Genomic DNA, 53762 nt, shown 5'->3' with positions numbered 1-53762 from the left:
GGGCGACGACCGCGCGGTCGTCGCCCTGCGCCAGACAGAATCGGTTGACCTGGCCGGCCACCACCCACCGCAGCGCGATGATCCACTGCGGCCGGTAGAGCACCCGCAGCCGTTCGGCGAGCTCGGGTGCCACCACCTGGCCGAACAGCAGCTCGCGTTCGGCCAGGGCGGCCTGTGCCACATTCATGGCGGCGTCGTGCGCGGTGACGTTGTCATAGCGGCCCATGGCGTCGAGCACCACGGGCATCTCGTCGAACTCCAGTTTCTCCAGGAGGAACTGCATGTCGTCGAGCGAGAGCACGACGGCGCCGAGCAGCGAACCTCCGCTGCCCGTGCCGAGAACCGTCACTTGGCCGTTCCGGCGAGGTCGGCGCCGATCACGCCTTCGGCCGCGTAGCGACCGTCGGTGAACTCGTCGGAGCGCACGTAGTCGACGCCATCGTGCTCGTCGTCTTCCTCGCCCTTCTGCCGGTTGCCCATCAGCGGGTTGGCGCCGCTGTTGGCATTGCGCACGGGGGCGCTCTCGACCCGGTTGACGACCGACTCCGAGACCGGCGCGCTCGCTGACGCGTTCGCGGCGGGCGCACCCCAGCCCTCGGGCAGCTTCAGCGACCCCGCGCTGACGCCACCGAGACCGGCTGAGGTGGTGGCCATGCCACCCACCGCGGCACCGGCGGCCCCCACACCCGCCATGACGGGCGCGGCGGCGGTGCCCGCGGGCACGGTGGCCGTGGCCGCCGAGATCGCGGAAGCGCCGATGTTGCCGACCGTGCTGACGCCGCCGGTGAGTACGCCACCCGCGGTGTTGGCCGCCTGGGTGGCCGCGCTGACCACACCGGGGTTGGTGACGAAGGCCTGCGCCGCGGCCGCCGCGGTCTGCAGCGGATCGCCGCCACCGAAGTCGCCCTGCGAGGCGGAGCCCGCACCGCTGGCGATGGCGGGCGGCATGGTGAACTCGCTGGGGATGGCGACGGTGGCCGACGTGGCGGCCTCGTAGGTCTCCATCACCAGCGCGGCGCGGATGTCCATGGCATGGCGCGCGACTTCGGCGACCTCGAAGGCGCCGGAGACGACACCGGGCGGGTTGGCCGACGCGGCCACCGCGGCGTTGGTGCCGACGATCTCGGGCAGGCTCGGCATCGCGATCGACGCGACGGTGTACGCGGTGGCGTTGGCCGCGCACTTCGCACTGATCGCCGCGGACGCGATGCCCTGCTGGCTGGCCCAGCCCGCGAACGGCGCCAGACGAGCGAGCACGGCGATGCCGTTGACACCCTGGAGGCCGACCCCGACTTCGGCGATCACGCGCGTGATGGTGAAGGCGGCGTCGCCCCACGCGGCCGCCAGCGTGCCCCACGAGGTGGCGGCGGCGCTGATCGGGATCGCGTGTGCGCCCGCGTTGAGGGTGGTGGAGTTGACTTCGGCCATACGAGGCAGCCAGAACACCCCGGTGATCCCTGCGGTCATGCTTGTTTCTCCCCTGAGTAAATGATCGTCGACAGGATCGGTGCGACTACACCTGGACGGCGTTGATCGTCGCCGCGCGAGCCACGTCTTCCCCGATATGAGTGGTCAGCTGCGAGCGCAGGGTCGCGGCCGCGTGGTGCAGCTCGAGGATCGCCTGGGCGACCGAACCGTCGTGCTTGCCCGCCGCGGTGTTGAAGTGGGTCGCCGCGAGCAGCGACACCTCTTCGGCGCCGGAAGGCAGCACGTGCGTGGTCGGCCCGGCGAGCCCGGCCGCGATGGCGAGGCGCTCGGCGAGCAGATCCAACTCCGCGGATGCGGCGAGGACGATTTCAGGTGCAACGAGAACGTGTCCAACCATGACCCGACTCCTTCTGGTGGCGGCTATCGGGAACCACGAGAATTCCCCCTACGAGTACTAGGACGCGAGAGCGGTTCATTCGGTTCCATCGATTCCCCACCCAGTTTCGCTAACCCCATCCCAGCTCATGCAACCGGTCGTCGTCAATCCCGAAATGGTGTGCTATTTCATGGATCACGGTGATCGCGACTTCTTCGACCACCTCGTCGTCGCTGTTGCAGATGTCGAGAATAGCTTCTCGATAGATCGTGATCGTATCCGGCAACGATCCGGCGTAGTAGCTGTCGCGCTCGGTGAGGGCGATGCCGTGGTACAGCCCGAGCAGCGACGGTTCCTCGTCGTTTCGGGGCTCTACCAGCACCACAACATTGTCTATGGCACTGGACAGTTCCGCCGGGATCTGGTCGAGGGCGTCACTGACCAACTCCTCGAAACGCCGCTCCGGCATCCGCTCGGACAACGTCACCTCGGCTGGGGCTGCGGCGGCAGCGGCGCGGCGCCCGGCAGCGGCGCCGGGGTGGAACGTCCGGTGTTGGGCGGGGGCACCGGGGCCTGTCCGTCGATCAGGATCTCGCCGCGGGCCGAGCCGACGATGGGCGCGAAACCCTCACGGTCGGCGCCTTTTCCGAGCCAGCAGTCCAATTTGTGGCTGCCGGCGAGCCAGCTGGCGGGCTCCAGATAGTCGAAGAACAGGGTGAGTGTCTTGTTGCGGATGGCATCGGGGCTGCCGAGGTAGTCGCCCGAGAGCCGATTGCATTCGGCCTCGACGAACTTGTCCTGATCGGCTTCCGACGGCGGTCCGTCGGTGAAGGCGGTGGCCAGGTCGACGGTGCCGACGATCTCCACCGAGTGCGGCTGGGCGCAGTCGACCGGGTCGGTGGGCAGGTTCTGATTGATGCCGAGGCAGGTGCCGGTGGCATGGATCTTGGACTGATCGCTCTCGGCGAGGCTGCCGGTGGTGGCCGGGCTCGTGGCGGTGGCCGCGACCTGGACACCGCAGCGCAGAGTCCGGTCGCCGTGCTGCCAACCGGCCGGGCTCGGCGACATCACATTCACCATGAACTTGCCGCGCGGGTCGAACCGGCCGCCCAGGTATTTCTGGACGGCGGTCACGCAGTGCTCGTCGCGCAGCTCGGTCATGCGCAGCGAATCGGGGTGACGGGTGCCCTCGGCGAACTCACGCCCCGGATAGGCGCTGAGGTCGATGACACCCGCCACCTCGAAGAGGTGCTTGTCGCCGCAGCCCACCTTCACGAGGTCGCTGCGGTCGGGTTTGGACCAGGTCAGGCAGTCGCCCTGCGCCGCGCTGCTGAACTCTTTGTCACGCACCACCGGTTCGGCGCCGGGTTGGTGCGCTTCCACCTTGTCGGTGTCGAAGCCTGTCACGGCCATGGTGACCATGGCCGCGATGATCGCCCCGAGGGCGCCTATCAGCAGCCCCCAACGCAGTTTTGTCGCGGACAGGTGCAGGGCGCCGCCGCGACTGGGCGCGGCGGGTCCCTCGGCTGGGTTGCTCTGCTTCTTCGACATCGTCGACGAGTGTATTTGTCGCGGCGGACTGCCGGGTCAGCCCCGCAGAGCCGACACGAAGATGCCCGGTATGCGACGCAGTTTGCCGTCGCCGTAGAAATCGGTCAGCTTGCGGCCGGTGGAGGTGCCGGTCTTGTTCGAGACGAACCACGGCGGCTTCGGGGTGAGGGCGAATTCACCGCGCAGAATCGAACGCGGAGCGGGGCGGAAGGGGCCGCGGACCACGGTGCGTTCGACATCGTCGAGGAGGAAGGCGTTGTGTACGACGCCGATGCCGCTCTGGATGTCGTCGATGGTGTGGCCGGGGTAGGCGCCCCAGCTGGCGCGCGGCGTCAGGAACGCGAGACCGGTCCAGGCGTTGAGCGCGACGGTGCCGTAGCGCAGGTTCTCGATCGCGGTGTCGAGTTTCGTGCCGAGCTCGGTGATGGTCGCGGGGTCGGCGATGATGTTGGCGCCGAGCGTGCCCATCAGCTCCTCATTGGCGAAGTCGACCGCGTTGCCGAGGAACTCGGCCCCGGCGCCGGGCAGCTCGACCACGCCGAGCACCGGCGAGAAGTACTCGGTGCGCAGCAGCGGAGTGTCGCCGGCGGGCAGGTTCTCGACCAGGAGGCGGCCGTTGGCGCGAGCGGCGTCGGGGTAGCTCGCCAGCGCGCCCGCCACGCGGTTGTCGCTGCCCGGGTAGTAGGCGGTGCGGGCGGGAGCGTTGTCGATCGCGGCGCGCAGTTCGGTGAGGAACTGCTCCTTGAGCGGCCAGTCCGCGGCGAGCACCACGGTCTGCGCGGCGACGCAGTTGTAGCCGCCGTTGTGCAAGCGCTGGGTGGCCACGTGCTCGGCCTGGAACTTCAGGTCGGCAGCCGACCACTCACCGGGCACCACGATGCACGGCGCGACACCGCCGAGCTCGCTGGTGATCGGCTTGTCCAGGATGGGTTCGCCGGTCTTGTCGGCGCCCCGACCCCAGACGATCGCGTCGTGGGTCGGCGCGCCGCCGGTCATGTGCACGTGCGCGACCAGCGGATGGTTCACCAGGTAGCCGCCCTCGGGGGCCCCGCCGGTGAGGATGCGGACCACGCCGAGCTCGATGAACGGCGCGAAGATCGCCTGGAACACCGGCAGCAGCGGATCGGTGATCGGGTTGAGCTTGAGCGCCACGACGCGGTTGTTGGCGTAGAGCTCGTAGAGGGTGTCCAGCGGCGCGATCGACATGATGTTGCCCGCGCCCAGCACCGCGCCCACACCGTTGGTCTTGGCGGGGTCGCGCTGGGCCAGTCCGGCCTTGCGGCGCGCGGTCGCGGCATCGACGCCGGGCTTGAGCCACACGTCGGCGCTGAACCCGCTCAGCAGCAGCTTGTCGTAGACGCCGTGCGGCAGCGCGGGCACCGCCACCCGGCCGCCGGGGGCGGTGGTGAGGTCGACATCGTCGATCGGGCTCGCGCCCTTCTCGAGCGCCGCCATCGACTCGCTCAGCGCCTGCGCGCCCGCGAGCATCGTCATCGGGCCCGACATCCACTCCTCGCCGAGCAGCGGGCTGTCGGCGTCGAGTTTCTTGATGGTGCGGGCGGCGGCGACCCAGGCCTCGGCGTCGCGGGCGGTGAGCGCGTGCAGTTCGTCGAGCAGTTCGCGGCGGCGACGCAGGTCGGTCGCGGCCCAGGTCTTTTCCCCTTGGGTGAGATCGGCGAGCGCGGTATCGATGACGGCGGTGTCGAAAGAGGTACTCACACCGCAACTATGCCCCTGTGCTGCCCGATTGGCACTTCAACTAGGCTGTTTTCTCATGATCGACCTCCGATTCCTGCGCGAGAACCCGGAAGCCGTCCGTGCCTCGCAGCGGACCCGCGGTGAGGACCCCGCGCTCGTCGACGCCCTGCTCGAAGCCGACGCCGCGCGCCGGGCCGCCGTGGCCACCGCCGACAACCTGCGCGCCGAACACAAGGCCATGGGCAAGGTGATCGGCAAGGCGAGCAAAGAGGAGCGCCCCGCGCTGCTGGCCGCCGCCACCGACATGTCCACCAAGGTCAAAGAGGCCGAACTCGCCGAGAACGCGGCCGACGCCGAACTCGACGCCGCGCAGCGCGCCATCTCCAATGTCGTGCAGGACGGCGCGCCCGCGGGTGGCGAGGACGACTATGTCGTGCTCGAAACCGTCGGCACCCCACCGGTTTTCGACTTCGAGCCCAAGGATCACCTCGAGCTCGGCGAGTCGCTGCACCTGTTCGACATGGAACGTGGCGCCAAGGTGTCGGGCTCGCGGTTCTACTTCATGACCGGCCACGGCGCGTTGCTGCAGATGGGTCTGCTGCAGCTGGCCGCGCAGAAAGCCGTGGCCAACGGTTTCACCATGATGATCCCGCCGGTGCTCGTGCGACCGGAGATCATGGCGGGAACCGGGTTCCTCGGTCAGCACTCGGCCGAGGTCTACCACCTCGAGGAGGACGACCTCTACCTCGTCGGGACCTCGGAGGTGCCGCTGGCCGGCTACCACTCCGACGAGATCCTCGATCTGAGCGCGGGCCCGAAGCGCTATGCGGGCTGGTCGTCGTGCTTCCGCCGCGAGGCCGGTAGCTACGGCAAGGACACCCGCGGCATCATCCGCGTGCACCAGTTCGACAAGGTCGAGATGTTCGTCTACACCACCCCTGAGCAGGCCGATGCCGAGCATCAGCGGCTGCTGGCCTGGGAGCGCGAGATGCTGGCCGCCATCGATGTGCCCTACCGGGTGATCGACGTGGCGGGTGGCGACCTGGGTAGCTCGGCGGCGCGCAAATTCGACTGCGAGGCCTGGGTGCCCACTCAGCAGACCTACCGCGAACTCACCTCCACCTCGAACTGCACCACCTTCCAGGCGCGCAGGCTCTCGGTCCGCTACCGCGACGAGAACGGGAAAGCGCAGATCGCGGCCACGTTGAACGGCACTTTGGCCACTACGCGCTGGATCGTGGCGATCCTGGAGAACCACCAGCAGGCCGACGGTTCGGTGCGGGTGCCCGAGGCGCTGGTCCCATTCGTGGGTACCGATATCCTGAAGCCGTAAGATGCTCAGTGTTTGCTGGCGACCCATTTGTCGGATGTGGCAAACACCCTGACCCATCAACATCTAGGCTGGTGCACGTGCGAGGAATCGGGGCGCGCGGCGATACCCGAACCCGGGTGCGGGCGGCATCGGCGTTGGCGACGGCAAAAGTCATGGCCAGGACAACGGGGGCGTTCTACGTTCTCGGTGGTGTCCTCGGCCTGATGATCACTGCCGTCGCGCCGGGCGACGACGGCAATCGCGCCGTGGTCGGCACCGCGGCGGCGATCTCGGTGGTGCTCGGCCTCACGCTGCTCGCGTGGGGCCCGCGGATGCCGCACGGCCTGCACCACGCCTACCTCGCCACCGCGGCGGTGCTCGTCGCCATCGCGGTCTACGACTTCCCCAACCTGGTCGGCGCCATCACACTGGCCTCGTTCTTCGTCTTCGTCGCCTGCGACGCGGCGCTGTTCTTCGCCTGGACCCAGGCCGCCGCGCACATCGGTTTCGCGATGGTGCTGTGCCTGCTGGTGTTGCCCGCGCGCGGGTTGCCGTGGTGGTCCGGGCTCATCCCGGCCGGTGTCACCTTCGGCGCCGGCGTGGTGGTCGGCATCCTGACCAGGATGGCGTCCGAAGCCGATATCGACGTGCTCACCGGCCTGCTCAACCGGCGCGGTTTCGAGAAGCAGCTCAACCCGGCGATCGACGCGGCCGGTCGCGGCGGCCAGGGCATGGCCCTGGTGCTGGTCGACCTCGACCGATTCCAGAAGATCAATGATCACCTCGGCCACCGCGCGGGCGACGCCGTCCTGCAGCGGGTCGCCGATACCTGGCTCGACCTGCTCGCGCCCGGCCAGGTGCTGGCCCGCTTCGGCGGCGACGTGTTCGCGCTGCTGTTGCCCGGGACCACCGAGCAGGCCGCGATCCTGCTCACCGAACAACTGCGGGCCGCGGTGACCATGGGCTGTTCGGCCGGTGTCACCTCCTGGCAGCCGGGCGAGTCCGGTTCGCTGCTGGTCAGCCGCGCCGACGTGGGCCTGTACCGGGCCAAGCAGGCGGGCCGCAATCGCACGGTGCTGGAATCGTCGCGTCAGCTCCCGCTGGCGGTGGAACTGCGCGAGGCCATCGACCGCGGTGCGCTCGACGTGCACTACCAGCCGATCGTCAGCCTCACCGAGGACGGCGGCCAGGCGGTCGGCGTCGAGGCGCTGCTGCGCTGGTCGTCGAGCGCGCAGCCCGAGGTCACCACCGAGGGCCTGATCCGCGTCGCCGAGGAATACGACCTCATCTCCGACCTGGACGAGCTGGTTCTGCGCCGCGCCTGCGCCGACGCCGCCCGCCTGCAGGAGAGCTTCGCGTCGCTGAACCTCACCCTCAACGTGAACGTCTCCGGCCTCGAACTGGCCGAAACCGAATACGCCGAGCGGGTCGCGACCATCCTGTCCGATACCGGCTGGCCCGCCGACCAGCTCGTCCTCGAGGTGACCGAGAGCGAACTCGCCGCCGAATCCCAGACCGCGATCACCAACCTGCACACCCTGCGCGACCGTGGCGTGCGCATCGCCATCGACGATTTCGGCACCGGCTACTCCTCGCTGAGCCGCCTGGCCACCATCCCCAGCGACATCCTCAAGGTCGACCAGTCCTTCGTCGCCGCCATCCGCTCCGATTCCCCCGCCCCGCCGCTGCTCAGCGTCATTGCCGCGCTCAGCAAATCGCTGGACTTGCAGGTCATCGCCGAGGGCGTGGAAACCGAATACCAGGCCGCCGTCCTCACCGAACTCGGCTTCGCTCTGGCCCAGGGCTACCACTACAGCGACTCGCACCCGGTCTCGGAGCTCATCAACGATCTCAACGACGGCCGGCCGCTGGTGAGCGCCACCGACGAGGACGATTCCCTCGCCGCCAACGGCTGGATCCCGCTCGGATAATCGCTTGACCCGCCCGGGCGCGACGCGAACGATGGAACCCATGCGGATGCTCGTCTACGGCTGTTGATCTTCCCCGCTCCGGCACGCGGTGGCCTGGTTGAGGCGTGAGCCGACCGGTGTCCGCGACCTCACGGTGCGCGCGGTCCTGTTCAAGGGCACCCGCGACCTGCTACCGATCTATGCCCTCTACGGCGTTCTCTTCGCCGATCACGGGCTGAGTACCGCACAGATCTCGCTGCTGCTGGCGATCTGGTCGGTGACCGCGTTCCTGCTCGAGGTCCCGTCGGGTGCGTGGGCCGACACGGTGTCGCGCCGACGCCTGCTCGTCCTGAGCTGTGTGTTGCAGGCCGCGTGTTTCATCCTCTGGATGCTGGTGCCGTCGTTCGTCGGCTTCGCGCTCGGCTTCCTGGTCTGGGGTATCGCGGGCGCACTGGAATCGGGAACTTTCGAGGCGCTGATCTACGACGATCTGGTCGCGCGTGGTGAGCCGTCGGCCTATGCGCGAATCATGGGGTGGACCCGCGGCGCGCAGGAGAGCACCGTGCTCGTGGCGATCGTCGCCGCCGCACCGTTGTTCGCCGTCGGCGGTTATGCGCTGGTCGGCTGGGTCAGCGTCGGTGTCGGCCTCGTGCACACGCTGACCGCGCTGGCTCTGCCCAGCGCGCCCGTCGCCATCTCCGCCACCGCTGTCGACGATCTCGACGACGAGCCCGCACCCGGACCGGTCGGCCCGCACGTCAAACCGGGAGCGGTGGCGCCGCAGGCGAGTTCGGACGGTTCCACCTCGTCGCGCTACCTCGCCATGCTCAAAACCGGCCTCTCCGAAGCACTGCACGTCCGCAGGGTGCGTCGAGGCGTGCTGCTCGGCGCACTCCTGTACGGCGTCACCGCTTTCGACGAATACTTCGGCTTGCTCGCGGTGTCCGGCGGCGCGTCGACCAGCACCTCGGCGCTGCTGGTCGGCGTCACCGTCGCGGGTTCGCTGATCGGTTCGCTGCTGGCGGGCCGCACCGAGGTCGTGTCGTCTCGTACGTTGGCCCTCGCGCTGTTCGTCGCCGGAATCCTGTTCATCGCGGGCGCGTTGGCGGTCGGGGTGGCGGCGGGCCCTGGGCTGGTCTGGGTGGGATTCATCGGCATCGGCATCGCCTACGGCATCGACTTCAACGCCGAGGTCATCGCGGGCGCGCGGCTCCAGGATGCGATCGAGGGCCCGGCCAGGGCCACCGTCACCTCGGTGTCCGGGCTGCTCTCCGAGATCGTCGCGCTGGGTGTGTTCGCGTTCGTCGCGGTCGCGACGCAGTGGCTCGCGATGTCGACGACTATCGCGCTCCTCGGTTCAGTGTTGCTGGTCGCCGCCACGTTGACGCCGACCTGGCTGCCGCCGCGTCACGGCACCGAGCGTGGTAGGACTGAGAACGCAACCCCTGATCAAGGGGGAGAACCCGGGTAGCCTCCCGCCCACCTCGCACCAAGGACGCCCATCACGTGACGCCGACTGCCAACCGTCGAGGTCCCGGACGAGCGACGAGCTTCGCTGGCAGACGGAAGACCGTCGGGCTCGTGTTCGGGTTCGCCATCGGGGCGGGAGTCGCGGTACAGGGGCGGATCAACGGCGCGCTGGGTGCGCGGCTGGCCGACGGGATCGCGGCGGCCACCATCAGCTTCGGCACCGGGCTCATCGCGCTGCTGATCGCCTTCGCTGTCAGCCCGGCGCTGCGAGCGGGTGTCACCGAGGTGCGCGCGGCGGTGTCGGAGGGCAGGTTGGCGCCCTGGCAGTTGCTCGGCGGATTGTGCGGCGCGTTCTTCGTAGCGGCACAGGGACTCACCGTCGCGGCGATCGGCGTCACCGCGTTCACTGTCGCGGTGGTCGCGGGCCAACTCCTGAGCAGCCTCGTCGTCGACCGACTCGGCCTCGCCCCGAACGGCCGAACCCCGATCACCCCGTGGCGCCTCGTCGCGGCCGCCCTCGGCATCACCGGGGTCGTGCTCTCGGCAGGCGGCAGTGCCGCCCCGGCCACCGTCACCACCGGCGTCCCGGACATCCCCGCCCTGCTCATCGTCCTGCCCGCCCTCGCTGGCATCGGTCTGGCCTGGCAACAGGCGGTCAACGGCCGGGTCGGCGCCACCGGCGGCCCCTTCACCGCCACCCTGCTCAACTTCGGTGTAGGTCTCACCGCGCTGCTCCTGCTCGACCTGTACACCCTCGCCACCACGGGCCTGCCCACCGAATTCCCCACCGACCTGTGGCTCTACACCGGCGGCTTGATCGGCGTCGCGTTCATCGCCCTGGCCGCCGTGACAGTCGGCTTGATCGGCGTTCTGCTGCTCGGACTCACCTCGGTGGCGGGCCAGCTGGTCGCGGCGATGGTGCTCGACGCCGCCGACGCGAGACTGTCGCTCACCACCGTCGTGAGCTGTGTGATCGTGCTGGCGGCGGTGGTGGTGGCGAGCCGGAGCAGTCGCTGACCCAGACGCCGAAATGCTAGGTTTCTGGCGAAGTGCGGCTGGAATCTCGGCCGTTCCGCCCGGTGCGGCGGAGAAGCGAGTTGGGGGAGTACCGAATTGATCGAGCCGCTGTCGACGAGTGACGCGCCGATGATCGGGCGCTATCGGGTGCGCGGTGTGCTCGGTGCGGGCGGGATGGGCCGGGTCGTCCTGGCGACGGGCCCCGACGGGCGCTTCGTCGCGATCAAGCAGATTCATTCGCATCTGCTCGACGATCGTGAATTCCGGGCGCGGTTCGAACGTGAAGTCGCCATCTCCGCCCGGGTGTCGGGGGCATTCACCGCCGCAGTGGTCGATTTCGAGACAACCGGCGAAACACCGTGGCTCGCATCGGTATTCATCGCAGGGGTCGAGCTGGACAAAGCGGTGCGTGAGCTGGGCCCACTGCCGGTGCCCGCGTTGCGCACCCTGGCTTCCGGCATGGCGTCCGCGCTGCACTCGATCCACAGCACCGGCCTGGTGCATCGAGATCTCAAGCCCGCCAACGTGATTCTGGCTGCGGACGGACCACGCGTGATCGACTTCGGCATCGCGCAGGCGGTCGGCACCGGGGCCGCGCTCACCGAAGTGGGTGCCGTGGTCGGCTCGCCCGCGTACATGTCACCGGAACAGGCGAACGGCGAACCGGTGACCTCCGCGAGCGACGTCTTCTCCCTCGGCTCGCTGCTGTGCATGGCCGCGACGGGAACGGCACCGTTCGCGGCGTCCTCCGCTCCCTACACCCTGTTCAACATCGTCCACAGCGAACCGCAACTCGACGGTGTCCCCGCGCCGCTGCGCGACCTGATCGCGGGTTGTCTGCGCAAGGACCCGAGGGCCAGACCGACACCCGCTCAGATCTTGGACTACCTGGGGGTCCTGCCCGTTCAAGCGCAGCCGTGGCCCGCGCCCGTCCATGCCGAAATCGCCGCTCAGACACAGAAACTGGTCGCGCTGACCTCGGACCCCGAAGCGACGCAGATCATTCCGGCCTACACGCCGAGCTCACCGCCATCCGCCCAGGTGCCTGCTGAGAAGCGCCGGACCGCACTCCGGCTGGGAATTATCGCGGCGATCGCGGTGGTGATCGCCGGCGCGCTCACCGCGGTTGTCCTGCGCGGCAACGACTCCGCGACAACGCCTGAGAACACGCCGCAGGCGATACCGACCGCGACGCTCCCCGGCCTGGACCAGCTACGTGGCACCGATGCGTGCACCTGGGTGCCGCAGGCGCTCGGACAGACCCTGCCCACCGAGGTCGCCGCGAAAGCCTCGCCGGATGTCTCGTCCTGGCGCTGGCAGGCGACGTCGAGTTGGGGATGCGACGGCAACTCGGGTGGCGCGCGCATCGCCGTCGAGATCGGTGCCGCGCTGGACGGATTCGAGTCCGGCAAGCAGGTGGTCAACGGTTACGCGATCGCCCGCCGCGGTGACGACTGCGCGTTCGCCATCGAGGGCGGCGAGCAAGCCGCGCGCTGGGGGATCATCGTCGACACCTTCGCGCGCACCGAATGCGGCCTCGCCGACCACGTCCTCGAGCGGCTCACCGCCTCGCTCGGCGAACTGCGTCCCGACACCGCCGCGCAGAAGTCACTGTCATCGGTGGATCCCTGCGCCCTGGTGGACAATTCGGCCTTCGCTGCCCTCGGCCCCGCGGTCGCGAAATCCGCGCACTCCTGCGAGTGGTCGGGTGATTCCACCGTGCGGATCACGTTGTCGCAGCCACGGCGCCGAGCGACCTCGATGGAGGAGAAGGTGATCGATATCGGCGACGGTGTGCTGGTCGAGGATCTCGGCAGCGTCATGCTGGGGTCGAACGAATGCCGCCGGGTGTATCAGTTCCGCAAGGTCGGCGAGACCTTCCGCGAGGATGTCGAAGTGTCGGTCAGCAACCCGAACCAGCGCGATGGACAACTCTGCGCGATCGCCGATCCGCTCGTGAAGCAGGCGGTCGGACGGTTGCCCGCGCGGTAGCGGCGCCGAACTCGCAGGTGATAGTTTCACGGCAGAGTTCGGGAGGGGCCTGGCGTTCGACGCTGCGGTCGGAGGGGAAATGTACGTGCGTAATCGGTTGCGTTGGCTGGCGCCGTTGTTGTCGCTCACCCTGCTCGCTGCGGCATGCGGTGACAACGCCGCACCCGATCACGGTGACTACGCCCTCGAACCGGTGGCGGGCGACTACGACGACGCCCCGAACACGGTACGCGGAACGCTGGTGGAATCCGTGCGCATCGGCGAGCGGTTACTGTTTGCCGACCGTGTCGACCCGCAGCTGACCTACGGCAACGGTGGCGGCCTGGTCGTCGGGGTACACGGCGTCGACAATCTGCTCTCGGGCGTACAGCGAACCGCACTGGGGCCGTTCGACGTGCTGGCCGGCTACGGCGCGATCGCGAGCAACGGCCAGTCGGACAACGAATCGAAGCACAAGCTGCTATCGATCACGATCCTGTCCCTCCCCGACGAGGCCCAGGCGATGGCGGCCGCGCAGGCGATGGCGGCCGCGGATTTCACCGCGAACACCGAGAACGCTCCCCTGCCTCTCCCGGAATATCCTGCCGCACTGTCCCATTGGCGACCCGGTGTGCCGACGGTCGGGAGCTGGCTGGTGTGGAAGAACCTGGTGATCAGGTTGTACGCCAAGATCATCGAGCCCGGTCCCGAACTGTTGACCGATCTGCTCACGCGGACTTACCGCGCACAGCTGGCCGAGCTCGACACATTCGTTCCGACGCGCGCTGCCGACGTGCCGAAGCTGAAACTCGACAGCGACAAGTTGCTCACCCACGTGGTGAAGACCGGCGACTACTGGCCCGACAAGTGGGATTTCATGGTCTACGGGCCTCGTTCCTATGCCCTGTTGCGCGACGATCCGTCGATCAACCTGCGCGAGTTCGAACAGAGCTCGATCGACGCGATCGCGGTGTCGTACAACAAGTTCCTGTACCGCACCCGTGACAGCGAAGCCGCGAAGACCTACGCCGACATCGAGGAAAAGCATTCGCTGGCAGCCGATTACACGCCGATCGCGGGTCCGCCGGGACTCTCGGGTGTTTCCTGCTACCGCGCGGCGAGGCCGGACAACAGGTCGGTTCCCGCCCGGCGGTTCTCCTGCCTGGTGCGCCACAACCAGTTCGTGGTCCGCCTCTACAGCAACCAGGAAACCGACATTCGGCAGCAGGCGGTCGCGCAGCACGCGCTACTGAGCGGGTCGTGGTGAACACGGGAGGCGCGGCGATGAAACCGCTGGGTTCGCAGGATCCCGAACAGCTGGGCCGCTATCGCCTGCTGGCCGTGATCGGCCGGGGCGGCATGGGACAGGTGCTGCTCGGCCAGGGCCAGGACGGCCGGTTGGTCGCGGTGAAGCAGATCCACCGCCAGTTCACCGGCAATCCGGAGTTCCGTGCCAGGTTCCGGCGGGAGGTGCTGGCTTCGCAGCAGGTCACGGGCGCCTACACCGCGGGCGTGGTCGACCACGACGCGGAATCCGAAACGCCATGGCTGGCTTCGGAATACATCGCGGGCCCTGGCTTGCAGGACATGATCGGCGAGTTCGGCCGCCTGAACCTGAACGGGCTGAAACTCCTGGCCACCGGCTTGGCGATGGCGCTGCTCGAGATCCACCGCACCGGCCTGGTGCACCGCGACCTCAAGCCGAGCAACATCCTGCTCACCAACGACGGTCCACGCGTGATCGACTTCGGCATCGCCAGGGCGCTCGAGGACGACGTCAACCTCACCGCCACCGGCGCCGTGATCGGCTCGCCCGCGTACATGTCGCCCGAGCAGGCCGAATGCCGGCCGCTCACACCGGCTTCCGATGTCTTCGCCGTCGGTGCGGTCCTCGCGATGGCGGCTACCGGCGCGAGCCCGTTCGACGCGGCCTCCACCCCGCAGGTCCTCTACAACGTGCTCTACAGCTCCCCGGACACCACCGGAATTCCGGAACCGATCCGCGCGCTGGTCGATGCCTGCCTCGCCAAGGACCCGTCGGCGCGACCGACCCCCGAGCAGTTGCTCGACGCGGCGAGCCGGATCGACGCCGAACCCGTCTGGCCGGTCCGTATCCGCCGACGCATCGCCGACTGCCAGGCCGAGGCCGGTCGCTGGGCTGACGGAACCGCCTCTGCCGCAGCGTCGATCGCGCCCGAACAGCCGAAGCCGAAGTGGGCGAGACTGGTTCCCGCCGCTGCGGCGGTTTCGGCACTGGTGCTGGGCGCCATCGCGTTCTGGGGCGTCGGCGTCGAGGGCAACGCGGTGGCGATGGACGATCCGCCACTGGCGCTCACCGACGACGAATCCCGCCGGCTCGACATCTGCGCGCTGCTGGATCCGTCGGTGCTCGGTGAACTGGGCACGGCGACAAGCGAAGTCGTCCCGAACAGCTTCGGCGGCTGCACCGTCGGGTATCGCGCTCAGTCCGGTCGCACGATGTCCTTCAGCCTGGATACCAGCGAAAGTGTCGCCGACGTGCGCGATGACAAAGAGCCGATGGGTAGCACCATCAATTGGATGCCGGTGCTCGGACGCTACAAGGAGTCCGCCTCCTGTGACCGCATGGTGGTGACGCAGAGCGGTTTGCCGATGGTGCTGAAGATGAGTGCGAGCACCTATCCGCCCGCGGGCGACCTCTGCCCGGAGTCCGAACGCGCACTCTCGGCGGTGGTCCGGCGACTGTCGGTCAATCCGCCGCTGCGGACCTACCCGCAGGGTTCGCTGCTGCCGCACGACCCGTGCTCGCTGGTCGACCTCGCGGCAACTCGTTCGTCGCTCGGTGACCTCGTGCGCTCATCGACTCCCCACGGCTGCGCGTTGACCGGCGCCAACGGCCTTTTCACGGTCGACGTCGCCGAGAGCATCCGGCCGGACAACGTTACGGGTGGAAAGGTCCGGCAGACACGCAAGATCGGGGAGCGCACCGTCTATCTCGACGGCAGCGGTCCCACATATTGCACCTTCGTCTTCATGGTGATGCCGACCAAGGACGATCAGGCCGAGCAACTGCGGGCCTCCTACTACCCGAACACCTCCCAGGCCGATGGCAACTGCGAGACCGTCGCCGATTTGTTCGAACCCGTACTCGAGAAGTTGCCTCCATCATGACGATCCATCCGCCCGGTCCCGGCGATCCACCCACCATCGGCCGCTACCGAGTGCTCGGCACACTCGAGTCCGCGGCCGGATTCCGGTCCGTGCTCGCCACCGGCCCCGATGACTCGTTGGTCGTCGTACGACAGGCACTACCGGAACTGCTCGACGAGCCGGAGTTCCGGATCAGAATGCGGCACAGCGCGATTGCCGCCATGCGGGTATCCGGATCCGCCAACACGACGGTGATCGACGTCGACGCTGACGCTGAGAAGCCCTGGCTGGCATCGGTATTCGTCCCGAGCATGCGCCTCGACTCCGCCGTAGCCGAACACGGGCCACTGCCTGTGCCTGCCGTTCGTGCCCTGGCCGCCGCCCTCGCCGCGGCGCTGCGGACCGTGCATGCCGCAGGCCTCGTGCATCAGCGCATCCGTGCCGACACGGTGCTGTTGGCCAGGGACAGTGGTCGTCTCGGTGAAGTCGGCATCACCCCGGCCGCCGGGACCGCCACCGCGACGGCCATGGGTACGCCGGACTTCCTGTCACCGGAACAGTCGCTCGGGTATGCGCTGACACCGGCTTCGGACGTCTTCTCCCTCGGTTCCGTCCTGGCATTCGCGGCCTCCGGCGTCGCACCGTTCGCCGCACCGTCGGTGCCGTACACGCTGTTCAACATCGCCCAGCGTGAACCCGATCTGAGCCGGGTACCGGAGCCGCTGTTCGAGATGCTGGCCGCGTGCCTGCGCAAGGATCCGGCAGCCCGCCCGACTCCAGGGCAGATCCTCGACTATCTCGGTGCCCAGCCGAGCGGTCCGCCGCCATGGCCCGCCCCCGTGCTCGATGACATCGGACGCCAGCAGCACGAGATCTCGGCGCTGCTCGCCGCTTTGCCCGCGGTCACCGCACCGGAACCCGCACCTGGACGGCCTTTCTCGGTGGTCATGGCTGAGGCGGGTCGAGCGAGCATCGAAAACGGCAGGCGTGCGCTGGAATCCGGGCGTCTTCGGTGGGGTGCGGCGAGTCCGAGGGCACGCACCGGCCTGGCAGGCGGACTGGCGGCTCTGCTCGTGGCGCTCGCTGGGATCACCTACTTCGCGACGCGTGAAGAGAGTGAGCCGGGGCCGGTGACCGGGCTGACCCTGGCGCAGTTGCGGCAGATCGATGCCTGCCCCTGGCTGACCTCGGCCCTCGGCGACTCGGTGCCGGTGGCGCCGACGCCACTGGCCGCGCAAACATGGGAGCTGAGTCCGTCCCCGAGCTGGGGGTGTACCGCCAGTTCCAACCGCTACTCCTTCTATCTGTATCTGGGACGGGAGGACGAATACCTGACGCCCAACAAAACAGTGGTAGAAGGGGTTCCGATCATCGACGGCAGCGCGGCAGCCTGTACGCGGGCCATCGCGAGCCCGGGCGCCGAGAGCGAGTCCGGCATCGTCATCGTGCTCAACAATCCGTCCGGGGTGAAGGAATGCGCGGGTCTCGACTACGTCGCGGCCAACCTCGCCCGTTCACTGACGACCGCACCGCGCGCCGAGGGCCGGGAGGACTCGCTGGCCCTGCTGGAACCGTGCGCGCTGCTCGATCGCGACGCCGTCGCCGAGAAGATCGGCGTCCTGCCGCCCGAGCCCACGATCGCCGACGCGCACACCTGCCGGTGGGACGGGCGCGTGCGAGTCACCCTCGAGCTTGTCAGCACGAGTACGAGCACCAAGGGCAAGGACCTGGAGATCGTTACGGTCGACGGGATCCAGATCCATCTCGGCAAGGGCGGTTCGAAGGCCATCTGCTCCCGCGCCTACCTGATGCCGGATGCCGGGGAGGAGACCATCGAGGTCTCGGTACACGGAACCGAGGGATTCCGCGACGACTATTGCGCGATCGCCTCGTCCCTGCTGCGACAGGCGGTCGGGAAACTGCCCGAGCGCTGAGGCAGGCCCGGCTACGGTGAATACTGCGATTCCGCAGACCACCACGAAGGGGCAACGATGGACCAGCTCGGAGTAGCGGTAGTCGGATACGGCCTGGCCGGGTCGGTGTTCCACGCACCGCTCGTCGCCGCCGATCCGCGGATGCGGGTGGCCGCGGTCGTGACCTCATCGGAGGAGCGGGCCGCACAGGCGCGGGCCGAGCATCCGGGGGTGCGGGTGTGGGCGTCGGCGCAGGAGATGTTCGCCGAGGACGAGGATGTCGATCTCGCGGTGATCGCCACGCCGAATCGCTCGCACGCGCCGCTGGCGTTGCAGGCGCTGGCCGCCGGGTTGCCGGTGGTGGTGGACAAGCCGTTCGCGGTGACCGCGGCCGAAGCCGACGAAGTGGTCGACGCTGCCGCGCGGGCAGATCTGCCACTGAGTGTTTTCCAGAATCGTCGCTGGGACAACGACTTTCTGACCGTACGGGCGCTGATGGATGCCGGTGAGCTGGGTGAGGTCCGCCGGTTCGAGTCCAGGTTCGAGCGGTGGCGGCCGGTTCCCAAGGGTGGTTGGCGTGAAGTGGGCGAGGCAGAGGACGGTGCCGGCATCCTGTTCGATCTGGGCAGTCACCTGGTCGACCAGGCGCTGACGCTGTTCGGCCCGGTCACCGAGGTCTACGCCGAACTCGACCGCCGCCGCCCTGATGTCAAAGCCGACGACGACGCCTTCATCGCCCTCACCCACGCCAACGGTACCCGGTCGCAGTTGTGGATGAGTGCCGTTGCGCCGCAACTGGGTCCGCGTCTGCGCGTGCTCGGATCCACCAACGGCTACACCGTCTCCGGCCTCGACCCCCAGGAAGACGAACTGCGCGCAGGCCGCCGCCCGGACGACGGAAAACTTTGGGGCACAGTCCCACCCGAAAAGTGGGGCACCTTCGGCGCGGGCGAGGATCTACGGCCGATCCCCACCCTCCCCGGCGACTACCCCGCCTTCTACGCGGGAATGGCCGCCGCCCTGCTCGACGGAGCTCCGGTCCCGGTCGACCCCCGCGACGCCGTGGAAACCCTGCGAATTCTCGAATACGCCCGCCACGTAGCCGAACCCGCCGATCTCACTTCTTGACCACCGGCACCGAGTCGAGCCGAAGGTGTGATCCGACGGCTCCGTCGAGCGCCTCCATGCAGAGCCGCAGCACGATGGTGCGGAACGGCCGGTAGCCGACTACTGCGCCGGTGCGATGTTCTGGTTGAGGTGGAACAGGTTGGCCGGGTCGTAGGTCTTCTTGACGGCGGCCAGGCGGTCGAAGTGCGGGCCGTAGTTGGCGCGGATGCGGCCCTGGTCGTCGGAGGCCATGAAGTTGATGTAGCCGCCGTCGGCGGTGTGCGGCTCCAGCGCGGCGTGGTAGTCGCGCACCCACTTGATGTTGGCGTCGTTGTCGCTCGCCTCGGGCCACATCCCGGCGATCACGGGGGCGAAATTCGCGGTGCGGTAGGCGAACGCGGTGTCGTCCACCGCGACGTCCTGCACGGCGCCGTCGATCGGGTAGAGGTGCATGGTGGACTGCACCGCGGGCACTCGCGGGCCGAACTCGAGATGGGCGGCGAGGGCGCCGTCGGTGAGTTCGGGTTGGAACGCCGCCTTCCAGTAGTGCTGCAGGCCGGGAGGAAGGAGACCATCGAACGCGCTGTTGAGGGCCGGGTAGGGCATCCGGCCGACGTGCTCGGCCACCGGTGTCGCGACCGCCCGCAGGTCCGCGAGCAGGGCTTCGGCCTTCTGATCGGTGCCGTTGAAGCAGGACACCAGGAGGACGAACGGTTCGCCGACGCGTTCCTCGGGAATGAACGGCAGCGGCGGCGCGATCTGGAAGCCGGGGAAGGCGCCCATCGCGCGCGGTGCCGCCGCGATCCAGTCGCGGTAGGTCCGCAGCAGCTCTTCGGCGACGTCGAGCTCGAAGAACATGGGTCCGCCGTAGATCGTGTCCACCGGGTGCAGGTCGAACTCCATTTCGGTGACCACACCGAAGTTGCCGCCGCCGCCGCGCAGCGCCCAGTACAGATCGGGGTGCTCGGTCGCGTTCGCGGTCACGAAGGTGCCGTCGGCCAGCACCACATCGGCGGACCGGAGGTTGTCGATGGACAGACCGTAGGCGCGGGCGAGGTAGCCGATACCGCCGCCGAGGGTGAGGCCGGTGACGCCGGTGGTCGAGATGATGCCGCCGGTGGTGGCGAGCCCGAAGGAATGCGCGGCGTGGTCGAAGTCGCCCCAGTTACAGCCGCCCTGCACGCGGGCGATCCGCCGCTCGGGATCGATGCGGATGCCCTTCATGGCGCTCAGGTCCAAGACGATGCCGTCGTCGACGGTGCCGAAACCGGGCACGCTGTGGGCGCCGGCGCGGATGGCGAGGTCGAGTCCGCTCTCGCGGGCGGCGTCGACGGTGGTCCGCACGTCGGCGACGTCGACCGCGCGGACGATCGCGAGGGGTCGGCGGTCGATCATCGCGTTGTAGACCGAGCGCGCCTGGTCGTAGCCGGGTGAGTCCGCGGTGATCACCTCACCGCGGATCGCGTCGAGCAAGGTCGATACTTGTGTGCCGGTCATCGTCGCTCCCTGGTCGGGTAGGGAATGAGCCGAACAAGCGCAGTGTGTGATCGTGGAGACGGGGCGGGTGGATCTCGACGGTCCCCGAACTCAAGCTACTCCGGCCGACGTCCCCGGTTCAAGGTTCAGAGCTTGCGCGAGCGCAGCTCGTGACCCTTCGAGGTCTTGCAGCGACCCGATTCCAGATCCCACTGCCAGCCGTGCAGGTTGCAGGTGAGGTTGTTGCCTTCCACCACACCGAATTTGGAGAGGTCGGCCTTGAGGTGGGGGCAGCGGCGCTGGACTTCCCAGCCGTCGAGTTCGGTGACGGCGGAGTCGTCGTGTGCCTCGGAGAACCAGCCGTCGGCGTAGGCGATGCGCTCGTCGGTGAGGCACTTGAAGAAGGTGTAGAGGAACTCGTTGTAACCGCCGATGCGCCACGCCTGGAAGCGGGTGGACAGGAAGATCGTGTTCACCCAGTCCGGCTCGTTGTCGCGCAGCACGGTGCGCACCAGTTCGGGGGCGATACGGAAGCCGTAGCGGTAGCGGCCTTCGCCTTCGAGCGGCGCGCGCACGGTGCGGTGCGGGAAGTCCAGGACGATGGTCTCCTCGCCGATCACCAGGCCAACGGGGTAGCCGATGCCGTCGCTGATCAGCGCGCTCTGCTTCATGATCGGTTCGAAGAGCTCACGCAGCGGCTCGAGCAGCGAACCCTCGCCGGTCTCCCACGACGCCTTCTCCGCGGCCAGCACCGGCGCGAAACGTTGAGCCATCTCCTCGATGTAGGCGGCCTTGTCGCCGTAGATCCGATCCGGGTCGAACGGGTGCGTGAGGTCGAGGTCCTTGCCGCGAACATCGGCGACCGAACCGGGGATCATCAGGATCCCGCCGGGGTTGCCGTGAATGTTCATCTGATCGAGGAACACGATCTGATCGGGGAAGATGTTGCCTTCGTCGCCGCGATCGTCGTTGAGATAGCGCAGCTCGGAGTCGAGGAACACCGGCGGACCGGCCGAGGGCACCACCCAGGTCGCGCCGACCTGCTCGATGTAGGAGCGCGCGCGATCCATCCCGCGCTGACGCTTCTGCTTGCCGAAGTTGGCCTTGGTCCGCGCCGGGATGTCGTACACCGCCGGGTACCAGATGGCGCCCGAATACTGCAGCAGGTGGATGTCGATATCGCCGAACGCGTCGTGGATGACGTCCATGTCCACCGGTCGGGCGTCGTTCATGTTGAAACAGGTGGTCTCACCGTCGGAGATGAGAATGCCGGAGTCGCCGATCGGGCCGTCGGCGGGCGCGCGCAACGCGACGATCATGATGTCGACGGAGCCCTTCGGCCCGGTGATCGTGTGCTTGACCGAGTCCTCGGTCTCGAAGAACTTGGTGAACCCCAGCGCCTCGAGCTCACGGCGCAGGTCGAGCACCGGGTAGTCGGGCAGCAGGATCGTGGCGTCCTTGTTCACGTACTTCGCCAGGTGGGCGGCGTCGAAGTGATCGCGGTGCAGGTGCGAGACGTACAGGTAGTCGACATCGCCGAGGGTCTCCCAGTCGAGCTGGGAGTTGTCGGGGAAGGGGAACCACGACGCGAAGTACGCGGGGTTCACCCAGGGATCGCACAGGATCGTGCCGGCCTCGGTTCGGATATGGAAGCCGGCGTGTCCGACGCTGGTGATCTGCACGAGCTGTTTCCTCCTACCAGGATCTGATTCGCCGGATCAATGGCGAGCTACCGCCTCGGGCCCCCTGACTGCTTCGGCGTACCAGCCAACCAGGGTAGTGGCTAAATCGTTACGTCACCGATGCAATAGCCCTCAGCGGTCGCGACAACCGTGAAAGTGCGCGTCCGCGTGCCCCCGGGTGAGGTGGTCACAGGGACGTGAACTGCCAGGTAGTCGCCACGAACCTGCTCGGATCGTAGCTCCTCGCCGGTGTAGGAGGTGACATTGCCTACTTTGCCCGAGTCGCCTGTCAAGGGGGCTGCTACGGGGTTGCCGGTGCCCTCGGGATCCCAGCTCGCGGGCGAGGCCTTGCAGGTCAGCGGATGGTCTGCTTCGATGTCTGCCGCGTTGAGTGGTTTGCCGGTGGCGCGGGCGAGGTAGCGGCGCACGGCGTGGCGCGCGTCGGCGTCGTCGTAACCGGGCTCGACGCCCGCGGCGGACACCCGTCCGCAGGCATATCCGGAAGCCACGGACTCGCGGTCGACGGTGACGGTAACGGTTCGGTTACGCCAGGTCACGGTGTCGGCGGTCGCGGTGCCCGGGGTGGCGAGGGCAGCCAGCACCGACTGGGGGTCGGCGTACATCTCGGCGACGGTGGCAGGCGGAATGGTCCAGCAGTTGTCCTGGAGTTCTTGCACCGTGCCGGTTTGTAGGTCGGCCGCCCAGCGGCGCACGGCGGTGACGGCGTCGGCGTGGCCTGCGACCGCGCCGACCTGGGGTGCGTCGGCGGGCAGTGGGCTGTTGGGCGCCGGTTCACCGGGTGCGATGGCCTGAGTCGCGGTCGTCGGCGCCGCGGCGGTCGTGGTCGACGCGGTAGTGGTCCTCTCGACCGGATCGCCCGGGATCCCCGACACCGAATCGCACCCGGCGACCAGCGCCGCGGCGACGGTCAATCCCGTGACCAGCGCGTAGGCGCGGTGCGGGCGGGTCTGGGCAAGCTGGGCGCGTTCCACTACGACGTTCCTCGATTCCTAGGTCGTGGCACCCGCCTGTGACGACGGCGGGGGAGTGACTGTCGGGGCGAGCGGACTCGCCGGGGTGTAGACCGGTGTGCGCGAAGCGGATTCGCTGCGCGGGCGAACGCCGCGATTCTACGGTGGCCGCCCGCGCCGATGGCACCCCTGCCGATGCGGGGATCTACGACTACGCTTGCGTACTTGTGGAACCCCTCTACTTCTCGATCATCGGCGTGGCCCGAACCCTGTTCTTCCTCGAAGGTCTGAAGTTCACCGTCAAGGGGGCGGACAACATCCCCGCCACCGGCGGCGCCGTGCTGGCGGTCAACCACACCGGTTACATGGACTTCACCTACGCGGGTCTGCCTGTGCGCACCCCCCGCCGCTACATCAGGTTCATGGCCAAGCAGGAAGTGTTCGACAACAAGATCTCCGGCCCGATCATGCGCACTCTCAAGCACATTCCGGTCGACCGCACCGCGGGCGCCGACTCCTACCAATCGGCGGTGCAGTACCTGCGCGACGGCGAGCTCGTCGGCGTGTACCCCGAGGCCACGATCAGCCGCAGCTTCGAGATCAAGGAATTCAAGTCCGGCGCGGCCCGCATGGCACTGGAGGCGGGCGTCCCGATCATCCCGATCACCATCTGGGGCGCCCAGCGCGTCTGGACCAAGGGCTTCCCCAAGCGGCTCGGCCGCACCAACACCCCCATCTCGATCGCCGTCGGTACCCCCATCCAGCCCTACGAACCCGCCGCCGACCTCACCGCCCAGCTTCGCTCCACCATGCAGGAAATGCTCGCCGACCTGCAAGAATCCTATGAGCACGAGCCCGGCGCCTACTGGGTCCCGAAACGGCTCGGTGGCAGTGCCCCTTCCCTCGAAGAGGCCACCGCCCTCGACGAAGCCGAAGCGGCCGAACGTTTCGCCCGCAAGGCAGAGAAAACGCAGGACACCGAGGGCTGACATTTCGGCCCCGGGCGGGCATACGCTCGGGAGATGACCACCGCGGCGGAGTTGAAGGCCCTGCAAGCTCCGGTGAAACAGCGCTACCGGGACGACCCGGCCGCCGCGGTCACCGCCCTGCGCGCCGCTGGTTCGTTCACCGAATCCGGCATCACCTGCACGGTGCGGACCTTCGCGGGCCCGGTCCGTGCCGGGCTGCACCGCGCCACCGGCGGTGACGGCGCCGACGCCTGCTCGGGTGACATGCTGCTCGAGGCGGTGGCGGCCTGCGCCGGGGTGACCTGCCGCAGCGTCGCCACCGCGATGGGCCTGCCGATCACGGGCGCCGACGTGGAGGCGGCAGCTTCCTTCGACGCCACCGGCACGTTGGGCATCGATCGGACCGCGGAGGTCGGGGTTTCACCGATCGCCGTGACGATCACCGTCACCACCTCGGATGCCGTCGACGAGGCCACCTTGGTCAAGCTCGGCGAACTCACCGAGCGTTATTGCGTGGTCGGTCAGAGCCTGCGACATCCGCCCACGATCAGGGTGGTGACCGCGCCCGCGTCGTGATCGCCGCCGTGCCCGTTCGGCGGTGTGATGGATGCCCGCCGAGGGTTGACTCAGCGCGGAATCCGGCAGCGCGTCGGTGCCGGCAGCTTGCCGCGAAGGTAGGCGGCGGGTGGGACGCCCATGAGGGTGCGGAAGTCGGCGGTGAGGTGGGACTGATCGTAGAAGCCGGTACTCGCCGCGAGGTGTGACCATGGGGTGTCGCCCGCGTAGGCGAGGACCCGGCGCAGGCGTTGAATGCGAGCGAAATGCTTGGGGGACAGTCCGATTCCCGTGGTGAACAGGTTGCGCAGCTGGCGCTCGCTGACAGCGAGGCGCGCGGTGAGTTCGGAGAGTGCGGGGGCGTTGTCGGCGGTGAGCGCCGAGATCGCCTCGCGCAGCACGATCCGGTGCGCCCGATCGGTATCCGACTCCGAGATACTGTGCGGCAGTAGATCTTCCAGATGGGTGATCGCGTGTGCGGTGGGCACGCCCGTCAGTTCCGTCGCGAAACCGCCCAGCGGACCCGGCAATTCGTCGAGTCGAACGACGCGGTCGGTGAGTTCGCCCGCGGTCACGCCGAGCAGCTGGCGGGTCACGCCCGGTTCCAGGCGCAGCCGCACGCACCCGGCGGGCTCCTCGGGTGTCGAGTAGGACGCCTTCGTCTGCGCGCCGACGACGAACGCGCTACCGCGACCGGACTTTTCGGTACGCAGGACGACCGTGGTCGTCGCGACGGGCGGATGCGCGAACGGCTGAGCGAGGTCGTCGAACAGCGGCGTGCTGGTGAGTTCGGTGAGCCACGGGCGCAACGATTCCGGTGTTGTCACGGGCGTCTCGATGTGCGCCGGGGTCAGATACTCCACCTGGTCGACTGTAGGCGGCGCGGGCCGGGATGTCCGTGCCGATTTCTCCTATATCCGCAGGCAGCCCGGCGGCCATGCTCGTTCCATGATCCTGATCACCGGTGCGACAGGCACCATCGGAAGTGACATCGTCCGACAGCTGGCAGCCGAGGGCGTCGCCGTCCGGGCGGCGACCCGCGACCCGGCGCGGGCAGGGTTCCCCGCCGGAGTCGAGGTGGTGCGGGTGGACTACCGCGATCCGGCGACGTTCGGGCCCGCCATGACGGGCGTAGAGGCCGCGTTCCTCGTCGGGATCCCCGGCCCGGACGGCACCGGCACCGATGCCGAACTGGTGGCTGCCGCGCGAAAGGCCGGTGTGCGGCGAGTGGTGAAGCTGTCCGCGGTCGGCACCGGCGACCCACGTCTCGGCGTGCCGGGTTCCTGGCATGTGCCAGGGGAGCAGGCCGTGCGCGACTCCGGCTTGGAGTGGACGATCCTGCGCCCCAACACTTTCGCGTCGAATACGTTCAGCTGGATCGAACCGCTCGGCAACGGTCACCCCGTCCCGAACCTCACCGGCGACGGCAGGCAGGCCGTAGTCGACCCGCGCGATGTCTCGGCGGTCGCCGCGGCGGCGCTGCGCTCGAACGACCACCACGGCCGCATCTACACACTGACCGGCCCCGATCTGCACACCGCCCGCGACCAGGCCGACGTTCTCGCGCAGGTTCTCGACCGCCCGATCGCCGTCACCGACATCGCCGAAGCCGACGCCCGCGCGTTCATGGTCGCCGCGGGTCTTCCGCCCGCGTTCGTGGAAGGTTCACTGACCGGCCAGGCCTTCATCCGCGGCGGCCACAACGAGCTCATCACCGACGACATCGAACGCGCCCTCGGCAGACCACCTCGCGGCTACGCCGCCTGGGCCGCCGACCACCGCGCCGCCTTCGCCCCCGTCGTCGCAGGCGGCGCGTCGAAGCCGAGCTGACCGGGCGGGTCCGGTGCGTGGCGGCGCACCGGACCCCTGCGGCTCAGTTCATCGTCAGCACCCACGACCCGTTGCAGCCCCTGCGGGTGTTCATGTTGCCGTCGTAGACCCAGTTGAACCTGATCGGCGGGTTCGTGCGCACATTCCAATTCCCGGACGGTGAGGTGACCACCTTGCCGTTGCGCATCAGCACACCGACCTGATCGTGGTTGAACAGCCACTTTCCGCCGCTGGTCGGGTAGTTCAACCGAACCGTCACCTGCCCGCCGGTGTGGTTCTGCACCACCAGGCACGAGTTCGGGTCGGAACGGTTGACCGCGTACTCCCCGAACCCTTCGTCCTCCACGTTCTCCCCGCTGTCGGTGTACTCCACCGGGTCGGTGAAGTCGGCGTGCGCCGGTCCGGCCCCCAACACGGTCAGCGCCGTCATCGCAACGCCCGCCGCGATCATCCCCAGAGACTTCATTGCCGTTCCTCCCATGATTCACGCGGTCACAACCGCCTGCGAAAGACCTTCCCCCGCAGTCTTTTCCGCAACCTTGTGACCTGCTTAACGGTGCCCGCCGACGCGGGTTCTCACCGCCGATCCGGGTGATGAGTGAGCCCGGATTTCGTAGTTCGGGAGTTTCGCGCTAAAGTTCGTACTCGCACGACGAAGTCACCGGCGCTCGCCGGATCGGTTTCGGAAGGCACGCGGATGTGGCGCAGTGGTAGCGCATCACCTTGCCAAGGTGAGGGTCGCGAGTTCGAATCTCGTCATCCGCTCAACGAAAAGCCCGGCCGTCGTGCCGGGCTTTTCTCATTCCCGGCGCCGGTCGAGGCGCGCGTGACTCAGCGGCGGCAGGAACTCGCCGATCAGGGTTCGGCGCCACCAGATCCGTTCGCGGAACAGTTCGGCGGGCGTACTGAAGTGGTACTCGTACAGCCGGGCGCGCACGTAGTGCGGCGGTGCGTCGGGGAAGGGGCAGCGCCGCAGCAGGCGCAGGGTATCGGGGTCGTTGTCGAGCAGCCGGATCGCCAGCGGCAGTGCCCACGATCGCGCGTAGGCCGGCGACAGCGCGGCGAACCACATCAACCAGTCCAGCCGCAGGTGATAGGGCGCCCACTGGCGTGGACGGTGCCGAGGGTCGCCCGGTTTGCCCTTGAACTCGTATTCGCGCCACACCGTGTCCGGCGTGAGGTGGGTGGCATCGGTGCCCTCCAGCACGATCTCCTGGCGAACCCGGGTGATGCTGCCGAACGCGCCATAGGTGTTGACCAGGTGCAACGGGTCGAACGAGGCGTTCATCGCCTGCTGTGCGGAGAGGAGGTTGCGCACCGGCCAGAAGCTCAGCACCACCACCATCGCGACGAAGGCGACGACGGCGCCGAGGAACCACCCGGGCGGCTCGGCCACCGGCGGCGCGTCCGGCAGTACCGGGTACGCGCTGACGGCGGTGGTGGCCAGCAGCAAAGTCACCCAGTTCAGCCAGGCGAAATTGCCGGAGACCACCAGCCACGACTGCGTGACGATGATGACGCCCGCCGCGACGCTCGCCACCGGCTGCGGCGCGAACAGCCCGAACGGCACGATCAGCTGCGCGACATGATTGGCGGCGACCTCCACCCGGTGCAGCGGCCGGGGCAGATGGTGGAAGAACCAGCTCAGCGGGCCGGGCATCGGCTGGGTCTCGTGGTGGTAGTACAGGCAGGTGAGGTCGCGCCAGCACCGATCGCCGCGCATCTTGATCAGCCCGGCCCCGAACTCCACCCGGAACAGCAGCCAGCGCGCGGCGAACAACACCAGCAGCGGCGGCGCGACGGTGTCGTTGCCGAGGAAGATCGCCAGGAACCCCGCCTCGAGCAGCAGTGATTCCCAGCCGAACGAGTACCAGGTCTGCCCCACGTTGACGATCGACAGATACAGCGCCCACAGCAGCAACCACAGCGCCATGGCCGCCCACAGCGGCACCAGATCGGCGAGGCCGAACGCGACCGCCGCCGCGAGCACCGCACCGAACCAGGCGATGCCCGCGTAGAACCGATCGGAGTAGCGCAGGTGGAACAGGCTGGGTGACCGGCGGAACGGCGTCCGGGCCAGGTATCGCGGGATGGGCAGCATCCCGCGCTCACCGAGGAGCGCGCGGAACTGCCGCGCCGCCGTCAGGAAGGCGAGGGCGTAGATCACCGCCAGGCCACGCTGGAAGATCAGCCTGCCCTGCCAGTACTCCGGTGCCGTGAACCACTCCATGCGTGTGCTCCCGGTGGTCGACGTCCCGCACCAGGGGAGTACCCGCGATCGGCGCGCCGAAAATCTAGGGCGGCTCGAGTCCGGTGCCGCCGAGTAGCGCGCCGCGCAGGTCGGCTTCGGTCCAGTGCCCGGCGATTCCGGGCCGCACCCGCAGGTACTCGACGACGCGATCGGGCTCCCAGCCGTGTGATTCGCGCAGCCCGGCGCCGATCATCGTCAGATATCGGGCCGAGGGCCGTCGCAGGGCAACGGTTTCCGGGTCCCACGGTGAGGTGAAGGTGAGGACGGGAATCCCGTCGTGCGTCCCCGCGTGCACCACCGTCTCGTACCGCCCCGGCCCGAGCCGCACCGCACCGTCGGCGAGGACCGGCGCCAAATCGAAGTCGATCGCCGGGCTTCGATACATCTCCTGCGCCAGCAGGTCGCCGAACTGACCGACGGTCAGCAAGTACCCCCGGGCCGCCGCGCCGATCGGCCAGCCCGCCGCCGGGCGCGCGGCATAGAACCCGACTCCGCCCGTCCACACGGGGCTCTGCCAGGCGAAATACAGGCTTCCCGGTAGGTCGAGCGGTGCGACGGAGGCCGGTGCGGACCGGTCACGGAACCCCGGATAGGTGTGGTCGGTTCCGGGCGGGGTGCCGCCCTCGCGGTAGTAGGCGAACCGCCGCGCGTGCATGTTGGAGCCGTACGCGGCGTACCAGACGTGCTGAGCTGTCGTCACGGGCTCACCTCGGGTGGGTCACGGTTCATGAGCGAAGGAAACGAATCCGCTCCTGCTGTCGATTCTTCCTTCGAATGGGGTCGGACATCGAGGGGAGAGATCATGAGATCAGTAATCGCGGTGGCCGCGCTGGCGGTGCTCGCCGGTGGGCTCGCCGCGTGTGACGGTGCGTCCACGCAATCGCGCGTGCCGGTGACCACCCAGCCCGCGGATCAGGGCAACGCTTCGACCGTCGCGCCTGCCTCCAACGAGCCACCCACCGCGCCCGGCACCGGCCCGAGTCCGGCCGACCTGCCCACCCGCGACGACGCCACCGTCGACGCCCGCGACTACCAGCAGCGCAACAACTTCTACTTCCAGTCGCCCACCGGCAACATCCTGTGCGGCTTCGTCGAAGAAGGCACCCTCGGCGTCGGCTGCCAGCTGGCCGATACACACGTGATCCCGCCCGAACTCCCCACCTGCGACAACTCGCCGGCCCGCAAGGTCGCCGCCCACATCTACGGCGGCACAGCGGAATTCCTGTGCACCAACCAGGGCTTCTTCGTCGGCGAGCCGGTGGACGGCACCAACAAGGGCGGCGGAAAGACCCTGAACTACGGTGACACCATCATCGTCCGCGGCGCCGCCTGCACCTCCACCCAGCAGGGCGTTCGCTGCGACGCCGGCGGTCACGGCTTCTTCATCTCGGCAGACCAGCAGTACCTGTTCTGACGAGGCGAGGTCCGTAGATCCACGGACCTCGCCTCTGGCCGAGGGCCTACTGCGCGGTCGAGGAGAACCGGCGCAGGCGCAGGCTGTTGCTCACCACGAAGACCGAGCTGAACGCCATCGCGGCGCCGGCCAGCATCGGGTTGAGCAGGCCCGCCATGGCCAGGGGGATGGCGGCCACGTTGTAGGCGAAGGCCCAGAACAGGTTGCCCTTGATCGTGGCCAGGGTGCGGCGCGACAGGCGGATCGCGTCGGCGGCGGCGCGGAGGTCGCCGCGGACGAGGGTGAGGTCGCTGGCCTCGATGGCGACGTCGGTGCCGGTGCCCATCGACAGGCCGAGGTCGGCCTGGGCCAGGGCGGCCGCGTCGTTGACGCCGTCACCGACCATGGCGACGACCTTGCCCTCGGCCTGCAGCCGCTTGACGGTGTCGACCTTGTCCTGCGGCAGCACCTCGGCGATGACCTCGTCGATGCCCACTTCGTCGCCGATGGTGCGGGCCGCGCGGGCATTGTCACCGGTGAGCAGGATCGGCGTCAGCCCGAGCTCGCGGAACTGCGCGATGGCCTGCGCCGAGCTCGGCTTCACCGCGTCGGCGACAACCAGCACGCCGCGCGCTCTGCCGTCCCAGCCGATCGCGACCGCGGTCTTGCCCGCCGATTCCGCTTCCGCCAGTGCGGTTTCCAGCGTCTCGTCGAGTGGCTGTGACCAGTCGGCCAGCAGTCGCGCCCGGCCGACGATCACCGCGTGACCGTCGACCACGCCCTGCACGCCGAGGCCTTCGACATTGGCGAAACCCTCCACCGGCAGCAGGGTGCCGAACTCGTCGCGTGCGCCCTTGGCGATGGCCTGCGCGATCGGGTGCTCCGACGAATCCTCCAGTGCACCAGCGAGTTCCAGCACCTTGCTGCCGAGTTCGCCCTCGGCGGGGATCACGTCGAGCAGCGTCATCTTGCCGGTGGTGACGGTGCCGGTCTTGTCCAGCACGATGGTGTCGACCTTGCGGGTCGATTCGAGCACCTCGGGTCCCTTGATCAGGATGCCCAGCTGCGCGCCGCGTCCGGTGCCGACCATCAGCGCGGTCGGGGTGGCCAGGCCGAGGGCGCAGGGGCAGGCGATGATCAGCACCGCCACGCCCGCCGTGAAGGCGGCGGCGATGGATCCGCCGGTGCCGAGCCAGAATCCGAGGGTGGCCACGGCGAGCGCGATGACGATCGGGACGAAGATGCCGGAGATCCGGTCGGCCAGCCGCTGTGCCTGCGCCTTGCCGGTCTGCGCGTCCTCGACGAGCTGCGCCATCTGGGCGAGCTGGGTGTCGGCGCCGATCCTGGTGGCGCGCACGACGAGTCGTCCGCCGACGTTCACGGTGGCGCCGGTGACGCCATCGTCGACGCCGACCTCGACCGGCACCGACTCGCCGGTGAGCATGGACGCGTCGACCGCCGACGTCCCCTCGGTGATCACACCGTCGGTGGCGATCTTCTCGCCCGGCCGCACGATGAACTCGTCACCGACTGCCAGCTGTTCCACCGGAATTCGCGTCTCGACGCCGCCGCGAAGAACCGCGACGTCCTTCGCGCCGAGCTCGAGCAGGGCCCTCAGTGCCGCGCCCGCCCGTCGCTTCGACCGTGCCTCGAAATACCTCCCGGCCAGGATGAACGTGGTCACGCCCGCCGCGGCTTCGAGGTAGATGCTGCCGGTGCCGTCCATCCGCGCGATGGTGAACTCGAACGGGTGCTTCATTCCCGGCGTGCCCGCCGTGCCCCAGAACAGCGCGTACAGCGACCAGCCGAACGCGGCGAGCGTGCCCATCGAGACCAGGGTGTCCATGGTGGCGGTGCCGTGCTTCAGGTTGGTCCACGCGGCTTTGTGGAAGGGCAGCGCGCCCCAGATCACGACCGGTGCGGCCAGCGTGAGCGAGAGCCACTGCCAGTTGGTGAACTGCAGCGCCGGGATCATCGCCATCGCGATCACCGGCACGGTGAGCAGCGCCGACACGATCAGCCGGGTGCGCAGCGAGGCCGTCGGGTCCGCGTCGGCGACCGGCGTTTCGTCGGTCTCGGGCTTCTTCGGCGCGGGGAGTGCCGCGGTGTAGCCGGCCTGCTCGACGGTGGCGATCAGCGCCTCGGGGGAGACGTCACCGGTGAAGTCGACGCGCGCCTTCTCGGTCGCGTAGTTGACCGTGGCGGTGACCCCGTCGAGCTTGTTGAGCTTCTTCTCGATCCGGTTCGCGCAGGAAGCGCAGGTCATGCCACCGATCACCAGTTCTACCTGGCCGGTGCCCGGTGGGTGTGTCACGGCGGTCATGGGGTGCTCCTTCGTTCCTGATAGCAATTCTTGCTGAGCGATCGCGGGTGAAACAGGTGGGGTCAGTGGCCGTGGCCGGGGGTGCCGTGGTCGGCGGGCGCGCTGGTCGGGGCGGGGTTGCTCGCACCGGTGGCGTTCGGCGCGGCGACCCGCACCGTGAACTCGGCGGTGCGCACCACGCCCTGGTGCTGGAAGTCGAGGAACAGGCGATAGTCGCCGGCGCTCGGTGCGTTCACGATGAAGTCGATGCCGGGTCCGGCGGGGGTGACTCCGTCGCCGGGCATGCCCTCGGGATGAACGTGCAGGTAGGCGAGGTCGGCGGCGCGCAGGGCTACCAGGTGACCGTAGGCCCCGAGGTAGGGCTGCAGGTCGGTGACGGGGGTGCCGTTGCGGCTGACCGACAGCGTCAACTTCGACGCGGTGCCGGGGGCGACCGTGCCGTTCAGCGCGACCGTGTACTCGCCGACCTGCGCGGTGGCGGCGGGGGCGGGCAGTGTCTGCACGTCGTAGTTGCCCGCGACCCGCAGATCGGCGCCGAGCGTCAGGTTCGACCCACCCTGGGGGGTGAAGTCGGCGTAGACGCGGTAGTCGCCGCCCCGGCTGAGGTTCAGCGGGACTGTCCAGGTTCCGGCCGGATCGAGGACCGGGTGGACATGCTGGAAGCCCGCCATGTCGCGTCGGACCACGATCAGGTGCAGGTCTTTGTCGTGGCTGTTCACGTACTTCGTCACCGGTGCGCCGTTCGCGTCGAGGATGCGAAAACTTGTGGGCGACTGCGGTGCGGTGGTGGTGTTCGGCTTGTCCAGGGCCAGCGTGTAGCCCTGGTCGGTGGCGAGCAGCCCGCCGGGGAGATCGGTAAACGGTGCCGCCGCGGTCGAGTGCTCGCCGTGCCCGGCCGGTTCGGAAGGTTGCGGACCGATCAGGGCACCTGCGGCCAGAGCGATCCCGAAGACCGCCGCGAGGCCGAGGGTGAATCCGGCGAACTTGCCTGTTGCGTTCATCGGGATGCTCCGTATCCGTTCAGTCTGCGAGTTGGAAGCCGGCCGCGGCTACGGCGTCGGCGAGGGCGGTGCGTTCGGGCTCGGTGCCGTCGATGGTTACCGAGCCTGCGGCCAGGTCGACATCGACACCGGTGACGCCGGGCAGGGCGCCGACCTTGTCGCGGACCTTGTTGACGCAGCAGCCGCAGGTCATGCCGGTGACGGTGACAGTGGTGGTGCTCATGGAACTCTCCTCGCTTCGCTCTCGATCATTACCATACCCCCCTAGGGTACTTTGTCAAACAGTCGCGCCGGCCTTGTCGGCGGCCGGGGTCCGCATGGTCGCCGCGGTGATTCCCGCGCCTGCCAGGGCGAGTACGCCCGCCCCCAGGAAGGCCGCGGAATAGCCGTCGGTCAGCGCCGAGGCGTCGCCGAGCTCGCTCGCGCCGAACGCGGCGGCCACCGCCGTCATCGCTGCCAGGCCGAGCGCCGAACCCACCTGGTAGCTGACGTTGACGATGCCCGAGGCCAGCCCGCCTTCCTCGGGTCGTGCCGCCGAGATGGCGGTGCCGAGCGAGGGAATGAAGGCCAGCGACATACCCCCTGCGGCTATCAGCGAGGCGGGCAGCACGTCGATCCAGAAGTTGCCGGTCGGCCGCACCAGCGACATCACCCCGAGGCCGAGGCCGAGCACGATCAGGCCGGTGACGATCATCGGTTTCGCACCGAAACGTTGCATCGCCTTCGGGGCGAGCACCACCATGCCGAGCATGATCAGCGTGGTCATCGGCAGTAGTGCCGCACCCGACGGGAACGCGCTGTACCCGAGCACCTGCTGCAGGTACAGGTTGAGGAAGAACCACATCGGTACCCACGCGGCGGCCAGCGCGAACTGGGCGAAGTTGGCGGCGGCCAGGTTCGGTGCGCGGAAGATGCTCAGCCGCATGAGCGGCTCGCCACGCCGGGACTGGATGGCGACGAAGCCGGCCAGCAGCGCGGCAGCCAGCGCCAGCACACCCCAGGTCTCACCCGAGGCCCAACCGACCTCCGGTGCCTGCACGATCGCGTACACCGCGGCCGCCAAACCGGCTGTCACAGTGACGGATCCCGCGATATCGATGGACCCCTTGCGCGCCGGAGCGGCGGGCATCAGCAGCGGCACGGCGATCAGCGCCAGCACGGCGATCGGAATGTTGATGTAGAAAACCCAAGGCCAGCTGATGTATTCGGTGATCACACCACCGAGGAACACGCCCGCGGTACCGCCGGCGGGCGCGGCCGCGCCATACACGGCGAGCGCCTTGGTGAGCTCCTGGGGCGAGCCGCCGAACAGCATCATCAGCAGCGTGAGTGCGGAAGGCGCGATCAGCGCCGCACCACCACCCTGGATCGCCCGACCGGCCAGCTCGACGCCGACATTGCCCGCGGCACCGGCGATGACGGAGCCGAGGCCGAGCACCACCCAGCCCGCGGCGAATACCCGGCGAGCGCCGAGTAGATCGGAGAGCCTGCCGCCGAGTAGCAGCAGACCGCCGAACGCGATCACGTAGGCGTTGAACACCCACGTCAGATTGCCCGGCGTGAATCCGAGTTCGGCCTGCATCTTGGGCAGCGCGATCCCGATGATCGAGGTGTCCATGATGACCATGAACTGCGCGGCGGCGATCACCGCCAGCGCCCACCACTTCCGGGTGGATTGCGATTGCGTAGTCACGACTTTCGTCCTTTCGAGCGGAGTGCGTCCCGTGCCCGGTACCATACCCCCCTAGGGTATTAATGTGTCAAGTAAAAACCCGGCTCGCCTGATGGTGCGAGCCGGGTCCGAGTGCTGCCCCGAGGCGATGCCTGGGATCTAGCCGGCGTGGAGGTTGCGCGCCGTGGGGGAGGTCGGTGTCGTGGCCGGGTCGGGGGCGGTGCCCAGGAGACGGTCGGCGGTGCCGGAGGTGGTCACGGTGAACCAGTAGTGCTCGTTCTTGTAGTGGTGGTGGCGGTGATTGCGCCAAACAGCCCGGTACAGGGCATGTTTCGGCTTGTAGTCGGTGTGGATCAGGTAGTGCGTCCACTCGTAGAGCAGGCCGAGTGTGGTGATGGTCAGCAGGAAGGTGAGGCCGAGGCCGGTGCGGGGGAAGGCGAGCAGGGCGATCGCGACCAGGGCGACGATCGTGAGCAGCAGCGACTTCGGCGGAATGAAGATCAGCGGGATGTCACGCGGGTCGACGTGGTGCTCGCGGTGTTTGCGGGCCAGCTCGCTGTCGAGAGTCAGCGGGCCGAGATGCCGTGGACGCCAGTGCAGCACGGTGACGTGGATGATCCACTCGATGAGCGGGAACGCGGCCAGAATCACCACGGGGACAAGGGCATCGGTGAGCTGCCAGTCGCCGATGGCGATGCGGGTACTCGCCGCGACCACGAAGACCGCGGCGATCATCCAGGGTGACGGATGCCGGAGGAATTCGCGGGCCGCCTCGCTCAGGGGCATGCTGCGCCGGATCGACCGTGGCGAGCCACGGTCAGGGGTTCGGCGGGTTTCGGTCGCACGGGACTCGTCGGAATCGTGCGACGTCGTTGTCGGACGGTGATCGGTCATGTCATTCCTCGGGTGGATCATGCCCCGTCGAGGGCATGGATCAGGGCGGTGGTCGCCGGCCCGAGCAGTGCTCGGGCGGTGTCGGCGGCCCGTTCCGGCTCGCCCGCGGCGATCGCGGCGGCCAGGTCTCGATAGGCGACGCCATTGCCCACCTCGGTGGACATGATCGGCGCCAGCGCGGCCAAGGCGGGTTCGTAGGCGGCGCGCAGCATGGAATACATCAGCCGGAAGGCGATCGAATCGGCGAGGTCGAGGATGTGGTCCCAGAATTCGAGTGCGATTCTTTGCTGGGTGAGTGGATCCGATTCGGCGACAAGGGAATCGGCGGAGTCGCCCAACAGCGCCAGGTCGCTCGCGACGCGCGGATCGTCCGCCCCTCGCGATCGGACCCGCGCGGCGGCCAGCTCGGCGATCTTCGGCCCGTTGTGCAGCCGCGCCTCGAGAATGCTGCGAGCGACCGCGGGATCGATCGAATCACCCCGAAGCAGCAGTCGCGGAAGCACTTCCAGCCCGGCGCTGCGCCGATAGTCGAGCACCGTCGTCGCCTCGCCTTGCCGAACCGCCACCAGCCCCGCCGCGGCCAACCGCTGCAACGCCTCCCGCACCGCGGGCCGCGACACCCCCAGCGCCTCGGCCAGCTGCCGCTCACTCGGCAGCGTGCTTCCCGCCGCCAGCTCCCCGCCCAGCACCTCGGCGGCGATCTGCTCGAACACATCACCGGAAACCGAGCGCTTCACCACGGGAGTCCATGCCATACCCCGATGATGCGCCCTCGGCGGTAAGAGGTCAAGTGGTCAGACCAGTTGGATCAGGAAAGAAGGGTGGCGAAGCTGCCCGGTGGTTTAGCTGGGGTCGGAGCCCCGGATGGCGGAAAGCCAGGTGAAGGTGGCGGCGGCGACCGTCGTGGTGGCGACGAACGCGCCGAGCCCGCCGTTCATGACATAGACCCACAGCAGGCCGACGAGGGGAGCGCCGACCGCCTGCTGAAGGTCGAGGACCAGACGGCGGGCGATCCCGAACGTGGGCGGATCGACGGGCCGGGAGGGATTGTCCACGAGCTTGCCCGCCGGCTCGGTGGTGCGCACACGCCCCGAGGGGAAGAATCGCGTGCCCCCCTCATGAATGGATCGATCGGTCAGCTCCAGCTCGGCCGGAGTGAGCACCGACAGCGACGGCTCATAGAACACCGGCTGCCACACCATCCGATCACCACTGCTGATCTCCAGCCACGACCGGCTGACCAGCCGATGCTGCTGCCGAACCCGTCTACCGCGCACAGTCCCTGTCGCAACCAGCCCCGTCGGGAAAACCCCGAAGGCAAGTCCGCCTTGATACGCGGTATAGGCGAGTACGGCGAGAGCGACCACGGCGAGCGCACTCAACTGATCGACATCCGCGAACGGCACCCACGCGGCGATCACCGCGAGGGTGCCGCTCGTGACGAGCAGCGGATAGGTGAGTGCGCGCGCCGGGCCGTCGCTCACTTCAGGAAGCCGACCTTGGTGTAGTCGGCGGTGGCAAGCCCGAACGCGCCGTAGTTCGCGAGATTCTCCCGCACCGCATACGTACCCGAAGCCTGGTTCAGCGGAATCGAATAGCCTTCGGCGAAGATCATCTGATCGCACTGATTGGCGAGTTCGCGCGCCTTGTCGGGGTCGAGTTCGGCGATGGTCCGCTCGATCAGGGCATTGAGCTCCGGCGAACCGATCCGTGCCTTGTTGGACTGCAAGTTGTTCGGATCGTAGGCGTAGATCTGCGGCAACGCGCCGAGCGGGAGATAACTACCGCCCCAGCTGAATTGCGCCAGCTCGAAATTTCCCGGGTCGATCACATCCTTGAACAGTCCACTACCCGGCACAGTTTGGATGTTCAGCTTCACCCCGATCTGTGCCAGATTCTGCTGGACGATCTGTGCGGTCTGGACCCAACCGTCCTGCTGGTACATCACATCGCGGATCTCGAGGCGGCGGCCGTTTTTCTCACGCACGTCGCCGTTGAGCTTCCAACCCAGGTCGTCGAGCATTTTCGCGGCCGCGGTCGGGTCGAAGGAGATGGGTGCAGAATTGTCCTGGTACCCCTTCTGCCCGTTCATGAAGATGTGGTTGTTGAGCGGCTTCGGATCGTCGACTACGCCATTCTGGGACGCGTTGACGATGCCCTGACGGTCAATAGCTTTGGAGATAGCGATTCGCACCTGCGGATCTTCGAGCAGTGAACCCGGCGCGCCGTTGAACGTGATGTGCGACCAGCTGGGCTCCGGCGTGCGCCGCAGCACTACGCCGGCGGCCTGCTTCGCGCCGGTGACATTCTCGATGCCGGACATGTAGGCGATGTCGAGTTCGTTGTTCTGGATCGCGGGCAGCCACGCCGAACTGTCGAGCACGCTGAAAGTGATGGTGTCGAGCTTGGGGGTGGCGCCCCACCATGCCGGATTGCGGGTCAACGTGATTCGGTTCTGTCCACGATCGATCGTGCTGATCTGGAACGGGCCCGCGCTCACCGCGAGCCCGTTGCGATCGCGGTCGTTGAACGCGGCGGCGGACTCGGTGGTGGCCTTCGGATACAGCGGACTGAACTGACCCTGCCATTCGGCATAGGGCTGGGAGAAGGTGACGATCGCCTGCCGGTCGTCGACCCCGCGCTCGACCTTCTCCACCCGCTCGAAGCCGCTGGTGGCTGTCATCAGATAGGTCGTGTCACGTCCGCTCAGCGCCGCCGCCTGCGAACGCATGTCCTCCCAGGTGATCGGCGTCCCGTCGGTCCACACCGCCTTGGGATTGATCGTGTAGGTGACCTGCTGCGGGTTGTTGCCGGTGAGCTGGATATCGGTGAAGTAGTCGTGGTTGATCGCCAGTTCCCCGGCCGCATTGCTGGTGTATGCCACTGGCAACGTCGGTTCGATTACGTCACCGGTGCTCTCGGTGCCGCCGTCGACCTGCAGATAGTTGAACGACTCCGGGAATGAGCTCAACACCAGCCGCAGATTGCCGCCATCACGCAGGTCCGCCACATCGTGGGGGTTGATGTCGTTGGTGCTGCCGATCGTGGCGGTGCCCGGTGTTACGGCGTTGTCGGAGGAACAGCCTGACAGGATCAGGCCGACCGCCACGCACGGAATGGCGAACTTGGTACCCAGCGAGCGAATTCGCATGGTGATCCTTCCTTTCCGCGCGTGGCGGAGAGCTACTTGACGAAGCCGACCTTGGTCGCATCTGTCGATGCGAGACCGAAGGCACCGTAGTTGGCTACCGTAGAACGCACCGCAATCGCGCCGGGGGACTGCACGATGGGGAGTGAGAACCCGATATCGAAGATCATCCGGTCGGCCTTGTTAGCGAGCTCGATGGCCTTTTCCGGGTCGAGCTCGGCGATGGTCTCTTCGATCAGCGCATTGAGTTCAGGGGTTCCGATTCGACCCTTGTTGCTCAGCCGGTTGTTCGGATCGTAGGCGTAGATCTGCGGTAGTACGCCGAGCGGCAGAATGCCACCGGACCAGCTGAACTGGACGATATCGAAGTTGCCCGGGTCGACGACATCTTTGAACAGACCATTGCCCGGCACGGTACGGATATTCAGCTTCACACCCACCGCGGCCAGATTCTGCTGAGCGATCGTGGCGATCTGCACCCAGGCGTCCTGCTGGTACATGACGTCGGTCAGCTCGAGCTTTCGCCCGTCCTTCTCCCTGACCTCACCATTGAGCTTCCAGCCCAGGTCGTCCAGCATCTTGGCGGCTGCCGCAGGGTCGTAGGACAATGGGGCGGAGTTGTCCTGGTAGCCCTTCTGGCCCTTCATGAAGATGTGGTTGTTCAGCGGCTCCGGCTTCTCTACCAAGCCGTTCTGGCGTGCGTTCGCGATTGTCTGTCGGTCGATCGCCTTCGAGATCGCAACCCGCAATTGCGGATCCTCGAGAATCGCACCCGGGGCACCATTGAAGGTGAAGTGCGAGTAGGTCGTCGATGGCGCGCGCCGCACAACCAGCCCCGGCGAACCGGCCGCAGTCTTCACTTCCTCGATGCCGGAAACCGAAGCCGCGTCGAGTTCGTTGTTCTGCAGAGCTGCCATGCGCGCGGAGTAGTCGAGCACGGCGAAGGTGATCGTGTCGAGCTTGGGTGTATTGCCCCACCACTTGGGGTTGCGATTCAGCGTGATGCGCTGTTGTGCGCGGTCGATCGCGCCGACCATAAAGGGACCTGCGGATACGGGCAGACTATTACGTGCCCAGTTTTCGAACGTGGCAGGTGATTCGGTGGATGCCTTCGGATAGAGCGGGTTGAACATGCCTTTCCACTCGGCGTAATGCTTGGCGAAGGTGACCACGGCCTGGCGATCGTCGACGCCGCGCTCGACCTTCTCCACCCTGTCGAATCCGTCGGTGCCGCGGACCTGGAACGCGACGTCCTTGCCGCTCAGTGCCTGCGCCTGGGAGCGCATGTCCTCCCAGGTGATGGGAGTGCCGTCAGACCATACTGCTTTCGGATTGATGGTGTAGGTCACCTGTTGCGGCGCGGTGCCGGTGAGTTGGATATCGGTGAAGTAATCGTGGTCGACCGACAGCTCACCCGCCGCGTTCGACGTGACCGTGCCCGGTAGCGTCCATCCGACGACTGCCGAGACATCGGCACTCGCGTCCACGTGGTCCGAATTGAAGGTTTCAGGGAAAGCAGTCAGCGCAAGGCGGAAGTTGCCACCGTCCTGGACTTCACTGACATCCTTGGGATTGATGTCGTTCACGGCACCGATGGAATCTGCGCCGATCTGCGAACTGTCATCGGACGCACAACCACCGATCGCCAACGTCATAGCGAAAACGGGCACCGCGATGCGGAAACCTGCCTGGCGGAGCCGCCTGGCGTACGTTGCTGTGGTCATTTCGTGAATCCGATCTTCGTGTAGTCGTACGTTGCCAACCCGGGGGAGCCGATGTTGGCGAGGGTGGTGCGGGCGCCGAAGCTGCCGTCGGACTGCATCAGGGGGAGGGAGTGACCTTCTTCGAATACCTGGCGGTCGACCTGGTTTGCGAGGGCGATGGACTTCTGGGGGTCCAGTTCGGTGAGGGTTTGCTCGATGAGGGCGTTGAGTTCGGGGGAGCCGATGCGTCCGTAGTTGGACTGGAGGTCGGTGGGGTCGTAGTAGTAGATCTGGCGGATGCTGCTCAGTGGGAAGGGGTCGCCCTCGTAGACGTACTGGGCGGCGTCGAAGTCTCCGGGCTGGATGACGTCGGTGAAAAGACCGGCGGCGGGCTTGGTGTCGATGTTGAGCTGAACGCCGATGGCAGCCAGGTTCTGCTGGATGATCTGGGCGATCTGGACCCAGGTGGGGTCGTTGTACATGACGTCGCGGATCACCAGTTTGCGGCCGTCCTTCTCGCGCACTTCACCGTTGAGTTTCCAGCCGAGGTCGTCGAGTTGCTGAGCCGCGGCGGCGGGGTCGAAGCCGAGACTGTTGTCCTGGTAGCCCTTTTGGCCCTGGAGGAAGATGTGGTTGTTCAGCGGTTTCGGGTCCTCGACCAGTCCGTTCTGCATCGCGTTGACGATGCCCTGGCGATCGATGGCCTTCGAGATGGCAACGCGTACACCCTCTTCGGCCAGGATCGAACCAGGTGCGCCGTTGAAAGTGATGTGGCGCCAGCGATTACCGGGTGCGCGGCGCACCACGAGTCCCTCGGTGCCGCGCACTGTTTTCACGTCGTCGAGGGTAGTCAGGCGAATGAGGTCGATTTCGTTGTTCTGCAATGCCTGGACCCACGACGTAGCGTCGAGCACGCTGTAGGTGATGGTGTCGAGAACGGGTTTGTCGCCCCACCATTTGGGGTTGCGGCCCAGGGTGATTCGGCCCTGGCCACGGTCGGTGGCGCTGACGGTGAACGGCCCGGCGGTGAGCGTGATCGCCTCGGCGAGGCTGGTGTTGAACGCTTCTGGCGTGCTGGTCACCGACTTCGGGTAGAGGGCGGAGTTGCCGGAGAACTGGCCGCGCCAGTCGGCGTAGGGCTTGCTGAAGGTAAGGACGGCCTGCTGGTCGTCGGCACCTCGCTCTACCTTGTCGACGAATTCGAAACCGTTGGTGATCGCGATCAGATAGCTCTTGTCGCGCCCGCTCAGCGCGTGCGCCTGGGAGGCCAGATCCTCCCAGGTGATCGGCGAACCGTCCGACCAGACCGCCTTCGGATTGATCGAATACGTCACCTGCATCGGATCGGTGCTGGTCAACTGGATATCGGTGAAGAAATCGGTATCGATGCTGAGCTGACCTGCGGCGTCGATCTCGTAGGACCGCGGCAGCATCGCGCGCACGATGTAGCCGATCTCGCCGTTGTTGCCGTCATTGGACAGGATGTTCCAGTTGGCGGGGTAGTCGGTGGTCGCGAGACGTAGATTGCCGCCCTCGCGAAGCTCATCGACGCTTTTCGGGTTGATGTCGCTGGTGGATCCGATCGAGTCACTCAGCCCGGTCGCAGACTCGTCGCCACCACCCCCACAACCCGCCACGATCATCCCGGCAGCCACCACCACGGCAGCACATCGCAATCGAGCACTACGCCCTGCTTGCATTCGACGGGTTCTCATGGCGCCTCCTCTTTAGGCTGGACCGACGTTCTCAGCCGCTGACGACGGGTTCCGGTACGGCCGCGATGAGCGAGCGCGTGTATTCGTGCTGAGGATCGGCGAAGATCTGCTCGGCCGGACCGGATTCGACGATCTTGCCCTGCAGCATCACCGCGATGTCGTGGGCGAGGTTGCGCACCACCGACAGGTCGTGGGAGACGAACAGGTAGGACAGTCCGTGCTCGGCCTGTAGGTCGCGCAGCAGGTTGAGGACGCCGGCCTGGATCGACACGTCCAGCGACGAGACGGGTTCGTCGAGGACCAGCAGCTGGGTGTCGAGGGCCAGCGCGCGGGCGATGCTGATGCGCTGCTTCTGGCCGCCGGAGAAATCCGAGGGGTAGCGATCGGCATGCTCGGGACGTAACCCGACCTGCCGCAACAGCTCCGGCACTCGCCGGTTGACCTCTTCTCGGGACCGGCCGTCGATGCGCAGTGGCTCGGCGAGGACGTCGAAGATCGGCAGGCGCGGGTCCAGCGACGAGCTGGGGTCCTGGAAGACGATCTGCATCTTGCGGCGGATCTCGCGGGTGCGCGCCTTGGTGAGGGTGGCGACGTCGTTGCCGAGCACCTCGATGCTGCCCGACTGCGGGGGCGCCAGGTCCATGATCTGCGACAGGGTGGTCGACTTGCCCGAACCGGATTCGCCGACCAGCGCCAGGGTGCGGCCGGCGCGCACGGAGAAGCTGATGCCGTCGACCGCGCGGACCTCGCCGGTGCGGCGGCGCAGCAGCACCCCGGAGGTGAGGGGGAAGGTTTTCACCAGGTCGGTGACGCGCAGGACCACGTCGTCGTCGGTGCGGTCGGGGTGCGCCGGGGCCGGGATCTCCTTGCGGTAGGCCTCGAAGAGCTGGTGCGTGCCGACCTCGGCGGTGCGGATGCAGGCGACCGAGTGACCGGGGCTCACCTTCTCCAGCGGAGGTTCGGCGGCGGTGCAGTCGCCGATCGAGACCGGGCACCGTGGCGCGAACGAGCAACCGGGCGGCAGGGCGTGCATGGCGGGCGGGGCGCCGAGAATCGGGATCAGCGGGGTGCGCGGCGGGCCGTCCATGCGCGGGATGGAGCCGAGCAGGCCGACGGTGTACGGCATGCGCGGCGCCGCGAAAAGCTCTGCGACCGGTGCGGTTTCGACGACCTTGCCCGCGTACATCACGGCAACCCGGTCGGCGACGGTGGCCGCGATGCCCATGTCGTGGGTGATCATGATGACGCCCGCGCCGGTGATATCGCGCGCCTTGCGCAGCAGTGCGAGGATCTGGGCCTGCACTGTCACGTCGAGCGCGGTGGTCGGTTCGTCGCAGATGATCAGCGCGGGATCGTTGGCGATGGCCATGGCGATCACCACGCGCTGTCGCATACCGCCGGAGAACTCGTGCGGGAACGCCCTGGAACGGGCCCTGGCATCGGTGATGCCGACGAGCTCGAGCAGCTCGACGGCCCGCTCGCCCGCGTCCTTGCGGCTCATCTCGCCGTGCGCGAGCAGGGCTTCCGCGATCTGATCACCGATCCGGTACACCGGTGTCAGCGCGGAGAGCGGATCCTGGAAGACCATGCTGATCGAGGAACCGCGCAGCTTCGACATCTGCTTGTCGCCCAGGCCCAGCAGTTCGCGGCCGCGCAGGCGCACCGATCCCTGCACCCGTGCCTGGTCGGGCAGCAGGCCGATCACCGCGAGCGAGGACACCGACTTGCCCGAACCGGACTCGCCGACGATGGCGAGCACCTCGCCGTCGGCGACGGTGTAGTTCACCCCGCGCACCGCCTCGACGCGGCCTTCCTCGCCGGGGAACGAGACCCGCAGGTCGGTGACCTCGAGCAGGGGTGCGGTCGACGCGGTCATCGCTTCTCGGCTTTCTTCAACTCCACCTGCGCCTGGTCCTTGTGCTCGGCGACCTCCTTGCGCGACTTGCGCGCACCGCGGGCACCGGGGTCGAACGCGTCACGCAGGCCGTCGCCGACCAGGTTGGCGGACAACACGATCGTGATCAGCAGGCCACCGGCGAACAGGAACAGCCACGGATAGGTGAGCGCCGATTTGGTGCCCGCCGCGATGAGTGAACCCAGCGAGACGTCCGGCGGCTGCACACCGAAACCCAGGAAGCTCAAACCGGTTTCGGCGCCGATCGCCGCGCCGACGGCCAGGGTGGTGTCGATGATCAGGATCGAGGCGATGTTCGGGACGATGTGACTGAGGATCACCGTGCGAGTCGGTGCGCCCATATACCGCGCGGCGCGGACGAATTCGCGGTCACGCAGACTCAAGGTGAGGCCGCGGACGATGCGCGCGGCGATCATCCAGCCGAAGACGCTCAGCAGCACGATCAGGATCGCGATCGACCCGGATCCCTTGGTGCGCGGCGCGAACAGCGCGATGATGATGAAACTGGGGACCACCAGCAGCAGATCGACGAACCACATGATCGCGCGGTCGGTCCAGCCGCCGAGCAGCCCGGCCACCGCACCCGCTGTCGCGGCGATGACGCTGGAACAGATCGCCACACAGAAGCCGATGATCAGTGACTTCTGCAGGCCGCGCATGGTCTGGGCGAGCACGTCCTGACCGATCTGGGTGGTGCCGAACGGGTGCTCGAGGCTCGGCGGTTTCAGCAGCGCCTTGTAGTCCATCTGCTGGTAGTCCCACGGCAGCAGTGGCGGCAGCGCGAAACTGGCGACCAGCAGTACCACCAGGATCACCGCGCCGACCACAGCGGGCTTGTTGCGCAGAAAACGGCGCCACACGAGTTTGCGACGCCCGGCGGCGGCGACCTCGGGTGCGCCGACGGCGATGAGTTCGGTTTCGGTCATGAGACACGCACCCTCGGGTCGAGCAGGGCAAGGACGACATCGGAGAGCAGGCCCGACACCAGCACCACCAGGCCGGCGAACGCCGTCACCGTCACCACGACGTACAGGTCCTGGGCGTTGATCGAGTCGACCAGCCATTCGCCGACACCGTGCCAGCCGAAGATCTTCTCGACGAAGGTGGCACCGGTGATCAGGCCGCCGAGGCTGTAGGCGAACAGGGTGGCCATCGGAATCAGCGCGGTGCGCAGGCCGTGTTTGTAGAGGGCTCGATTACGGCTGAGGCCCTTGGCTCGCGCTGTTCGGATGAAGTCGCTCTGCAGTACGTCGAGCATGGCGTTGCGCTGGTAGCGGCTGTAGCCGGCCATGCCGTAGAGCGCCAGCGCCAGGGTCGGCAGCACCAGATGTTGTGCGCGGTCGACCATTTCGTTCCAGAAACCGTTGACCTGAGTGGCCGACGTCTCGCCGGTGTAGAGGAAGATCTGTGAACCGGTCATCGTATTGATCTGTAGCGCACCGTATTTCAGCAGTGTCGCCAGCAAGAAGATCGGTGTCGAGATGATCAGCAGCGAGAGCACCGTCGAGAAATAGTCGCTGAACTTGTACTGCCGGATCGCCCCCGCCGCGCCGATCAGCACGCCGAGCACGGTGCCGATGACGGAACCGAGAATCAGCAGCCGCAGACTCACCGCCACCCGCCTGCCCAGTTCCTCGCTCACCGGCTGCCCGGCCAGGGTGGTCCCGAAATCTCCTTGCACGACGCCGCCGAGCCAGGTGAGATAGCGCTGTGGGATCGGCTCGTCGAGATGCAGCTGGTCGGCCTTCGCGTCGATCACCGACTGCGGCGGGCGTGGGTTGCGCTGCTCGAGACTCTCGAGCGGGTTGAACGTGAGTGATGCGAGGCTGAACGTCAGAAATGATGCCAGCAGAAGGAGCACAACGTAGTTGAGTGTGCGCCGCAACAAGAAGCCGGTCATCAGTCCCCTCTGGATCGGGTAATCAGGCCCTGATCATAGGGACAGTCCGGCGTCCCCGCGTGGCGACGTGCGGCAGGATAGATGGGATGACGCACCTGCACCCGAAACCGCTGCTGGTGGCCAGCGACGTCGACGGCACCTTGATCGACGATTCCGACAAGATCTCGGCGCGCACCAAAGCGGCCGTCGGGGCCCTCGTCGCCGACGGCGCCACCTTCGTGCTCGCCACCGGCCGCCCGCCGCGCTGGATCGACCCGGTCGTCAGCGAACTCGGGTACGCACCGCTCGCCATCTGCGGAAACGGCGCGGTCATCTACGACAGCGCCACCGATCGGGTGCTGTCGAGCCACACCCTCGATGTCGAGACCCTGAGCTGGCTGGCCGACGTCGCCGAGCACGCGCTGCCGGGTTGCGGCCTGGCCACCGAGCGGGTCGGGGCCAGCGCGCACGACGCCGTGACCCCGCAGTTCGTCAGCTCACCGACCTACGAACACGCCTGGCTCAACCCCGACGACACCGTCGTCTCACACGCCGAGGTGATCGACTCACCCGCGATCAAAATGCTCATCCGGCTCAGTTCGGCCCGCAGTTCCGACATGCGCGCGGCGCTGGCTCCGCTGATCGGCGACCGCGCCGAGATCACCTACTCCACCGAGAGCGGGCTGATCGAGCTGGCGGTGCCGCAGGTGACGAAGGCGTCCGGGCTGGCCGAGGTCGCGCGCCGGATCGGCGCCGAACATTCGTCGATCGTCGCCTTCGGCGACATGCCCAACGATGTACCGATGCTGGCGATGGCCGGGCACGGCGTCGCGATGGGCAACGCCCATCCCGAGGCCCGGGCGGCGGCCGACGAGGTGACCGGCAGCAATATCGACCACGGTGTGGCGATGGTCCTCGAACGCTGGTGGAGCTAGCGCCAGCACGCCGATAAAACGGCCGGTGCCCCTCGCTCGGAGGGTGCACCGGCCGTTCTTCGCCGTGACCGGGGGTTAGCCGATCGGGGCGGGTTCGGGAGCCGGCGGGTCTGCCGGAACCTGCTCGAGCGGGATCTGTTCAGCGGGTACAGGTGGGGCCTGTGGTTCCGCGGGGACCTGTGGGTCGGCCGGCGCCGGCGCCGGAACCGCCAGTCCGAGCGTCGGGGCGGTGGGGGCCTGACCCGGCTTCGGCTGACCGTTCATCTCCTGCTTGTAGGTCTCGTCGTAGGTCTTCCAGAACGTCGTGACGATGCCCGTGAGCTCGTTGAGCACCAGCGAACCATGCTGGAAGTCGGTGCGTAGACCGTTCGGGACGAGGTAGGAACTCCCGGTCGGCAGGCCGAGGACGCCCGAATCGGCGCCCAGGCTCAGATACTTGTCGAGAATCGCGCCGACCACCTCGAATACCTGACCGCCCTCGCCCGAATAGACGAAACCGTTGGCGAACTTCGCGTACTGACGGCCCTGCGCGCCCGAGATCAGGTCCGACTGCGGTGCGCCGAGCGGACCGTCGACCCCGCCTTTGGCCACCCAGTGCTTGGCGATCGCGTTGTCGACGGACAGGCCGAGGAACTTGTCCACCATCGCGCCCAGTTCGGCCATATTGCCCTGCGGCGCACGGGCTTGCTGGCTCGGCGGACGGTTCACCGTCGGGGGCGAGGTATAGGTGCCGGAATTGCCCGCCGCGATCCCGCGGATGCGATCCATCAGCGCGTAGGCGGCGTCTCCGGGGCAGTCGGTGTTGCCGACATCGCGGTGGGCGAACACCACCGGCAGATCGACCGCTTCGTCCTGGGCGTACGGCGTGAACTCGGTGCCCTCGGAGTACATCGTGGTCGTGCCCTTGGGATCGATCCCGGCGAGCTTGGCCCGCCAGCCGATGAACTTGCCGATCGCGTTGATCGCCTCGTTGCTCGGCTCCTCGGTCTCGTAGTTGCCCATCAGCGCCACACCCGCGGTGTTCTCGTTGAAACCGCCCGCGTGCGCGCCCTGGACCGCGCGGTCGAGGCCACCGTAGCGGCCCTCGAAGATCTGGCCGTACTGGTCGACCAAGGCGTTGTAGCCGACGTCGCACCAGCCGAGCGTCTCGGCGTGATAGGCGTAGATCGCGCGGACGATGCCCGCGGACTCGGAGCGGCTGTAGTCGTTGCGACCGGCCGTGTGGTGCACGGTGATGCCGCCGACGCCGTCGTCGTAGGTGGGTTCCTCGCAGCGGATCGACTCGTCGGCACCCCACTGCGCGCGGGTGATGACCCTCGGTCCGCCACCGGGCAGCGCCGCGGCGACGTCGTTGAGCGCGGCATCGATCGCGGCCCGCCCCGGATTGATCAGGACGGCCTTGAGCGCGGCCTCGGTGAGGTGGGCCGGGTCGTGGTCCGGGCCCGCGGTGGGCTTGCGGGTGACCAGCATCTGCACCGCGGTGGTCTCGCCGACGTAGATCGGTTCGGTGCCGGTGGGTGCGTCGGCCGGGGTCTGATCGGTGGCCCTGGTATCGACCGGATCGGCGTTGTACCAGGGGCCCCAGTTGCCGTCGAGCTGGCGAGCTCGCAGCTTGGTGGTGGTGTTCGCCATGTCGCGGGCGGTGACGGCGACCATGCTGAACGGGGTGTCCTGGGTGAGTTCCTTGACCTGCGCGCCCACCTGGTCGATGACGTCCGCGCCGACCGCGCCCGGCGAGAGGGCGGGAGTGTCGGGGGTCGTGCCGGGTTCGAGGTTTTCCGGGTCGGCGATGAACTTGGCTCCACCGGAATGGCTTCGGGACACCGGGGCACCGGTCGCGGGCGCGGGCGCGGCCGGAGGCTGGGCGGCGGGCGCCGGTGTGGCCGAGGTCGGCGTGGCTCCGGCGGGAGCTTCGGGTGCGCCCGGAGCGGGAGGTTGGGCTTGGGGTGTCGCGGCCGGCGCAGGCGGCGCGGTCGGGACCGACGTGCTCGGGACCGGTGGGCGCGCAGGCGTTGCGGCCCCAGGTGCCGCGGCGCCCGGCGTGGCCTGCTGCGTCGGGGTCGGCTGCGGCTTTGTCGGCAGCTGCGGCAGCTGGATCTCGGTGGGCAGCGCCACGCCCGGGGGCACCGGCAATCCCGGGGGGATCGGGATCGAGCTCGGCAGCTGCAACATGCGCAGGTCCGAGAGGTGCAGGTCGGGCAGGTCGAGGCCGGTCAGGTCACGCAGCGGGACCGTGATGTCGGGAGCCGAGGTCAGCGCGACCTCGGCCAGCTGCGTCGGCACGGCCGCGACCTGGGAATCGTTCGCGCTGCGGTAGTCGGTCGAGTCGCTGAGGGCGAACGCGCCGATCGGTGCGGCGACAACAAGGGTCGTGACCACCGGGAGCACGTAGGAACGTTTCGGCTTTCGGTATCGCACGTGCGACTCCTATCGGGTCGAGCTCGTGTTTTCCGCGCATGTGATGCTTGCTTCCTCTAACCTCACGCATCACACTAGTTAACATACGTCACACATCTCAACCTCAACTCGAGACTTATGTGATTGCTCGAATGTAGCCCTCGGATCCCGCTAGGCGACGACGACATGCCGACGCGAGCTCCGCCGGTCGAACCGCGAAACCGTGGGAGCGCAGTATGAGAGCGGACATCAAGATCACCCGCAGTACCGGCCGTGGCACCCGTCGCCGGGCCGTGCCGATGATCCGGACCGTGCCGCTGCCGGTGCTGGTCAGCGGAACTGTGCTGGCGATGGCCGGGGCGATCGGGCTGTGGCAGATCGTGCCGGGGCAGATCACGCCTACCGTCGGCGCCGGACACGGTCGCGGCATGAGTCAGGTCGGGGCCTTCGACAACGCGCGGGCGGGCTGGACGGCCGAGGAGATTCTCGGGCACTACTACCCCGGGGCTGATCTCGGGCAAATCGGCCCGACAACGATCGGTGTCCGGCTCCAGGCGCAGGACGACGCCACCCTCGACACCTTCGCCGCCGCCGGTGCGCAGGTCGCCGGTCGCACGATCGGACCCGGCGACGCGGCCCATCTCACCCCGCTGCCCGACGGCGGGGCGAACGTGGTGGTGACCGCGGGCTGCGACGGCGAAGTTCTGTGGCAGGCCGCGACCGACGATCCGTTCGTCTACCCGGTCGGCGCCGGTGCGGGCAGACCCGCCGACGAACATCTGACCCTCTGCGGCGGCACTGCCTACCGCGGCGCGCTCGGGGTGGCGCTCGAAGGCGAGTCCTTCCGCACCGTCAACCAGGTGGACCTAGACGACTATTTAGCCGGCGTACTACCCGCGGAAATGCAGGCCAACTGGGCAGACCAGGGCGCCTTCGAAGCCCTACGCGCGCAAGCGATCGCGGCCCGCTCCTACGCGCTCGCCGAGAGTCGCTACGCCTACGCGAAGACCTGCGACACCACCGACTGCCAGGCGTATCCCGGTACGGTGAAAGAGGATTCGCGCAGTACCGAGGCCGTCGCCGCCACCACGGGCACGGTGTTACTGCGTGACGGGCAGATCCTGCGCTCGGAATACTCGGCGGCGCCGGATGGCGGCAGGCCCGCCGATATCCAGACCTTCGAGGTCGGACCGGCGCCCAGTGAACTCGTCGAATCCGCTCCCGCCCCAGTGGTTCCCGCGACACCCGCCCAGCCGGATCTGACCATCGAGGCACTGGCGGGTGAGTCGGTGATCGACACCGAGTACCGGCGGATCGGCGGTGCGAGCAGTTCGGTGGGCGAGCCGATCGGTCCGGAAATGCTGCTGCCGCAACGGGCGGGCACGTATCGGCTGTACACCAACGGCGTGATCGTCGCGACGAAGACGCTCGGCGCGCAGGTCGTCGACTTCTCCACACTGCTCCAGCTCGTTCCGGACGCGGGTGACCAGTTGCCCGCGACGGCTTCGGGCCGGCCCACACTGACGATGCCGGAAGGCACTGTCCCCCAGGTCGTTTCACCGGGCAATCCGCAAGGCGTGCAGTTCCCTTCGGATGCCGAGGTCAGGGGCGAGCCGGTACACGGTCCGGTGAATCCCGCTGCGCCCGGCGCACATATCGGGGTACCGCGCAGCCCGGCCGTTGATGGGGTACCACACGGGCCAGTCGCCGTCCCCGGCGTGCACGACGGGGAGTAGACAGCCGCAAACGCTGGGCCGCTCTGCGTGGGTCAGTCGAGCGTCGTGTCGTCCAGCGCGACGGCCAGGGTGCGCAACAGGTCGGCGAGCTGCTCGCGGTCCGTGGCGCCGAGGGCGGAGAGCAGGCGCTGCTCGTTGGCCACATGCAGCGGCAGCAGCCGGTCGACGAGTTCGCGGCCCTCGGCGGTGAGCCGCACGAAGACCGAGCGGCGATCGTCGGGGGAGGGGACGCGCCGGACCAGGTTCTTCGCGGCCAGGCGGTCGATCCGGTTGGTGATGGCCCCCGAGGTGACCATGGCGGCGCGGTTGAGCGCACCGGCGGTGAGGCCGGTCTCGCCGCCGGAGCGACGCAGCGTGGCGAGCACGTCGAACTCCCAGAATTCCAGGCCGTGACCTGCGAAGAAGCGTTTCAGATCCTGTTCGAGGACACGCGAGAGCCGGGTGATCCGGCCGACGATCGCCATCGGTGACACGTCGACATCCGGGCGCTCGATGTTCCAGTGCTCGGTGATCAGGTCGACCGCGTCGCGCATCTGCTTTTTCCTCTCGGTTGAAACTCTTAATGTTCATCTACTTGACGCAGAGATACCTAGGCGAGTAGATATTTCAACGTTGAGATTATCAATCAGGAGTGAACATGACGACCGCAACCCGCTCCACCGGCTACGCGGGCACCCTCGCGCTTACGGCTCTCACCCCGATCGTGTGGGGCTCCACCTACGCGGTGACCACGGAATACCTGCCCCCGGACCGGCCGCTGTTCACGGCGCTCATGCGCGCGCTCCCCGCCGGATTGATCTTGCTCGCGCTCACCAGGGTGCTGCCGCACGGCAAGTGGCTCGGTCGGGCCGCGGTACTCGGCGTGCTCAATATCGGCGCGTTCTTCCCGCTGCTGTTCCTGGCCGCGTACCGGCTGCCCGGTGGTGTCGCCGGGGTACTCGGCGCGGTGGCGCCGATGTTCGCGCTCGGATTCGCGGCGGTGCTGCTGGCCGAAGCGCCGACGCGGCGCAAGGTGATCGCGGGCGTCGTCGGGGTGTTCGGCGTCTCGCTGGTCGTGCTCCGCGGCAGCGCCGAACTCGATCTCCTCGGTGTGGTCGCCGGTCTCGCCGGTGCGGCCTCGATGGGCGCGGGAACCGTGCTCACCAAGAAATGGGGACGTCCCGACGGTGTCGGCCCGCTGGCGATGACCGGGTGGCAGCTCACCGCGGGCGGGCTGTTCATCGTGCCGCTCGCCCTGCTGATCGAAGGCGCGCCGCCCGCGCTCGACGGAGAGGCCGTCGGCGGCTACCTGTACCTCGGCATCATCGGCACCGCGCTGGCCTACTGGCTGTGGGTCCGCGGAATCTCGCGGGTGCCAGCGACTTCGGTGTCCTTCCTCGGTCTGCTCAGTCCGGTGTCGGCCGCGGTGATCGGCTGGATCGCGCTGGGTCAGGCGCTGACCGCGCTGCAGATCCTCGGCCTCGGTGTCGCGCTCGCGGCTACCGTCTTCGGGCAGATGCCGTCGAAGTCTGTCGACGGCCCCGTCGGAGATGTGGCGGGAGAACAGGATTCGCCTGCGGGTGTGGCGCCGGATCCGGCCGAGTGGCGCACTGATGCCGAGCCGACCGTGAATTCGGGTGCACCGGAGCTGGTTTCGGCGACAGTTCGGGTCTGAGCGCTGATCGGGTCAGCCGCGCATCGCCTGCATCAACTGGTCCTCGGTGAGGGCCGGAACCGGCAGGGGGTGCGCGGCTTTCGCGCGTAGGCCGTCGAAGATGAGGGCGAGGTTGCGCCGCCAGAGGTCGGGGGCGACGGTGCTGGTGGCGGCGAGAACGCTGATGTGGGACCAGGTGATGAAGGCGATGTCCTCGAGGGTCCAGTCCGGGCGAAGGGCGCCGGCTTCCTGGGCTCGGACGATGATGCGGCGCATGAGGCTGTGGCCGTATTCGCGTGCGTGTTCGACGGCGGCGCTGGGGGGATTCCGCAGGGCGAGGTCGCCGAGGATGCGGTCGGACGCCTGGAGTTCGCAGATCTTCTCGACCAGAAAGACGAACGACTCCCACGGGTCGGTGATGTCGAGTGCTTGTTCGGCGACCCGGCCGCCCGCTTCCAGCCGGTCGGCGACGGCGGCGGCGATCAGTGCGTCGCGGGTGGGGAAGCGGTTGTAGAGGGTGCCGATCGCGACGCCCGCGTGGGCGGCGATGTCCTTGAGCGGGGCGTCGAGCCCGCGTTCTTCGAAGATCTCGCGGGCTGCCGTCACCAGCGCGACGCGGTTGCGTTCGGCGTCGCTGCGCAACGGCTTGTCCTCGGGCATCCGCTGATCCTACAAATCCGATGGCCGAAATATCTTGAGCATGGGTTCAACTTAGTGCTACGTTCGGCATAACTTGAACCAACACTCAACTTAGGGGTATCGGATGAGCACGCTCGCGATCTTCGGCTACGGACCAGGACTCG

General features: G+C 67.9%; 46 protein-coding genes and 1 tRNA gene (1 of these 47 only partly in view). 18 read left to right on the top strand and 29 right to left on the bottom strand.

What is annotated here, in order from left to right; all coding sequences use genetic code 11:
- From ACFULV_RS27000 to ACFULV_RS26975, 6 genes are all read right to left on the bottom strand, one after another.
- On the bottom strand, window positions 1-349 hold a 349-nt coding region (locus tag ACFULV_RS27000; protein ID WP_378661350.1), incomplete at its 3' end, for an ESX secretion-associated protein EspG.
- Complete coding sequence (locus tag ACFULV_RS26995; protein WP_378661347.1) at window positions 346-1467, bottom strand: PPE family protein; 1122 nt, start codon at window positions 1465-1467, stop codon at window positions 346-348. The genes ACFULV_RS26995 and ACFULV_RS27000, both read right to left, overlap by 4 nt.
- A 46-nt stretch (window positions 1468-1513) precedes the next feature.
- Complete coding sequence (locus ACFULV_RS26990; RefSeq protein WP_378637867.1) at window positions 1514-1825, bottom strand: PE family protein; 312 nt, start codon at window positions 1823-1825, stop codon at window positions 1514-1516.
- Between the two features lie 109 nt (window positions 1826-1934).
- Window positions 1935-2273, bottom strand: a complete 339-nt coding sequence (locus ACFULV_RS26985) for a metallopeptidase family protein (RefSeq protein WP_378661368.1) — start codon at window positions 2271-2273, stop codon at window positions 1935-1937.
- Between the two features lie 14 nt (window positions 2274-2287).
- On the bottom strand, window positions 2288-3355 hold the full coding sequence (locus ACFULV_RS26980) for a septum formation family protein (RefSeq protein ID WP_378661344.1): 1068 nt from the start codon (window positions 3353-3355) through the stop codon (window positions 2288-2290).
- A gap of 36 nt (window positions 3356-3391) precedes the next feature.
- Window positions 3392-5074, bottom strand: coding sequence for an aldehyde dehydrogenase family protein (locus ACFULV_RS26975; protein WP_378661341.1), 1683 nt, complete (start codon window positions 5072-5074; stop codon window positions 3392-3394).
- A gap of 55 nt (window positions 5075-5129) precedes the next feature.
- Here ACFULV_RS26975 and serS point away from each other — a divergent pair, with 55 nt between their 5' ends.
- The 9 genes from serS to ACFULV_RS26930 all read left to right on the top strand — a co-directional run bounded on the left by serS (window position 5130) and on the right by ACFULV_RS26930 (window position 18903).
- On the top strand, window positions 5130-6386 hold the full coding sequence (serS, locus tag ACFULV_RS26970) for a serine--tRNA ligase (RefSeq protein WP_378661338.1): 1257 nt from the start codon (window positions 5130-5132) through the stop codon (window positions 6384-6386).
- Between the two features lie 77 nt (window positions 6387-6463).
- Complete coding sequence (locus ACFULV_RS26965; RefSeq protein ID WP_378637876.1) at window positions 6464-8296, top strand: putative bifunctional diguanylate cyclase/phosphodiesterase; 1833 nt, start codon at window positions 6464-6466, stop codon at window positions 8294-8296.
- A gap of 88 nt (window positions 8297-8384) precedes the next feature.
- A complete protein-coding gene (locus tag ACFULV_RS26960; RefSeq protein WP_378661335.1) occupies window positions 8385-9746 on the top strand; it encodes an MFS transporter in 1362 nt (453 codons plus the stop codon).
- Window positions 9747-9856: 110 nt separating this feature from the next.
- Window positions 9857-10762: a DMT family transporter gene (locus ACFULV_RS26955; RefSeq protein WP_378661332.1), complete on the top strand. Its 906-nt coding sequence runs from the start codon at window positions 9857-9859 to the stop codon at window positions 10760-10762.
- Between the two features lie 96 nt (window positions 10763-10858).
- On the top strand, window positions 10859-12754 hold the full coding sequence (locus ACFULV_RS26950; RefSeq protein ID WP_378661329.1) for a protein kinase: 1896 nt from the start codon (window positions 10859-10861) through the stop codon (window positions 12752-12754).
- 79 nt (window positions 12755-12833) lie between these two features.
- Window positions 12834-14000 (top strand): hypothetical protein, encoded by a 1167-nt coding sequence (locus tag ACFULV_RS26945; RefSeq protein ID WP_378661326.1) that lies wholly within the window; start codon window positions 12834-12836, stop codon window positions 13998-14000.
- Entirely contained in the window at window positions 13994-15883 is a 1890-nt protein-coding gene (locus ACFULV_RS26940; protein WP_378661324.1) for a serine/threonine-protein kinase, read from the top strand. Before ACFULV_RS26945 ends, ACFULV_RS26940 begins: the two co-directional genes overlap by 7 nt.
- Window positions 15880-17796 carry a protein kinase gene (locus ACFULV_RS26935; protein ID WP_378661321.1) on the top strand — a complete coding sequence of 639 codons (1917 nt, stop codon included), beginning with the start codon at window positions 15880-15882 and terminating at the stop codon, window positions 17794-17796. Before ACFULV_RS26940 ends, ACFULV_RS26935 begins: the two co-directional genes overlap by 4 nt.
- A 57-nt stretch (window positions 17797-17853) precedes the next feature.
- Complete coding sequence (locus ACFULV_RS26930; RefSeq protein WP_378661318.1) at window positions 17854-18903, top strand: Gfo/Idh/MocA family oxidoreductase; 1050 nt, start codon at window positions 17854-17856, stop codon at window positions 18901-18903.
- Window positions 18904-19002: 99 nt separating this feature from the next.
- Here ACFULV_RS26930 and ACFULV_RS26925 read toward each other — a convergent pair whose 3' ends face one another.
- The 3 genes from ACFULV_RS26925 to ACFULV_RS26915 all read right to left on the bottom strand — a co-directional run bounded on the left by ACFULV_RS26925 (window position 19003) and on the right by ACFULV_RS26915 (window position 23032).
- Window positions 19003-20379 (bottom strand): FAD-binding oxidoreductase, encoded by a 1377-nt coding sequence (locus ACFULV_RS26925; protein WP_378661316.1) that lies wholly within the window; start codon window positions 20377-20379, stop codon window positions 19003-19005.
- 125 nt (window positions 20380-20504) lie between these two features.
- Entirely contained in the window at window positions 20505-22040 is a 1536-nt protein-coding gene (locus ACFULV_RS26920) for a Rieske 2Fe-2S domain-containing protein (RefSeq protein ID WP_378661313.1), read from the bottom strand.
- A 101-nt stretch (window positions 22041-22141) separates the two neighbouring features.
- Entirely contained in the window at window positions 22142-23032 is an 891-nt protein-coding gene (locus ACFULV_RS26915) for a hypothetical protein (RefSeq protein ID WP_378661310.1), read from the bottom strand.
- Between the two features lie 206 nt (window positions 23033-23238).
- On the opposite strand from ACFULV_RS26915, the gene ACFULV_RS26910 reads away from it, so the two are divergent.
- Entirely contained in the window at window positions 23239-24000 is a 762-nt protein-coding gene (locus ACFULV_RS26910; protein ID WP_378661308.1) for a lysophospholipid acyltransferase family protein, read from the top strand.
- A gap of 33 nt (window positions 24001-24033) precedes the next feature.
- Window positions 24034-24555 carry an OsmC family protein gene (locus tag ACFULV_RS26905; protein WP_378661305.1) on the top strand — a complete coding sequence of 174 codons (522 nt, stop codon included), beginning with the start codon at window positions 24034-24036 and terminating at the stop codon, window positions 24553-24555.
- 50 nt (window positions 24556-24605) lie between these two features.
- Here ACFULV_RS26905 and ACFULV_RS26900 read toward each other — a convergent pair whose 3' ends face one another.
- Window positions 24606-25397 (bottom strand): helix-turn-helix domain-containing protein, encoded by a 792-nt coding sequence (locus ACFULV_RS26900; protein ID WP_378661303.1) that lies wholly within the window; start codon window positions 25395-25397, stop codon window positions 24606-24608.
- Between the two features lie 85 nt (window positions 25398-25482).
- Here ACFULV_RS26900 and ACFULV_RS26895 point away from each other — a divergent pair, with 85 nt between their 5' ends.
- Entirely contained in the window at window positions 25483-26364 is an 882-nt protein-coding gene (locus ACFULV_RS26895; RefSeq protein ID WP_378661300.1) for an SDR family oxidoreductase, read from the top strand.
- Between the two features lie 43 nt (window positions 26365-26407).
- Here ACFULV_RS26895 and ACFULV_RS26890 read toward each other — a convergent pair whose 3' ends face one another.
- Entirely contained in the window at window positions 26408-26830 is a 423-nt protein-coding gene (locus tag ACFULV_RS26890; RefSeq protein ID WP_378637916.1) for a hypothetical protein, read from the bottom strand.
- Between the two features lie 227 nt (window positions 26831-27057).
- Here ACFULV_RS26890 and ACFULV_RS26885 point away from each other — a divergent pair.
- A tRNA-Gly gene (locus ACFULV_RS26885) sits at window positions 27058-27129 on the top strand.
- Between the two features lie 34 nt (window positions 27130-27163).
- Here the strand turns inward: ACFULV_RS26885 and ACFULV_RS26880 are convergent.
- Both ACFULV_RS26880 and ACFULV_RS26875 read right to left on the bottom strand, forming a co-directional pair.
- On the bottom strand, window positions 27164-28594 hold the full coding sequence (locus tag ACFULV_RS26880; protein ID WP_378661297.1) for a lipase maturation factor family protein: 1431 nt from the start codon (window positions 28592-28594) through the stop codon (window positions 27164-27166).
- A gap of 64 nt (window positions 28595-28658) precedes the next feature.
- Window positions 28659-29315 (bottom strand): histone deacetylase, encoded by a 657-nt coding sequence (locus tag ACFULV_RS26875; protein ID WP_378661294.1) that lies wholly within the window; start codon window positions 29313-29315, stop codon window positions 28659-28661.
- 102 nt (window positions 29316-29417) lie between these two features.
- Here ACFULV_RS26875 and ACFULV_RS26870 point away from each other — a divergent pair, with 102 nt between their 5' ends.
- Complete coding sequence (locus ACFULV_RS26870) at window positions 29418-30029, top strand: DUF6636 domain-containing protein (RefSeq protein WP_378637924.1); 612 nt, start codon at window positions 29418-29420, stop codon at window positions 30027-30029.
- Window positions 30030-30075: 46 nt separating this feature from the next.
- On the opposite strand, the gene ACFULV_RS26865 is transcribed toward ACFULV_RS26870, so the two are convergent.
- The 13 genes from ACFULV_RS26865 to ACFULV_RS26805 all read right to left on the bottom strand — a co-directional run bounded on the left by ACFULV_RS26865 (window position 30076) and on the right by ACFULV_RS26805 (window position 46279).
- A complete protein-coding gene (locus tag ACFULV_RS26865) occupies window positions 30076-32331 on the bottom strand; it encodes a heavy metal translocating P-type ATPase (RefSeq protein ID WP_378661291.1) in 2256 nt (751 codons plus the stop codon).
- Between the two features lie 62 nt (window positions 32332-32393).
- Window positions 32394-33332, bottom strand: a complete 939-nt coding sequence (locus ACFULV_RS26860) for a hypothetical protein (protein ID WP_378661288.1) — start codon at window positions 33330-33332, stop codon at window positions 32394-32396.
- A 19-nt stretch (window positions 33333-33351) separates the two neighbouring features.
- Window positions 33352-33555 carry a heavy-metal-associated domain-containing protein gene (locus tag ACFULV_RS26855; protein WP_101464960.1) on the bottom strand — a complete coding sequence of 68 codons (204 nt, stop codon included), beginning with the start codon at window positions 33553-33555 and terminating at the stop codon, window positions 33352-33354.
- 54 nt (window positions 33556-33609) lie between these two features.
- Window positions 33610-35025 (bottom strand): MFS transporter, encoded by a 1416-nt coding sequence (locus ACFULV_RS26850; protein ID WP_378637933.1) that lies wholly within the window; start codon window positions 35023-35025, stop codon window positions 33610-33612.
- 138 nt (window positions 35026-35163) lie between these two features.
- Window positions 35164-35790, bottom strand: a complete 627-nt coding sequence (locus tag ACFULV_RS26845) for a sterol desaturase family protein (protein WP_378661365.1) — start codon at window positions 35788-35790, stop codon at window positions 35164-35166.
- A gap of 125 nt (window positions 35791-35915) precedes the next feature.
- Window positions 35916-36653: a FadR/GntR family transcriptional regulator gene (locus ACFULV_RS26840; RefSeq protein ID WP_378661286.1), complete on the bottom strand. Its 738-nt coding sequence runs from the start codon at window positions 36651-36653 to the stop codon at window positions 35916-35918.
- Between the two features lie 87 nt (window positions 36654-36740).
- Window positions 36741-37382: a hypothetical protein gene (locus ACFULV_RS26835; RefSeq protein ID WP_378661283.1), complete on the bottom strand. Its 642-nt coding sequence runs from the start codon at window positions 37380-37382 to the stop codon at window positions 36741-36743.
- Window positions 37379-39049 carry an ABC transporter family substrate-binding protein gene (locus tag ACFULV_RS26830; protein WP_378637948.1) on the bottom strand — a complete coding sequence of 557 codons (1671 nt, stop codon included), beginning with the start codon at window positions 39047-39049 and terminating at the stop codon, window positions 37379-37381. The genes ACFULV_RS26835 and ACFULV_RS26830 overlap by 4 nt, the downstream gene beginning before the upstream one ends.
- 32 nt (window positions 39050-39081) lie before the next feature.
- Window positions 39082-40770, bottom strand: a complete 1689-nt coding sequence (locus ACFULV_RS26825; protein ID WP_378661281.1) for an ABC transporter family substrate-binding protein — start codon at window positions 40768-40770, stop codon at window positions 39082-39084.
- Window positions 40767-42464, bottom strand: a complete 1698-nt coding sequence (locus tag ACFULV_RS26820; protein WP_378661278.1) for an ABC transporter family substrate-binding protein — start codon at window positions 42462-42464, stop codon at window positions 40767-40769. The genes ACFULV_RS26825 and ACFULV_RS26820 overlap by 4 nt, the downstream gene beginning before the upstream one ends.
- A 31-nt stretch (window positions 42465-42495) precedes the next feature.
- Window positions 42496-44340: an ABC transporter ATP-binding protein gene (locus tag ACFULV_RS26815; RefSeq protein ID WP_378637955.1), complete on the bottom strand. Its 1845-nt coding sequence runs from the start codon at window positions 44338-44340 to the stop codon at window positions 42496-42498.
- On the bottom strand, window positions 44337-45305 hold the full coding sequence (locus ACFULV_RS26810; RefSeq protein WP_378637957.1) for an ABC transporter permease: 969 nt from the start codon (window positions 45303-45305) through the stop codon (window positions 44337-44339). Before ACFULV_RS26810 ends, ACFULV_RS26815 begins: the two co-directional genes overlap by 4 nt.
- Window positions 45302-46279 (bottom strand): ABC transporter permease, encoded by a 978-nt coding sequence (locus ACFULV_RS26805; protein ID WP_378661275.1) that lies wholly within the window; start codon window positions 46277-46279, stop codon window positions 45302-45304. Before ACFULV_RS26805 ends, ACFULV_RS26810 begins: the two co-directional genes overlap by 4 nt.
- A gap of 86 nt (window positions 46280-46365) precedes the next feature.
- Here ACFULV_RS26805 and ACFULV_RS26800 point away from each other — a divergent pair, with 86 nt between their 5' ends.
- Complete coding sequence (locus tag ACFULV_RS26800; protein ID WP_378661272.1) at window positions 46366-47193, top strand: HAD family hydrolase; 828 nt, start codon at window positions 46366-46368, stop codon at window positions 47191-47193.
- Window positions 47194-47268: 75 nt separating this feature from the next.
- Here ACFULV_RS26800 and ACFULV_RS26795 read toward each other — a convergent pair whose 3' ends face one another.
- On the bottom strand, window positions 47269-49611 hold the full coding sequence (locus tag ACFULV_RS26795; RefSeq protein WP_378661269.1) for an N-acetylmuramoyl-L-alanine amidase: 2343 nt from the start codon (window positions 49609-49611) through the stop codon (window positions 47269-47271).
- 215 nt (window positions 49612-49826) lie between these two features.
- On the opposite strand from ACFULV_RS26795, the gene ACFULV_RS26790 reads away from it, so the two are divergent.
- The gene (locus ACFULV_RS26790) at window positions 49827-51326 is read left to right on the top strand and encodes a SpoIID/LytB domain-containing protein (protein WP_378661266.1); all 1500 of its coding nucleotides are present in this window, start codon (window positions 49827-49829) and stop codon (window positions 51324-51326) included.
- Window positions 51327-51358: 32 nt separating this feature from the next.
- On the opposite strand, the gene ACFULV_RS26785 is transcribed toward ACFULV_RS26790, so the two are convergent.
- Window positions 51359-51859: a MarR family winged helix-turn-helix transcriptional regulator gene (locus ACFULV_RS26785; protein ID WP_378637969.1), complete on the bottom strand. Its 501-nt coding sequence runs from the start codon at window positions 51857-51859 to the stop codon at window positions 51359-51361.
- A gap of 104 nt (window positions 51860-51963) precedes the next feature.
- Between ACFULV_RS26785 and ACFULV_RS26780 the strand changes: the two genes are divergently transcribed.
- Window positions 51964-52980, top strand: coding sequence for an EamA family transporter (locus ACFULV_RS26780; RefSeq protein WP_378661264.1), 1017 nt, complete (start codon window positions 51964-51966; stop codon window positions 52978-52980).
- A gap of 12 nt (window positions 52981-52992) precedes the next feature.
- On the opposite strand, the gene ACFULV_RS26775 is transcribed toward ACFULV_RS26780, so the two are convergent.
- Window positions 52993-53619 (bottom strand): TetR/AcrR family transcriptional regulator, encoded by a 627-nt coding sequence (locus ACFULV_RS26775; protein WP_378661261.1) that lies wholly within the window; start codon window positions 53617-53619, stop codon window positions 52993-52995.
- Window positions 53620-53722: 103 nt separating this feature from the next.
- On the opposite strand from ACFULV_RS26775, the gene ACFULV_RS26770 reads away from it, so the two are divergent.
- Window positions 53723-53762 carry the 5' portion of an SDR family NAD(P)-dependent oxidoreductase gene (locus tag ACFULV_RS26770; RefSeq protein ID WP_378661258.1) on the top strand. It continues 671 nt past the right edge of the window, so the window shows 40 of its 711 coding nt (coding positions 1-40); it begins with the start codon at window positions 53723-53725; its stop codon lies beyond the right edge, outside the window.

The sequence above is a fragment of the Nocardia sp. NPDC057272 genome, from assembly GCF_042668615.1.
Classification (GTDB): Bacteria; Actinomycetota; Actinomycetes; order Mycobacteriales; family Mycobacteriaceae; genus Nocardia.
This window is presented reverse-complemented; position numbering and strand designations above follow the sequence as displayed.

Coding starts and splice junctions, on each gene's coding strand:
- ACFULV_RS26995 (WP_378661347.1), bottom strand. CDS start 1,467: ATGACCGCAGGGATCACCGGGGTGTTCTGGCTGCCTCGTATGGCCGAA.
- ACFULV_RS26990 (WP_378637867.1), bottom strand. CDS start 1,825: ATGGTTGGACACGTTCTCGTTGCACCTGAAATCGTCCTCGCCGCATCC.
- ACFULV_RS26985 (WP_378661368.1), bottom strand. CDS start 2,273: ATGCCGGAGCGGCGTTTCGAGGAGTTGGTCAGTGACGCCCTCGACCAG.
- ACFULV_RS26980 (WP_378661344.1), bottom strand. CDS start 3,355: ATGTCGAAGAAGCAGAGCAACCCAGCCGAGGGACCCGCCGCGCCCAGT.
- serS (WP_378661338.1), top strand. CDS start 5,130: ATGATCGACCTCCGATTCCTGCGCGAGAACCCGGAAGCCGTCCGTGCC.
- ACFULV_RS26945 (WP_378661326.1), top strand. CDS start 12,834: ATGTACGTGCGTAATCGGTTGCGTTGGCTGGCGCCGTTGTTGTCGCTC.
- ACFULV_RS26935 (WP_378661321.1), top strand. CDS start 15,880: ATGACGATCCATCCGCCCGGTCCCGGCGATCCACCCACCATCGGCCGC.
- ACFULV_RS26930 (WP_378661318.1), top strand. CDS start 17,854: ATGGACCAGCTCGGAGTAGCGGTAGTCGGATACGGCCTGGCCGGGTCG.
- ACFULV_RS26925 (WP_378661316.1), bottom strand. CDS start 20,379: ATGACCGGCACACAAGTATCGACCTTGCTCGACGCGATCCGCGGTGAG.
- ACFULV_RS26905 (WP_378661305.1), top strand. CDS start 24,034: ATGACCACCGCGGCGGAGTTGAAGGCCCTGCAAGCTCCGGTGAAACAG.
- ACFULV_RS26895 (WP_378661300.1), top strand. CDS start 25,483: ATGATCCTGATCACCGGTGCGACAGGCACCATCGGAAGTGACATCGTC.
- ACFULV_RS26890 (WP_378637916.1), bottom strand. CDS start 26,830: ATGAAGTCTCTGGGGATGATCGCGGCGGGCGTTGCGATGACGGCGCTG.
- ACFULV_RS26880 (WP_378661297.1), bottom strand. CDS start 28,594: ATGGAGTGGTTCACGGCACCGGAGTACTGGCAGGGCAGGCTGATCTTC.
- ACFULV_RS26870 (WP_378637924.1), top strand. CDS start 29,418: ATGAGATCAGTAATCGCGGTGGCCGCGCTGGCGGTGCTCGCCGGTGGG.
- ACFULV_RS26865 (WP_378661291.1), bottom strand. CDS start 32,331: ATGACCGCCGTGACACACCCACCGGGCACCGGCCAGGTAGAACTGGTG.
- ACFULV_RS26860 (WP_378661288.1), bottom strand. CDS start 33,332: ATGAACGCAACAGGCAAGTTCGCCGGATTCACCCTCGGCCTCGCGGCG.
- ACFULV_RS26855 (WP_101464960.1), bottom strand. CDS start 33,555: ATGAGCACCACCACTGTCACCGTCACCGGCATGACCTGCGGCTGCTGC.
- ACFULV_RS26845 (WP_378661365.1), bottom strand. CDS start 35,790: ATGCCCCTGAGCGAGGCGGCCCGCGAATTCCTCCGGCATCCGTCACCC.
- ACFULV_RS26840 (WP_378661286.1), bottom strand. CDS start 36,653: ATGGCATGGACTCCCGTGGTGAAGCGCTCGGTTTCCGGTGATGTGTTC.
- ACFULV_RS26830 (WP_378637948.1), bottom strand. CDS start 39,049: ATGCGAATTCGCTCGCTGGGTACCAAGTTCGCCATTCCGTGCGTGGCG.
- ACFULV_RS26825 (WP_378661281.1), bottom strand. CDS start 40,770: ATGACCACAGCAACGTACGCCAGGCGGCTCCGCCAGGCAGGTTTCCGC.
- ACFULV_RS26820 (WP_378661278.1), bottom strand. CDS start 42,464: ATGAGAACCCGTCGAATGCAAGCAGGGCGTAGTGCTCGATTGCGATGT.
- ACFULV_RS26815 (WP_378637955.1), bottom strand. CDS start 44,340: ATGACCGCGTCGACCGCACCCCTGCTCGAGGTCACCGACCTGCGGGTC.
- ACFULV_RS26810 (WP_378637957.1), bottom strand. CDS start 45,305: ATGACCGAAACCGAACTCATCGCCGTCGGCGCACCCGAGGTCGCCGCC.
- ACFULV_RS26805 (WP_378661275.1), bottom strand. CDS start 46,279: ATGACCGGCTTCTTGTTGCGGCGCACACTCAACTACGTTGTGCTCCTT.
- ACFULV_RS26800 (WP_378661272.1), top strand. CDS start 46,366: ATGACGCACCTGCACCCGAAACCGCTGCTGGTGGCCAGCGACGTCGAC.
- ACFULV_RS26790 (WP_378661266.1), top strand. CDS start 49,827: ATGAGAGCGGACATCAAGATCACCCGCAGTACCGGCCGTGGCACCCGT.
- ACFULV_RS26785 (WP_378637969.1), bottom strand. CDS start 51,859: ATGCGCGACGCGGTCGACCTGATCACCGAGCACTGGAACATCGAGCGC.
- ACFULV_RS26780 (WP_378661264.1), top strand. CDS start 51,964: ATGACGACCGCAACCCGCTCCACCGGCTACGCGGGCACCCTCGCGCTT.
- ACFULV_RS26775 (WP_378661261.1), bottom strand. CDS start 53,619: ATGCCCGAGGACAAGCCGTTGCGCAGCGACGCCGAACGCAACCGCGTC.